Origin of the sequence: Streptomyces sp. NPDC093252 (genome assembly GCF_040683675.1) — a bacterium.
GTDB lineage: Bacteria > Actinomycetota > Actinomycetes > Streptomycetales > Streptomycetaceae > Streptomyces.
This window is the reverse complement of record NZ_JBFBEM010000007.1, coordinates 229902-287572: the sequence shown is the minus strand read 5'-3', so window position 1 is coordinate 287572 and position 57671 is coordinate 229902. Positions and strand designations below refer to the sequence as shown.

Sequence of the window (57671 nt, the reverse complement as noted above, 5' to 3'; positions counted from 1 at the left end):
TGCACATCAGCAGGGTGTCCCCCGGGCGGGCCACCGAGGCGCGGAAGCGGAAGGGCTCGCGGGGCGGTTCGGGGGCGGGTTCGTAGGGGCTCGGCGGGGTCGGGATGCCCAGGTCCATGGTGAGCCGGTCGCCCTCGGGGGTCTCGGCGGGCAGCGAGCCGAAGCTCATCAGGGGCTCGCCGGGGGCGTCGGTGAACTGCGGTTCGATGTCCTGCCAGACGCCGTCCCGGAGCCGGAACAGACCGCCCGCGCCCGCCCCGAAGAAGACCCGGGTCCGGCAGTCGGGGTCGGCGGTCAGCAGCAGACAGCGCAGGGTGGCCGCGTATGCCTCCGGGGCGAGGCCGCGGTCCGCGGCGCCCGCGCGGAGCTTGCCGAGCGAGCGGTCGGTGAGCCGGTGCAGTCCGGACTTCAGATCGCCGCGCCGCCCGGCCCGTATGTCCTCCGCCAGCCGGGTGTGGCTGCGGCCCACGGCCCGCGCGATCCACTGGCACGCCTCGGCCGCCGCGCGGTGCGCCGCCGGGGTGGCGCGGGCGCCGCTGGCCATCGCGACCAGGACGAGGGTGCCGGAGCCGGTGCCGAAACGGGCGGTGAGCAGGGCGTCCCGGCGGGGCTCGCCCCGGTAGCGGGCGGAGTCGCCGCGCACCGAGACCGCGCGCAGGGTGCTGACGCCGTACCGGGCTCCGTCCAGCACGGTGTCCGGAACCAGGTCGGCGAGATCGTCGGGGTCGGCGGCGGGGAGGGCGGTGGGCTCGGGGTCGTAGGTGGGCGGGCCGGAGCCGATGTGGGCGGGCCCCTGGCCGGAGGGTGGGGGTGAGGGTGCGGCCGGGGGTGGGGGCGGCGGAGGAGGGGGGAAGGTCGAGGGGCCTGTGGGGGTGGGGAGAGGGGGTTCCCAGGGGGCGCGCTGGCGGATGAGGCCGGTGGGGCGGGGGGTGGGGGGTGCCTGGGGTGGTGGGGGTGTCCGGCGAGAGGGTGGTGCCTGGGGTGGTGGAGGGGGTGGGGGCGTGGAGGGGGGTGGTGGGGTGGACGGGGGCGGTGGGGCAGTCGGCCGGGTCCGGTGGTCCCTGTGGTCCCTGTGGCCCTGGCGGTTCTGGCGGTCCCGGGCGGGATCCGGCCGCCGCTCCTGCTCCGCCTGGGTCTCCTGCTCCGCCCGGTCCGCCTGGTCCCCCTGGACCTCCTGGTCCGCCGGGTCCTCCTGGACGGGATTCGGCGTGCCGTTCGTGGTCACTGTGTTCGACGCCGAGGCGAAGCGGTCGTCCAAGGAGTCGGCGGCGGGTGCGGGGCCGGTGTCCTCGGTGGAGTCGTCGTACAACTGTCCCCACCAGTCGTCCTCGTGACCGGTGGGGCTTCCCCCCTGTTGGCTCATGCCCCTAATTGTCCACCGGTGGGGCGCCCGGAAAACGGCGCATGCGGAAATCGGCCGCACTCGTGCACGTCGAACGGCGTGTCGGGTGGGGGGCCGTCGGGCGGCTCCACCCCCCACGGGAGAACCGCCCGACGACAGTCATGGGCGTACCGTGCACCGACGCGTCGATTCGGCCGAAAAGGACCGCTTGACGGCGGGCGGTGACGTATGTCGCCGTGCTTCACCTTGGCACGGTGACCGGGGGTACGGCGATGATGTGCCGAGGCGGGTTTGCGCCGTGGCCGGTTTCCGCCACGGTCGGGGAGGGAGGGGCCGGCTGATGCTGGCGGCGATAGGGCTGGACGACACCCATGAGTCGGCGTACCGGACGCTGGTGGCCGTGGGGGCGGCCGATGTGCCGGAGCTGGCGCGGCGGCTGACGCTGGGCGAGCGGGAGACCGAGCGCACGCTGCGGCTGCTGGAGGCGCGGGGACTCGCGGCCCGGTCCTCGGCGCGGCCGGGCCGCTGGGTGGCGGCGCCGCCCGGGGTCGCTCTGGGCGCGCTGCTCACCCAGCGGCGGCACGAGCTGGAGCAGGCGGAGCTGACGGCGGCGCTGCTGTCGGAGGAGTACCGGGCGGCGTCGGCCCGGCCGGCGGTGCACGATCTGGTCGAGGTGGTGAGCGGCGCGGCGGCGGTCGCGCAGCGCTTCCTCCAGCTCCAGCTCGGCGCGAGCGACGAGGTGTGCGCGCTGGTGACCGGCAATCCGGTGGCGGTGACCGGGCCGGAGAACGAGGCGGAGGAGCAGGCGGCGGGGCGCGGGGTGCGCTACCGGGTGGTGGTGGAGCGGGCGGTGCTGGATCTGCCGGACGGGGTGAGCGAGCTGACGGCGGCGCTGGGCCGGGACGAGGAGGTGCGGGTGGCGGACCGGGTGCCGACGAAGCTGGTGATCGCCGATCGTTCGCTGGCCCTGGTGCCGCTGGTCTCGCCGAGCGCGGAGCCGGCCGCGCTGGTGGTGCACGCGAGCGGGCTGCTGGAGCTGCTGTCCGGGCTGTTCGAGTCGGTGTGGCGGGACGCGCTGCCGCTGCGGCTGGGGGCGGACGGGGTGGACGAGCGGGCGCCGGGCGCGCCGGACGCCACCGATCTGGAGATCCTCTCGCTGCTGCTGGCGGGGCTGACGGATGTGAGCGTGGCCAAGCAGCTCGATCTGGGGCTGCGCACGGTCCAGCGCCGGGTGAAGGGGCTGATGGAGCGGGCGGGGGTGTCGACCCGGCTCCAGCTCGGCTGGCAGGCGTACGAGCGGGGGTGGGTGGCCCGGGAGCGGGAGCGGTAGAGCGGGGCACGTCTCCTCGGGCCGGTTGCTGACCTGCGTGCGGGGCGCGGCTCCGGCACTCTGGGCAGATGGGAGTCTGGGACCTCCTGATGGTCGGCGTCGTGCTGCTGCTCGGCCTGTGCGGAGTACTGGTGCCCGGGGTGCCGGGGTCGTGGCTGGTGTGGGCCGGGATCCTGTGGTGGGCGCTGAAGGACACGACACCGCTGGCCTGGGGGGTGCTGGTCGGGGCGTCGGTGGCGCTGCTGGTGTCGCAGGTGGTGCGGTGGGCGCTGCCGCCGCGCCGGCTGGCCGAGTCGGGGGCCACCCCGAGGATGGCGGTGTTCGCGGGCGCCGGGGCCTTTCTGGGCTTTGTGCTGATCCCGGTGGTGGGGGCGATTCCGGGGTTCCTCGGCGGGATCTATCTCTGCGAGCGGCTGCGGCTGGGGCGGCACGGGGAGGCGATGACCGCGCTGCGCACCGCGATGCGCTCGGGCGGCTCCAGTGTGCTGACGGAGCTGTTCACCTGCCTGCTGATCTTCGCGGCCTGGCTGGGGGCGCTGATCTGGGGCTGAGCTGCGGCGGGACACCTCGGTCGGGGCGTCACTCCCGCTCCCCTGCGACGCGCAGATGACGTACCGCGTAGGAGCGCCAGGGGCGCCAGGTGTCGGGCAGGCCGGTGCCGGGCGGGGCCACGTCGGGGTCGCCGAGGGCGCGGGTGCGGATGGTGGCGACGACCTCCGCGTCCACTCCGGGCAGCGCCCGCAGCGCCGCCTCCGAACCGTCCCGGTCGGCGCCGGGATCCAGGCGTACGGTGCCGTCGGCGAGGGCAGTGGTGAGGGCGGCCAGGGGGGTGCCGGGGCGGGCGGCGGCGAGGGCGGCGGGCTCGGGGAAGAGATGGGTCAGGGTGCCGTCGGGGGCGTCGAGGGCCTTGCCGTGCCGCTGGACCAGTTCGGCCGCGTCCGCCGGGCCGACGAGGGCGCGGACCGCGAGTTCCTCGGGGTCGGCGGCGCCGGGTGAGCGCAGCCCGGGGCGGGCGGCGATGAGCCGGGCGAGCCGGGGATCGGCGCCGAGCCGGGCGTCGACGGCGTAGGGGTCGGCGTCGAGGTCGAAGAGGCGGCGCAGCCGCTGGACGGCGGTGGTCAGATCGCGCTGGTCGGTGAGGTGCAGTACGGCGTCCAGCCAGCCGCCGGGGTGGGTGGCGGTGCCGGAGCTGCCGGTGCGCTCGGCGACGGCGGCGATCCCGGTGCCGTAGGGGAGGCGGAGGGTGCGGCGGTAGGTGCGGTCACCGGGCGGGCCGGTGACCTCCTCGACGCCGGGGACGGCCTCGGCGGCGAGCAGGTCGAGGACGGAGGCGGCGTGGTAGGGGCCGCGGTGGGCGAGGCGGAGCGGGATGCCGGTGGCGCCGGGGGTCCGGCGGCGGGGTGCGGGGGCGGCGGCGCGCAGGGCGCTGGGGGTGAGCGCGTACACCTCGCGGATGGTGTCGTTGAACTGGCGCACGCTGGCGAACCCGGCCGCGAAGGCGATCTCGGTGATCGGCAGCGGGGTGGTCTGGAGCAGGACCCGGGCGGTGTGGGCGCGCTGGGCGCGGGCCAGGGCGACCGGTCCGGCGCCCAGTTCGGCGGTGAGCTGGCGCTGCACCTGGCGGGCGCTGTAGCCGAGCCGGGTGGCGAGTCCGGCGACGCCCTCGCGGTCCACGACCCCGTCCCGGATGAGCCGTACGGCCCGGCCCACCACATCGGCGCGGACGTCCCAGTCGGCCGAGCCGGGCACGGCGTCCGGGCGGCAGCGGCGGCAGGCGCGGAAGCCGGAGCACTGGGCCGCGGCGGCGGTCGGGAAGAAGCGGACGTTGCGGCGCTTGGGGGTGACGGCCGGGCAGCTCGGGCGGCAGTAGATACCGGTGGTCTCGACCGCGAAGAAGAACGCGCCGTCGAACCGGGCGTCCCTGCTGCGGACGGCTTCGTAGCGGGTGTCCTCATCCATCACGCGTTCCAGTGTCCGCCGTCCCGAGGGGTGCCGCTGGCGGAAATCGGACACGGAAATCGGACACGGGGGTCGGGGAGGGGAGGGAAGGGGAGGGAAGGGGGGCGGGGCAGGAAAGGGGGCGGGGCGGGAAGGGGCGGCCCGGAAAACGCAGCCCGGCCGGGCCCTCCCCGCCCCTCCCCCGCTCCCTACCTCAGGCGCCCCCGCTTGGCCTCCATCGCCGCGCGGCCCTCCGCGTGCTTGCGCTTCCAGTCGCGGCGGATCTCCGCGCGGACCCGGGCGTCGGTCTTGGCGACGATCCGCTGGTTCTCCCGGACCAGCTTGCGGTAGCTGTCCAGGCGGCGCGGCGCCAGGTCACCGGCGTCGATGGCGGCCAGGACCGCGCAGCCGGGCTCGGACTCATGGGCGCAGTCGTGGAAGCGGCAGTCCCGCGCCAGTTCCTCGATCTCGGCGAAGACCTGGCCGACGCCGGTCTCCGCGTCCCAGAGGCCGACCCCGCGCAGACCGGGCGTGTCGATCAGCACGCCGCCGCCGGGCAGGGGCAGCAGATTGCGGGTGGTGGTGGTGTGCCGCCCCTTGCCGTCGGCGTCCCGGGTGGACTGGACGTCCATGACGTCCTCGCCGAGCAGCGCGTTGGCCAGCGTCGACTTTCCGGCGCCGGACTGCCCGAGCAGGACCGACGTACCGCCGCCGACCACCGCCGCGAGGACATCCAGCCCGGCCCCGTCGAGCGAGCTGACCGGCAGCACGGGCACGCCGGGGGCGCTGGTCTCGACGTCCTGGACCAGGTGTGCCAGGGTCGCCGCGTCCGGCACCAGGTCGGCCTTGGTCAGCACGACCACCGGCTGCGCCCCGGACTCCCAGGCGAGGGCGAGGAAGCGTTCGACCCGGCCGAGGTCCAGCTCCACGGCGAGCGAGACGGCGACGATGGCGTGGTCGACGTTGGCGGCGAGGATCTGCCCCTCGGACCGCTTGGAGGAGGTGGAGCGGACGAAGGCGGTACGGCGCGGCAGATACGTCCGTACATAGCGGGGGTTCCCGCCGGGTTCCACGGCGACCCAGTCACCGGTGCACACCACGCGCAGCGGGTCGTGCGGGGTGACGAACGCGGTGTCGGCGCGCAGCGTGCCGCCGGGGGTCAGGACGTCGCACTGGCCGCGGTCGACCCGGACCACCCGGCCGGGCAGCAGCCCTGCGGCGGCGTGGGGGGCGAACGCGGCGGCCCAGGCGTCGTCCCAGCCGTAGGGGACGAGGGCGGAGAACTCCTCGGAAGGAGGGGGAGTGGAGGGAGAGGAGGGGGAGGTGCGGAGGGAAGTCAACGGGGACCCTTCGACATGCGGTCCCGGCGCGCGAGCGTGTCGCGGAGAAGAGGTGTCGGATCAGCCGGTGACCGCGGAGGTGGACGGGATGGAGGTCGGGATGCGGGCAGCGCCCAGCGCAGTGACAGCCATCGGTCAGCACCTCCTCGTCGGTCTCATCAGCACAGCTCCGTGCACACCGGGGGTGGTGGGCACGCGGTCGTGGTCGACAAACGGGACTGTAGCCCGGCCCCCCGGAGCCGGGTCAACTCCTTTTCCGGGCGCCGGGCCCGGGGTCCGGGGTCCGGCGCCGTCCGCCCTGCGCCCCGCGCCCTGTGCCCCGCGCCCTCCGTCAGCGCACGGCGCAGGGGGTCCCGTTGAGGGTGATGTCCGCCGGTGCCCGGTTCCGGTCGTCGAGGAGGCCGACGAAGCCGAAGGTCAGCGAGCCTCCGGCGGGCACCGCCCGGTTGTAGTGGGCGGCCTCGACGGTGACCCGGGAGCCGCGCTGCTCGGGGTGGGCGTCCCACATCTGCGAGATGCGCTGGCCGTCGCCGAAGTCCCAGGCGAGGGTCCAGTCGTCCAGGGCGCGTTCGGTGGTGACCCTGATGACGGCCTCGAAGCCGGTGGACCACTCGGTGGTGATGTCGTAGTCGGCCCGGCAGGCGGGGTCCGGGGTGGGGCCGGCGGTGGGGTCGGTGCCGGGTGGTACCGGCGCGCCCGCCTCGCCCTTCCCGGCGGCTCCGGTCCCTGGGGTCTCCCGGGTCTCTCCGGTCCCCCCGGTCCCTCCTGTCCCCCCGGTTTCGGTGGAGGTGCCCTGGGGTGCGGGTTCCGGGGCCTCGTGGGAAGGGGGCGGAGAGGGAGAGGGGGACTGGCCCGGCGTTGCGGACGGGTCGGGGGCCGGGCCGGGGGCGGTGATCTCGGCGGCGGGGTCGGGTTCCGCGGTCTCGGGGTCGGCGGCCGGTACCCGGTCGGCGCCCTCGCCGCGGGCGGCGGCATCGCTTTCGGCGCCGAACGGCATCAGGGAGACCCCGAGCGCGATCAGGGAGACCAGGACCGCCCCGGCGAGCAGCCCGCCGCGCAGCAGTTGGACGCGGCGCGGGCGCGGTGCCGTACGGGGTCCGGCACCCCCGGCCCGGCCTGCGGCGAGGCGGACCTCGGCGGCGCGGCGGCGGCGTTCGAGGTAGGCGAGGCCGCCCCAGCCGAGGATGCCGCCCGCGAGGGCCGCGGGCAGTCCGCCGCCGTGCACCCGCAGGCAGGCGGCGGCCTCGGCGCAGTACGGGCAGCGGGCGAGATGGTGGGAGAGGTCGTCGGGGGTGTCGGCGACGGCGGTACGGGTGACGGCATCGAGCATCCGGGCGTAGCCCCGGCACTGCGGGCCCATCGGGCGGTCGAGATGGTTGCGCAGGCAGCGGTCCCGGAAGAGGGCCCGTACCTCGGCGCGCTCCTCGGTGATCCCGGCCGGGTCGAGTTCCAGTCGGGCGGCGACGACGGGCAGCGGCAGCGCCTCGACCTCGGTGAGCCAGAGCAGCGCGGCGTCGGGCCGCTGCATGTCCTGGAGGCCGCGCAGGGCGAGCGGGAGGGTCACGGGCGGGCCGGTGAAGCGGTCGGCCTGCGCGGAGGTGAGCCACAGCCGCAGTTCGGGATCGAGGCGGTGGCCCTGGCCCCGGTGCTCCCAGTCGGCGGCGGTGTCGCGGACCGCGCCGAGCAGGAGCGGGATGCGGGGCAGGGTGGCCGGGCGGCGTCCGGGGCCGCGGCCCGCGCCGGTGCGGGTCTCCCGGATGCCGTGCGCGAACGCCTCGGTGGCGAGTTCCAGGGCGTCGCCGGAGCCCGCGGTGCACAGATCGGCGTAGGACAGCACGGTGTCCCAGCTCTCGTCGAACTCGGCTGCCTCGGTGGCGTTCTGGGGGGTCGGCAGGTCTGCCATCGGTCTCCTGCGTCCGGGGCGAGATCAACTCACCCTATGGATACGGGAGTTGTGGGGAACCTCGCGGGCGCTGCCGAGCCTTTCACGCATTCACCACAACTGACAAGCTAGGCATCCGATTAGACGCCTCATCAGTATCAGCGACGACCAGGGGCATCGTGTTTCTCACCCGCTCTCCGGGCGGCCCCGCGTTCCCGCATCGAGCAGTTGTGCGACGAGGTCGGTGGCGGAGTCCGCGGACGGGTCCGACACGGCGCACCGGGCGTCGAACTCGGCGTCCCTGGCGCGGGCCAGGGCCGCCGCGTCCCGGCGCGGGTCGAGGAAGGCGGAGGCGCCGGGGGTGAGCAGAAGGTGCGCGGTGGTGTCGTCCCAGTCGGTGGTGACGGTGACGAGACCGCCCTCGCCGTCGGCCAGGAAGCGGGTGAGGCCGCGCGGCACGGCGCAGGCCCAGACCAGCCCGGGGAGGCGGGCGTCGACGCGGGTGTCGAGGTCGAGGACGAGGGACCCGGTGTCCGGGTCGTGGGCGGCGCTCAGGCCGCCGTCCTCGGCGAGGTCGCGCAGCAGTCCGGCGTAGTCGCCGGTGAGCCAGTCGTCGCAGGCGGCGACGGCGGCGGAGAGGTCCTCGCCGTGGCCCAGTGCCGCCCAGTCGGCGAGGGGCCAGGCGGAGGCGGGCACGGCCGGTGCCCGCAGATACCCGGTGAGCCGCGGGGCGCCGATGACCAGCGCCGCGGTCACGCTCACATACTGTCCCACCGCTCCGCCCTCCCCGTCCCGGCCGGTGTCGCCGGTCCGGGGCGGACGGTAGCAGGGGCGGGTTACGCGTCGGCGGGCTCGCGGGCCGGGAGGCTGTCCATGAAGGAGCTGACGGAGAAGACCGCGCGGCCGGGACCGGGCTCGCCGTAGCCGGGGGGCGAGGCGAGACCGAACTCGTCCATGGTGGCGCGGTACGCCTCCAGCAGCCGGATGTGGTACTCCAGCGGGGCGCCCTGCGGGTTGGCCTTGCCGAGCGGGGTCGTCGGCTCGGGGCACCAGGTGGTGAAGCGGGGCGTGATGCCCTGGGACATGAAGAAGCGCAGGCCCTCGGTGGTGGAGGCGATGGCCTCGTCGACCGTCTTGAAGCCGAACGGCTCGGCCATCTCGACCCCGGCGACGAAGTTGGGGATCACATTGCGGGCGCCGAAGACCTCCGCCGACTCCAGGATGCGCTGGTGCCAGACGTCCCGGCCGACGTACCGCTCCTTGCCGGGGCAGTACATCTTGAACAGGTACTCGTCCCACACCTCGTAGTTGGGGTGGTAGATCTGCACCCCGTAGTCCTTGAAGCGCTGGACGTCGTCGCGGGGCAGGGCCTGGGCGACGACCTTGCCGATCCAGCGGCCCGGGAAGCGCTCCTCGATGGCCTTGGCGTAGTGGCCGTAGAAGTCGGCCTCGTCGCGGCCCGAGACGGTCTTGGTGATCGCGCCGCCCGTGAGGGTGTAGGCGGTGGACGCCTTCTGGGTGTCGTACCGGTCGATGATCTCCAGGGCTTCGAGGACCTCCTCGACGTCCTTGACCCCGGTGTACGGGCGGCCGGCCGCCTTGTGCTGGCGCCAGTTGTGGTTGATGTCGCAGTACTGGCACTCCTCCTTGGCGCCGAAGTACTGGCAGACCCGGAAGACCGTGAGGTAGATGAGGTAGCCCCACTGGATGGTGGGGGCCACCTCCATCACGGACTTCCCGTTGGAGAGGGTGTGCTTGTAGTACTCGGGCATCGGCGGGACGCCGACATCGGCGATGCGCTTGCCGTCGAGGTAGAGGCCGAGCATCCCGGAGTCGTCGGCGGCGACCCGGTACGGGGAGGCCGGGTTCACCCGGACCGAGACCACCGTGCGGCGCAGGTCGTAGGGGCCGCCGGTGAGGATGATCTCCTCCGGGGGGCGGCGCAGCGCGGCCTCGCCCAGCTCCGGCAGGGTGCCGTGGTCGAAGGAGAAGATGAAGTACGACTTCGGCTTGACCTCACCGCCCTCGTTGTCACTGAGCGCGGACGGGTCGAAGGCGACTCCGCCGCGCAGCAGGTCCTCCTTGAAGACGGCCTCCCGCGGCACATGCGGGAACCGCTCCATCAGATCCTCGACGAGCGCGGTACGGCTGCCCATCCCCTGTCTCCTCCCTGCGGCGGTGTTCGACTCCTCACGGTATGCCCCCTGCCCGGTCGGGCGGGCAGCCGGGTCCACCGGAGCGTTGACGCTCCTGACAGTTTTCGTCAGAGTCGTCCGTATGAGCAAACGGGACGAGATCGCGGCGGCGGCGGTCGCCGTCTTCGCCCGCCACGGCTTCGCGCACACCTCGATGGATCTGGTCGCGCAGGCCGCCGGGGTGTCGCGTCCCGCGCTCTACCAGTACTTCCGCAACAAGCAGGATGTCTTCGCGGCCGTCGCCGAGAGCGTCACCGGGCGGATCGTCGCCGCGGCGGAGCGCGCCCGCGACACCGAGGGGCCGCTCGCCGACCGGGTGCACGGGGTGCTGCGGGTGAAGCTGGACGCGGCCGGGTCGGCCGGGGCGCCCGGGGCCGGGTTCCCGCAGGAGCTGGTGGCGCAGGCCGCGGCGATGGGGCTGACCCCGGCCGACGACCGGCTGGTGTATCTGCTGGCGCGGTTGCTCGACGGCACCCCCGAGCCGGTGGAGACCGCTGCCGCGCTGCTCGCCGCCACGGCCGGGATCGCCCGCTCGGAGGGCGGCCCGGAGGTCCACCGACGCCGCCTGCGACGACTGACGGAGCTGGTGATGGCGGGGCTGGCGGTGGGGTAAGGGGTTTGGTGGGCGGGCGGTGAGGGGTGTGGTGGGCGGGCGGTAAGCGGTCTGGTGGGGGTGCGCTCCGCGGGGCGGTGACGGACCCGGGGGCGGTGCGCCGGCGCACCCGTACCGGCGCCCCGCCGACCCTCCCCCACCCCGGGTGATGTGATGATCCCGACACATCCGCCGGGGAGGGCAGGCCAGCGATATGCCGGAAAACACCACACCCATCACCAATTGGGCCGGAAACATCACCTACCGGGCCGCCCGGGTCGCCCGCCCCCGCACCCCGGACGCGCTGCGGGACGCGGTCACCTCCGCCACCCGGGTCCGGGTGCTGGGCAGCGGGCACTCCTTCAGCACCGCCGCCGACCCGGGCCCCGGCGGGACGCTGCTCCGCCTGGACGCCCTGCCCCCGGCCCTCGACATCGACACGGCCGCCCGGACCGTACGGGTCTCCGGCGGTGTCCGCTACGCCGAGCTGGCCCGCGCGCTGCACGCCCGCGGTCTCGCCCTGCCCAACCTGGCGTCGCTGCCGCACATCTCCGTCGCCGGTTCCGTCGCTACCGGCACCCATGGCTCCGGGGCGGGCAACGGGCCCCTCTCCGACGCCGTACGGGAGGTCGAGCTGCTCACGGCGGACGGGACGGCGGTACGGATCGGCCGGGACGACCCCCGGTTCGGCGGGGCCGTCACCGCGCTGGGCGCCCTCGGCGTGGTCACCGCGCTCACCCTGGACCTGGCGCCCGCCTTCGAGGTGGAGCAGCGGCTGTTCACCGAACTGCCGCTGGCCGGGCTGGACTTCGAGGCGGTGATGACGGCGGCGTACAGCGTCAGTCTGTTCACCGACTGGCGGGCGCCGGGGTTCCGGCAGCTCTGGGTCAAGCGGCGCACCGACGAACCGCTGCGGGAGATCGGCTGGGGCACGCCCGCGACCGGGCCGCTGCATCCGGTGCCCGGGATGCCCGCCGTCCACTGCACCGAGCAGGGCGGGGTGCCCGGCCCCTGGCACGAGCGGCTGCCGCACTTCCGGGCGGAGTTCACCCCGAGCAGCGGGGACGAACTCCAGTCCGAGTATCTGCTGCCCCGCGCCCACGCCCTGGACGCCCTGCACGCCCTCGACCGGATGCGGGCGGCACTGGCGCCGGTCACCCAGACCTGCGAGGTGCGCACGGTCGCCGCCGACGGGCAGTGGCTGAGCCCGAGCCACGGCCGGGACACCGTCGCCCTGCACTTCACCTGGGTCGCCGACACCGCGGCCGTGCTGCCCGTGGTGCGGCGGGTCGAGGCCGCGCTCGACGGCTTCGCGGCCCGGCCGCACTGGGGGAAGGTGTTCACGATGCCGGGGGAGGTGGTGCGGGGCCGGTATCCGCGGCTGGCCGACTTCCGGGCGCTGCGGCGGGCCCTGGACCCGGGGGGCGTCTTCGCCAACGACTTCGTGAACGACTGCCTGGGGCCGCTCCCCTGACGGGCACCCACGCGCGCGGGGCGCCCCACACTCGGCCCCTCCCGCACAGCCACCCACGCGTGCGGGGCGCTCGTCGGCACCCGGCCGCCCGCGTCGGCGAGCCGGTCCGGGCACCCATGCGCGCGGTGCACCCGTCATCAAGGACGCCCACACCGGGACCCTCCCGCACGGGCACCCATGCGCAGGGGGGCGCTCGTCGCCCAGGACGCCCGCCCCCAGCCCCTCCCGCGCGGGCGCCCCCACGCGCGGTGCGCCCCACACCCGGCCCCTCCCCCACGGGCACCCACGCGCCGGGAGCGCGTCGCCCGCCCGTGCGCCGTTGCGGTGACGGTGGCCGTCCGCACGGCGTGCGTCCCCTCATCGGCGGGGGCTTCCTGGGATGCCCAGGGGGAAGCCTCCGGACGTCGTGAGGAGAGAGACCATGTCGTTCCGTTCCACCACCACCCCCGCCTATGTCGAGGACGTCTCGCCCGGGAGCGGGACGCTGCCGCCCCGGGCGCGGGCCCGGTCCTCCGACGCGGCGGCGCTCCCCCTCGGCGGCACCTGGCGCTTCCGGCTGTCCCCCGGCGCGGGCACCGCCGACGCGTCCTTCGCCCGGCCCGGGTTCGACGCCGGGGACTGGGCCGGAATCGAGGTGCCGGGCCACTGGGTGCTCCAAGGCGGCGGCGCGTACGGCGCCCCGATCTACACCAACCACACCTACCCCTTCCCGGTCGACCCGCCCCGGGTGCCCACCGAGAACCCCACCGGCGACCATCTGCGCCTCTTCGACCTGCCCGCCGACTGGCCGGCCGACGGGGACGCGGTGCTGCGCTTCGACGGGGTGGAGTCCTGCGCCCGCGTCTGGCTGAACGGCACTCCGCTCGGCGAGTTCAAGGGCTCGCGGCTGCCGCACGAGTTCGCGGTGGGCGCGCTGCTGAAACCGTCCGGCAATGTGCTGGCCGTCCGGGTCCACCAGTGGTCGTCGGGGTCGTATCTGGAGGACCAGGACCAGTGGTGGCTGCCCGGGATCTTCCGGGACGTGACGCTGCTGCACCGGCCGCCGGGCGCGGTCCGGGACTTCTTCGTGCACGCCGGGTACGACCACACCACCGGCGAGGGCACCCTGCGGGTCGACTCCGAGGTGCCCGGCCGGGTCACCGTCCCGGAACTGGGCCTGGACCTGGCGAGCGGGGAGAGCGCGCGGGCGGCGGTGGCGCCCTGGACGGCGGAGACACCGAGGCTGTACGACGCCGTGCTGGCCACGGCGGGCGAGCGGGTGGCGCTGCGGATCGGGTTCCGGACGGTGGCCCTGGCGGACGGGCTGCTCAAGGTGAACGGGCGGCCCGTCCTCCTCAAGGGCGTCAACCGGCACGAGTGGCATCCCCGCCGGGGCCGGGCGCTGGATGTGGAGACGCTGCGCGAGGACGTGCTGCTGATGAAGCGGCACAACATCAACGCGGTGCGCACCGCGCACTATCCGCCGCATCCGGCGTTCCTGGACCTGTGCGACGAGTACGGGCTGTGGGTGATCGACGAGTGCGATCTGGAGACCCATGGCTTCACCGCGCAGGACTGGCGGGACAACCCGGTCGACGACGACCGCTGGCGCCCGGCGCTGCTGGACCGGGCGGCGCGGATGGTGGAGCGGGACAAGAACCATCCGTCGGTGATCGTCTGGTCGCTGGGCAACGAGGCGGGCACCGGGCGCGGGCTGACCGCGATGGCCCGCTGGATCCGCGAGCGGGACTCCTCCCGGCTGCTGCACTACGAGGGCGACCACGACTGCCGGGACACGGATCTGTACTCCCGGATGTATCTCCCGCACGCCGAGACCGAGCGGATCGGCCGGGGCCTGGACGGCGGCCCGCGCAGACGCCGCCGGCTGCCGTTCATCCTGTGCGAGTACGCCCACGCGATGGGCAACGGGCCGGGCGGACTGGCCGAGTACCAGCGGCTGTTCGAGAGCCACGACCGGCTCCAGGGCGGTTTCGTCTGGGAGTGGATCGACCACGGGATCGAGGACGCCCGGTACGGGTTCGCCTACGGCGGGGACTTCGGGGAGGAGGTGCACGACGGGAACTTCGTCTGCGACGGGCTGCTGTTCCCGGACCGCACCCCCTCCCCCGGGCTGGCGGCGCTGAAGAAGGTGATCGAGCCGGTCCGGTTCGAGGGCGTCGGCACCGGCGCCGGGCGCACGGTCCGGGTGACGAACCGGCAGGACTTCGCGGACCTGTCGGCGCTGACCTTCTCCTGGGCGTACGAGGTGGAGGGGGTGGCGGTCGCCGAGGGGGCCCTCGCGGTGGGGCCGCTGGCGGCGGGCGAGTCGGCCGAGCTGAAGCTGCCGCAGCCGCCGGACGGGCACGACGGCGAGGCGCTGTGGACGCTGCGGGCGGTGCTGGCCCGGGACACCGGCTGGGCGGAGCGCGGTCACGAGGTGGCGTGGGCGCAACTGCCCGCCGTCGCCCGCCGGGTGCCGGTCCTGACGGCGCACGACCGCCCGGTGGAGGAGGAGGGCGGGATCACTCTCGGCCCGGGGGTCTTCGACCCGGCGACGGGCGCCCTGCGGGCGATCGGCGGGGTGCCGGTGAGCGGGCCGCCCCGGTTGGAGGTGTGGCGGGCGCCCACCGACAACGACGAGGGGGCGTCCTGGCAGCCCGATCCCCGTCTCGGCCCGCTCTGGCGCCGGATGGGTCTGCACCGGATGCGGCACCGGCTGGACGGCGTCGACCTCCGCCCGGACGCGCTGACGGTACGCACCCGGGTGGCCGCCGCCGGACGCGAGGAGGGCCTGCGCGCGGTGTACCGCTGGACCGGCGACGGCACCCGGCTGCAACTGGCGGTCGCGGTGACCCCCGAGGGCGACTGGCCGGTGCCGCTGCCCCGGCTCGGGGTGCGGCTCGGGCTGACGGCGGCGGACCGGGTGACCTGGTACGGCGGCGGCCCCGGCGAGGGCTACCCGGACACCCGGGACGCCTGCCGCACCGGGCTGTTCCGGTCGACGGTCGACGCGCTCCAGACGCCGTACGTCCGGCCGCAGGAGAACGGGGCCCGGCCCGGGGTGCGCCGGGCGGAGCTGGGCGGGCTGCGGATCGAGGGCGACCCGGAGTTCTGGTTCACCGCCCGCCGGTGGACCTCCGAGCAGCTCGACGCGGCGGAGCATCCGAGCGACCTGGTGCCCGGCGGCACGGTGTGGGTCACCCTGGACCACGGGCAGCAGGGCATCGGCTCCCAGTCCTGCGGGCCGGGCGTGCTGCCGCCGTACCGGCTGACGGCGGAACCGGCGGAGTTCGCCTTCGTCTTCACGACGACGGGCTGAGCACGGCCGCCCCGGGGCGGATCCCGGGGCGGTCGCGCGGTGCGGCGGACGCTCAGTGGTCGGCGCAGCAGGGGGTGGGGTCCGGGTGCTCGAACGGCACCAGGACGCCTCCCGCGGCGGGCTGGGCGAGGAGGACCAGGCGGCCGTCCTGCCACTGGGGGCGCACATGGCCGCGGGTGTCCAGCGGGGTGTCCGGGGCGGGTGCGTCCGGGGTGCCGAGGACGGTCACGGCGTCGATCGCGGAGCCGGAGAGGAGGTCCGCGATCGTCAGCGTGCCGGTGAGGGCCTCGGCGCCCGGGTAGAGGACCGCCCTGCCCCGGTCGTCGGGGGCGCCGTCGGTGGCCTGGTGGCCGTGGGCGGCGAGCCGGTCCCGCGCCCTGTCCCTGGCCGCCTCCGACGCCAGGGCGAGGGAGAGGGCGACGCGCGGGCGGCCGTCGTCCCGGACCAGGTGGGTGCAGCCGACCGCGTCCTCGGGCAGGGCGAGCCGGGCGGCGAGGTCCCGCAGGAGATGGTCCGCCCCGGCGAGGTCCCCGATGCCCGGGTCGACGGTGAGGAGGTGGGCGGGCGCGGGCGTCACGAGGGCAGGACCCACACCGGGTTGGAGTAGAACCACAGGTCCTTCCAGGGGTCGGCGTCGCCGACCACGTCCAGCACCGGCCCGTTCGGGTCGACGGCGGCGCCGTTCGGGCCGACGGCGGTGCGCTTGCCGTCGGTGCCGCGCAGCCGGACGTAGACCGGGCGGTCGACCCTGCCCAGGTCGTAGGAGAGCGTGGCCGTCCCGGTGGACTTGTTGACCTCGAACGACTTGACGACCCGGGCGGACGGGGCGGTGAAGGTGTCCTTGTCCTGGGCCGTGCCGGTGACATCGCCCTGGATGACGTCGACGCGGGCCAGCGACGGGGTGAACCCGGCCCAGTTGGGGCCGCCGGCGAGGGCGACCTCGGCGGAGAGGGTGACGCGGGTGCCCTTCTTGACGTGCAGGGCGCCGCCCAGGGTGGCCCAGCGGCTGCCGCCGGAGACCCGGACGTCCAGGGCGCTGATCAACTGGCCGTGGTCGACCCAGATCCGCCCGGCGCGGATGCCGTCCATGACGGCGGCGTAGGAGAAGCCGTCGGAGCCGACGTGGGTGCGGCTGTAGTAACCGGGCCAGTAGTCGCCCTGGGAGAGGTCGATCTGTCCGTGGTAGACGGGGTCGTCGTAGCGGCCGTTGGCGTTGAAGTCGCCGCCGCCGCGGCCCGCGGTGTCGGCGTAGATCTGGTGGGAGTCGGAGTTGGCGGTGATCCACCAGGGCTTGCCCTCGGCGATCAGGCTGTCCCAGAGGCCGCCGACGGTGGCGGTCATCCAGTCGAAGCCGCCCCAGGTGCGGTAGCTCTCCGGCGGGTACCCGGCGAAGGAGTCGGCGCTGGGGTTGTTGTCGTAGATGCCGCGGGCGCGGCCGGGGCCGAGCGGGGCGGGCAGACCGGCGGCCTGGTGGCCGGGGGCGCCCTCGAAGCCGACGGCGATCTGGTGGGCGGCGGAGCCCGCGTCGCGCCAGCCCCGGATCTCGTGCGGGGAGTCGACGCCGCGCCGGGCCGGGTGGTTGGCGAGCATCAGCGCGTCCTGCACCTTGCGCTGCCTGACCTGCTCGGAGAGGAAGGCGATACCGGCGATGGCGAGGGCCTCGTTGGCGGGGGTGTTGGCGGTGGCGCCCTTGACGCTGCCGTCGTAGTCGTTCTCGAACTGCTTGAGGACGGACACCTCGTTCCTGCCGGGGTGCACGAAGACGGTGCCGTGCTCGGCGGCCGGGATGTTCCACTCCAGGCCCTGGAAGACGAGGGTGTCCTCGTAGGCGGAGCGGGCCTCCTTGATGTCGGGGTTGACCTTCTCCACCCCGATCTTGGCGTGGGTGGCGGAGCCGTGGTCGGTGATGACCAGCCAGTCCATGCCGTGCTTGGCGCCCTGGCGGACCTGGTCGACGACCCGGTACTTGCCGTCGCTGGAGTACTGGGTGTGGATGTGGTGGTCGCCTGCCAGCCACAGGAAGCCGTTCTTGCGGCTGGACCCGGACACCGGCCGGGCCGGGGCCGCGGCGGCGCCCTGGGGCGCGAGCACGCTCCCGGCGGCCAGCCCGGCGCCGAGCAGTCCGGCGCGGCGCAGCAGCGAACGGCGCGAGCGCTGGGCGGGGTTCAGCTCGCTGTCCGGCACGGAGGTGTCGAACGCGGCGGGCAGCGCGCCCTGTTCGTGCGTGTGGTCGTGGTCATGGCCGTGACCGTGGTCGTGCGGGTGGTGGTGGTGCCCGGGTCCGTGGCTGTGCCCCATGAATGTGCCTCCTGTCGCCGCCGGCGCTCGGCGCGGCGGCTGCCGTGCGCGGTGCTGGTGCGCCGCGTGAGGAGAATCGAGGGGGCACATGAACTCTTCGCGACCATCGGATGAGCACCGGGCGACCCCCGCACGGCCGCTCTCGTGAGCGCTCACAGTCTCGGGGCGGGAGTTCCGCTTTGGGCGGGTTGAGGGCGACCCGAGGCTCTGCACATGCTGTGCAACTGCCACTGACCTGCGCACTTCGCGGGGCGCGGCGGGCGCGTTAGCGTCGGAGGATGAGGTCCGCCCCGCGCCCCCCGCTCGCCGCCGTCCTCGCCGCCCGGACGGTCGTCCTGGACGGCGGGCTGTCGAACCAGTTGGAGGCCGCCGGGTACGGCCTGGGGGACGCGCTGTGGTCGGCGCGGCTGCTCCAGGAGGCGCCGGAGGCGGTCGTGGCGGCGCACGGGGCGTACTTCGCGGCCGGGGCCGAGGTGGCGATCACGGCCAGTTACCAGGCGACCTTCGAGGGGTTCGCGCGGCGCGGGGTGGGGCGGGCGCGGGCCGGTGGGCTGATCGCGTCGAGCGTGGCGCTGGCCCGGGAGGCGGCCCGGCGGGCGGGGGCGGCGCGCCCGCTGTGGGTGGCGGGCTCGGTGGGGCCGTACGGGGCGATGCTGGCGGACGGGTCCGAGTACCGGGGGCGGTACGGGCTCGGTGTGGCCGAGCTGGAGCGGTTCCACCGGCCCCGGGTGGAGGCGCTGGCCGGGGCGGGGCCGGATGTGCTGGCGCTGGAGACGGTGCCGGACGTCGACGAGGCGGTGGCGCTGCTGCGGGCGGTGCGCGGGACGGGGGTGCCGGTGTGGCTGTCGTACACCGTGGACGGGGGGCGGACGCGGGCCGGGCAGTCGCTGGAGGAGGCGTTCGGGGTGGCGGCGGGGGTGGACCAGGTGATCGCCGTGGGGGTGAACTGCTGTGCGCCGCGTGAGGTCGCCGGGGCGGTGGAGGTAGCGGCCCGGGTGACCGGCAAGCCGGTCGTCGCCTATCCCAACAGCGGGGAGGCGTGGGGCGCCGGGGGCTGGGACGGGCGGGCCGTGTTCGACGCGGGGCGGGTGCGGGAGTGGCGGGACGCGGGGGCGCGGCTGATCGGGGGGTGCTGCCGGGTGGGGCCGGGGGTGATCGGGGAGGTGGCGCGGGCGCTGCGGGAGCGTTAGGCGGTCCCCTTGGTGTCGGTGGTGTCGGTGGTGTCGGTGCGGTTCACGCTGCCGGGCAGGCGCAGGCGGCGGACCACCGAGCGGAGTTCGGTCATCCGGGCCGGGAGGTCGGCCGGTGGGGCGGGCGGTGCGGGGACGGGGGGCGGGGGCGGAGCGGACCAGAGGGAGAGTTCGGCGTCGCGGGGGCCCCTGACGGTGTGGGAGGGGCCGTCGCCGAAGAGGTGGACGGGGTGGGAGGCGTCCCAGCGCGGCCAGCCGGGGTCGCCGTCGGCGGCGAAGCGGACCCAGGCCCGGTGCATCTCGTCGGCCAGCGACTGGGGCGCTCCGGTGCCCGCCAGTTTCGCGGACTCGGGGACCTCGCCGGTGTCGAAGACGAACCCGAGTTCCAGGGCGTGGCAGGCGCCGAGGTCGGGGACCAGGGACGGCCAGGCGAACTCGTAGAGGTAGGAGGCGGCGGGGCGGGCGTCGGCCAGGTGGTGCAGGGGGATGCGCAGCAGGTGGTCGGTGACCAACTGGCCGACGATCTCGGCGGTGCCGGCCTCGGGGCGCAGGGTGCGGTAGCCGCGCGGCACCTCGTGGCCGCAGTGGCAGCGGGCCATGGCGGCGGCCAGGGCGACCGGGCCGAGGCGGTCGACGCGCTCCAGCAGTCCGCCGGGGACCAGCCAGAGCCGGTACTCGTCGCGGGTCCAGCCCATCAGCAGCTCGACGCCGGGGGCCGCGCCGCCCTCGGTGAGGGCCCGGAGCGGGTCCCGGGGGACGACATCGCCGTCCACGACGATCCCGAACGCCGGGCCGCCGAGGACCGGGCTGCTGAGGCGGCCGACCTCGGCCTGGGTGCGCAGGAGCTGCTCCCGGTCGGCGGCGGCGAAGGCGGCGGCGGTGGCCGGGATCCGCAGCCGGCCGGCCATCCGGCGCACCATCCGCCGTACCTTGTCGCGCTCGGCGGCCTCGGGTGCCCCGCTCTGGAGGACGGCCCGGCGCACCAGGCCCTGGGTCTGCGGGGCGGCGATGAGCGCGCCGATGCTGATGGCGCCCGCCGACTGGCCGAAGAGGGTGATCCGCCCCGGGTCGCCGCCGAATGCCTCGATGGACTCGTACACCCAGGTCAGGGCGGCTATCTGGTCGCGCAGCCCGGCGTTGGCGGGGGCGTCGGGGAACAGTCCGTAGCCCTCGACGCCCAGCCGGTAGTTGATCGAGACCAGGACGACGCCGTCGCGGGCGAAGGGGCCGCCGCCGTAGACCGGGACGGCGGAGGAACCCCTGGTCAGGGCGCCGCCGTGGAGCCAGACCAGCACCGGCAGACGGGCGCCGGGGCCGGGCTCGGGAGTCCAGACGTTGAGGTTGAGGCAGTCGTCGCCGGGGATCACCGGGTCGGAGAGGTACTGGGCGAAGGCGTCGGAGTACGGCGGTTTCGGCGGGGTCGGGCCGAAGGCTCCGGCGTCGCGGACGCCGTCCCAGGGCGCGGGCGGCACGGGCGGGCGGAAGCGGAGCGGGCCGAAGGGCGGGGCGGCGTAGGGGATGCCGCGGAAGACCGCGATCCCGTTCTCCCAGCGGCCCCGGACGCGGCCGTGGGGGGTGGCGGCGACGGGCCGCGGCCCGACCGCCGGATCCACGGGGTTCGCCGGATCCGCCGGATCCACGGGGTTCGCCGGCTCGGTCGTCGTCATCCGCCCACCAGTCCTTCCGCACCGCGCAGCATGGAGTTCCGGTTCAGATCAGAGCACCACACTCCGGGCGTCTATTCCGACGCAGCGGGGGTTGGCCGGGACCGATCGGGTGACGCGTGCCAGCGGTACTTGCGCCCCTTCGGGCGATATCGCCGTACATCAATTCATTCGCAGGTCATGTCACTTGATCACCTTCGATTCCCGGAAGGCTGTGCTTCTCCGGCCTGGTCATGGCATCGTGTACAGGCCACCCCTCAAAGGTTGGCCAGAACCTCACTGTGCGCACGCGGCACAGGGTCACCCCCGCCGTGGCGCCGGTCCGGGGTTCGCCTACCTTGTTGCTGCCCTGATCACCCTCTCGTCCGCAGGAGGCACTGCCGTGTCGGAGTCCAACCCCCAGATCGTCGCGTCTGCGGAGATTCGCGCTCGGATCGACACCACCAAGCCGCACTCCGCCCGTTTCTGGAACTACTTCGTCGGGGGCAAGGACAACTACGAGGTCGACCGCGAGATCGGCGACCACATCAAGGAGATCTTCCCGGGGCTCGTCGATGTCGCGGTGACCAGCCGCCAGTTCCTGGGCCGGGCCGTGCGGTACCTGGCCGTGGAGCAGGGGATCCGGCAGTTCCTGGACATCGGCACCGGGCTGCCGACCGCCGACAACACCCATGAGGTCGCCCAGCGGGTCGCCCCGGACTCCCGGATCGTCTACGTCGACAACGACCCGATCGTGCTGACCCACGCCAACGCCCTGCTCACCAGCACCCCCGAGGGCAGGACGGCGTACCTCGACGCCGACCTCTACGACCCGGAGGCGGTGCTGGAGACCGCCGCCGGCACGCTGGACTTCGACCGGCCGATCGCCCTGATCATCCTCAACACCCTGGGCCATGTCGCGGACCACGGGCAGGCCCGCGCCCTGGTGCAGCGGCTGATGGCCGGACTGCCCTCGGGCAGCTATCTGGTGATCAGCGACTCCACCGCCACCAGCGAGGGCATGATCGCCGCCTCCGACGCCTACAACGCCAGCGGCGCGGTGCCGTACTACGTGCGCGGCGTCGAGGAGATCGGCGCGTTCTTCGACGGTCTGGAGCTGGTGGAGCCGGGCGTGGCACAGGTGACCCGCTGGCGCCCGGACGGCGAGGCGTCGGATGTGGCGGTGGACGCGTACGGGGCGGTGGGGCGCAAGTCCTGACGCGGGGTCGGCCCGGATCTCTGACGCCGGGTCAGCCCGCCGGGCCTTCTAGTGGCCGTCGTCCCTCCCGTTGATCGCGTGCCCGTGTGTTGTCGCGGGCCCGTGGGTCGCGTGGCGGGTCAGGACCCGGTCCACCAGGAGGCCCGAGGCGCCCAGGTATCCGGCCGGTTCGAGGAGTTCCTTGAGCGCGGCGGTGCCCTCGGGGCCGGTGAAGCGGCCGGCCGTCTCCGGGGCCGTGGCGAGGCGCTCGGCGAAGGACGGGCCGCCGCCCGGTTCCTGAGGGGCGGTCAGCCGGGCCAGGAGGCGTTTCGCCACCTTCTTCCCGAGGGCCGGCGCGAGGGCGACGCCCAGCCGTTCCGCGTGCAGCGCGCCGCCGCTCAGCTCCAGGTTGGCCAGCATCCGCGCCGGGAACACCGAGAGCCCGGCGGCGAGTTCGGCCGCGTTGTCGGCGGCGCCCGCGGTCAGGCGCAGGGCCTCGCGCAGCGGCTGCCACTCGGCGTGCCAGGCACCGGGCGCCCGCTCGTCCTCGGCGATCAGGCTCTGGGTGAGGATCAGCGCCAGCGGCGGCACCTGGCGGGCGGCCGAGGTGATCAGCGTGGCCAGCACGGGGTTGCGTTTCTGCGGCATCGCCGAGGACGCGCCCCGGCCCTCCCCGCCGGGTTCGGCGACCTCCCCGACCTCGGTGCGGGCCATCCCCTGCACATCCAGGGCGAGTTTGCCCAGCGCGCCGCAGGTGAAGGCGAGGGCGGCGCCGAGGTCGGCGACCGGGGTGCGCAGCGCGTGCCAGGGCACCGGCGGCGCGGCCAGCCCGAGCCGCGCGGCCAGCGGCGCCGCCAGCTCCGTACCGAGGCCGGGCAGGTCACCGCCCGCGTCGGCGGCCGGGGTGCCGCGGGCGACGGCGTTGTACGCCGCGAGGGTGCCGGCCGCGCCGCCGAGCTGGACGGGCAGGCCGGGGGTGAGCGGGCGGCGGATCCGGTCGGAGGCGTCGAGCACCAGGGTGAGCCAGCCCGCGGCCTTGAGCCCGAAGGTGACCGGCACGGCGTGCTGGGTGAGGGTGCGCCCGGCGACCGGGGTGTCCCGGTGACGGACGGCCAGCTCCGCGAGGGCGTCGGCGGTGCGGATCAGCGCGCTGTCGATGTGCCGCAGGGCCCGGGTGGCGACCAGCATGGCGGCGGTGTCCAGGATGTCCTGGCTGGTGCTGCCGTGGTGGACGTGTTCGGCGGCCCGGGGGTCCAGCGCGGCGACCTCGGCGGTCAGCGCGGCGACCAGACCGACGACGGGGTTCGCCGCGTCCCGCGCGCCCCGGGCGAGGGCCACCGGGTCGATCCGGCCCGAGCGGGCGGCCTCGGTGATCGGCCCGACCGAGGAGGCCGGGACGATGCCCAGGTGCGCCTGGGTCTCGGCGAGCGCGATCTCCGTCTCCAGCATGGCGCGCAGATACGCGTCGTCCCCGAGCAGTTCGTCGGCGCCGGAACCCGCCCGGACCGGCGAGAGCAGCCCGGCATCGGCGAGGGCGGCGGTATCGGTGGCAGGGCTGGTCATGACGGGCTCCCCCCGGTGGCGGTGAGCAGGGGCCGTCGGCTGCTGGGCAGCCAGGCCAGCGGGACATGGCGGTGCAGATACGGCGTCCGGCGGGCGCGGGCCGCCGCGATCCGGGCGTCGGCGGCGCTCAGGCAGGTGTGGGCGATGGCGTCGCTGTCGCCGACGATGACCGAGTTGACGCCGGGCCGGATCCCGGCCGCCGTCACCCAGTGGACGCCCTCGGTGGGCACCCCGAAGGCCAGTCGGCGCGGATGCGGACGGCGGTCCCGGTCGAGTACGTGGTAGGGGCGGGCGGTGACGGCGAGGCCGCCGGTCTCGTAGGGCTCGGCGGTGCCGTCGGGGATGCGGTAGGGGGTGCAGCGGCCGGTGCGCAGGAGGTGGGTGAGGAGGGGGTCGGTGGTGGTGCGGAGGTCGAACTCGGGGAGCCGGGCGTCGATCAGGGCGGTGACCAGGGTGTCGGGGCCGGGGACCCGGGTGGAGCGCAGGGCGAAGCCGCGGCCGTGCGGGTCGGGTTCGACGCGGATGCCGGGGCCGTGGACCTCGACCACGCCCGCCTCCATCAGCGCGATCAGCTCCTCGATCCGGCGGGCGGGCGGGCCGATGGAGAGATAGGCGTTGAGGGGGGTGTACCAGCCGCTGAGTTCGTCGCGGTAGGAGGCGCCGCCGAGACCGGCGTGGTCGACGACGAGGCGGATCTCGTTGCGCAGATCGCGCAGGACGTCCAGGGCGGCCTTGAGGGGGCTGCTGACATTGCCCCTGCGGGCCTCGGCGAGGTCCTCGCGCAGATGGGCGAGGAGCCAGCGGCGGTAGTCGCCGGGGCCGGTGAAGTCGCGGTCGCCGTAGGGGTGTTCGATGTGCTTCCAGTCCCAGAAGCGGGCGCGGGGGATGCCGTGGCGCAGGAGGAGGGCGTGCTCGGCGGGGCCGTCGTCGGCGCCCTGGGCGACGTACTCGTGGAGGAAGGCGTCGGCGGTGGCGCGGTCGCCCCGCTCGGCGAGGAGCGCGTGGTAGTAGACCGCGCGCACCTCCCGGGAGACCAGCGGCCAGACATCCGCGCGGAAGGACAGCGGCCCGGCGGTGCGGTGGCGGTGGCGGAGCCCCTCGATGGCGGCGGGGGTGAGGAACAGCGGGTCGTGGCGGCCGGAGACACCCTTCTCGTTCTCGCCCCGGGCGTGGTACGGGATGCCGCGCCGCGAGCCGAGATGCAGCACGGGCTCCTGCCCGGAGGGGTGGTAGACGAGGTGGCCGTCGATCCGCCGGTAGGTGCCGCCGCGCCCGGTGGTGAGGAGGGCGACGAGGTCGAAGCAGGTGAGGCCCATGCCGAGCAGGGCGACCCGCTCGCCGGGGGCGATGGCGCCGTAGTCGGCGTCGGCGGGGTTGCCGGGCGGGCGGTAGACCAGGCCGTGCCGGTCGGCGTACGCGGTCAGTTCGCGCTCGCGGGCGCCGGGCGCGACGGGCGCGTGGCCCTGGGCGAGGACCACCGAGTCCAGTGCGGTCAGCAGGGTGCCGTCGTCCAGGACGACGGTCTGGGTGCGGTCCGTGCCGGGGCCGTCGTACAGGGCGACGGCGAGGGCCGGGTGGGTCTCGACCACGAGGTTGGCGGGCGCAGTGCTCAGCAGCCGGTCCAGTACCCAGACCAGGTAGTGGCCGTAGAGGCGGCGGGTGGGGTAGCTGTCGGGGCCGAGGTCGCGGGCCTCGCGCCGGGTGCGTGCGGGCAGTTCGCGGGGGGAGCCGAGTTCGTCCAGGAGGGCCGCCCACTGGTGCAGGCTCGGCCCGGGGACGACCGGGCCCTCGCACTCGACGCTGTCGTCGCTGAACAGGGTGATCTGCGAGGCGACGGTGTTCATCAGCAGCTCGGCGTCCTGGCCGGGCCGCCACACCTGGCCGCCGGCGCCGCGGGGGTCCACCAGATGCACCTGGATGGTCCGTCCCCGCCAGCGGGGCAGCCGGGCCTGCGCGGCGAGCCGCTCCAGCACGCACAGTCCGCGCGGACCGGCCCCGATCACACAGATCCGGGACACCTCGGCGTCCGGGGCGGGAGCCGTCGTCAAGGGCGCGGTGATTCCGGACGTCATGGGGTACGCCGGGTCAGTCCTGTCGATTGGCATGCACCGGAGGCTAGGCAACTGCTCCGGGCGTGCGCATCACGCGGATACGGGATTATGGGTGGTGTGAATTCGAGATTCGGGATCGGCTCCGCGTCATTACCGGGGCGATGGCGGGGTGATCCCGGGGCGATCTCGCGCCGACCTGACAAACAATTCCCGATAAACTTGACAAGGGGTCGGGAGAAGCGATCGGAGGGGCGGCAGGAATTAATTCGCCGGGCCCGGACGGGAATTCCCGGGAGGAGGTTTCGGGGGATCCCCGGGGGCTTCGGAGAACCTCCGGGAGGGCCCCTCGATGGCTGTGCTGGCTGCCCGTCCCCGGGAAGCCCGGAGGCCCGCCGCGCGGGGGTACGCGGCGGGCCATCGGGCTTCCCTCGGGCCTCCCCGGGACGGGCCGGGACCCCGCTCAGACCGGTACGGCCACCACCAGGCTCGTGGGTGACCGGGTCGGCAGGGTCTCCACGTGCCGGAAGCCCGCCTTCTCGAACAGCGCGGCGAACTGCGCCTCGGTCCGCACCTGCCCGGTGAGCAGCGACAGCATCACGATGTCCTCGAACTTGCCGAAGTGCGGGGTGTCCCCCTCCGGCAGCACCTCGTCGATGACGATCAGCCGGCCCGAGTCGCCGAGCGCCCGGCGGATGTTGCGCAGGATGGTGACGGCGTCCTCGTCGTCCCAGTCGTGCAGGGTCCAGGACAGGACGTAGGTGTCGGCGCCCTCCGGCACCGACAGCAGGAAGTCCCCGCCGACGCACTCGGCCCGCTCGGCGACCCCCAGGTCCGCGAGCACGGTCCGGGCCTCGGGCACCACCCGGGGCAGGTCGTAGACGACGCCGGTGAGCTGCGGATAACGCTGGAGGAGCGCGCCGAGGAGCTGTCCGTGTCCGCCGCCGACATCCACGAGCCGACGGGCGTCGGAGAGGTCGTAGATGTCCAGGACGCTGGAGTTGACCATGACGGACATGCTGGCCATGGCCCGGTTGAACAGGTCGCCCCGCTCGGGGTGGGCGGCGATGTAGGTCCAGAAGTCGCTGCCGTGCACATGGTCGAAGGCCGGCCTGCCGGTGCGCAGGGTGTGCGCGAGCGCGCCGAACGACTGCTGCCGCTCGGGCAGTCCGACATAGCGGGCCAGGTCCCGCATGGAGCCGGGGACGTCGCTGCGCAGGGTCGCGGCGAGCGGGGTGAGTCCGAAGGTCTCCGGCTCCACCTCGGTGAACACTCCGACGCTGGCCAGCGCCCGCAGACCCCGGTAGAGGGACGCGGGGTGGGTGCCGGTGCGCTCGGCGATGTCGTCTACGTGCCGCACCTCGTCGCCGATGGCGTCGGCGACGCCGAGTTCGGCGACGGCGAGGATCAACTGGCTGACCAGGGAGCTGTAGAGCATCTCGTACATCCGGACCGGCGCGGGTACCTCGTGCGCGGGTGCTTCGTGCGCTGGTACCTCGTGCGCCGGTACCTCGTGTGCGGCTTCGGGTGCGGTGGGGTGGTGGACGGTCATGGGTGCGCTCCTTCTGCGCCGGGGCGGGGGGAACGGGTGCGTGGGTGGTCGGTGTGCGGTCAGTCTCCGGGCGGGCGGCGGGGTCCGGCATCACGTGTTCTGGTGATCCGGGGCGGGGGCGGGCGGACGGTCCGTCAGCCGGTGCCGTCCAGGGGCAGGTCGTCGTCGTCCTCGCGCTCGTGGGCCAGTACCCGGCGGGTCAGTTCGACCCGGCCGGTCACGCCGAGCTTGGTGAAGCTGTGCCGCAGATGGCTGTCCACGGTGTGCCGGGACAGGAAGAGCCGCCCGGCGACCTCCCGGTTGGTCAGCCCCTGCGCCACCAGCCGGACGACCCGCAGTTCGGAGGGGGTGAGCCGCTCCCAGCGGGCCCGGTCACCGGCGACGGCCGCCCCGGGCTCCCGGTCCCCGTCCCGGTTCCGGTTCCGGACGCCGCGGACGCCGAGGGCGTGGAGCGTCCTGCGGACCCTGAGCGCGTCGCCGTCGGCGCCGAGGCCCTGGTAGCGGCCCAGCGCCTCCTTGAGGAGGCCGAGGGCGGCGGGCCGCCCGCCGTGCGCCTCCTCGGCGCGGGCGAGATCCTCGGCGGCGGCGGCGAGGGCGAGCGGCCGGGGCCCGCGGCGGTAGTGCGCCACGGCGGTGCGCAGCCGGTCCACGTCGTCGCGCAGCACCCCCTCGGCGTGCGCGACGGCGGCGAGGGCCGAGGTCACCGTGGGGTTGCGGGCGGCGGCCAGCCGGGCGGCCTCGGTGGCGGCGGCGGCCCGTCCGGTGTCCCCGGCGCCGAGCGCGGCCCGCACCAGACCGGCACCCGCGGGGGGCTCCTTGGCCAGCAGCAGGGGCCGTCCCGGCAGCGCCGCGTAGACCGGGGAGAGGGCGTCGACGGCGGTGCGCGGCTCGTCGTCGGCCGCCCGGTGCAGCAGGGCGGTGACCCAGGCCAGGTCCTCCAGCGCGGCACCGGCCGCACCCGCCGACAGCGGCCCGGCGAGGGCCAGATGACGCCGGGCGAGCGCCAGATCGCCGGTGTGCAGAGCGACCCGGGCCCGCAGCGCCAGCGGTCCCACGCCGAGCGCGGGCACGGCCAGCCGCCCGGCGGTCCGCACGGCCTCGGCGGCCCCGGCGTCGGCCTCGGCGAGGCGGCCGGCGGCGAGGGCGAGTTCGGCCCGGTGGAAGTGCCACATCGGCGCCACCCAGAGCGGTGCCGCGTGGGCGCGGGGGTCGTCGTCGCGGGGGGCGTGGTTCCCGGTGAGGATGGCCGCGGCCTGGTCGAACTCGTCGCGGGCGGTGAGGGCGACCGCCAGCCAGAGCCGGTGGTGGGCGGCGGCCGGATCGTCGTCGCGGGCGGCGCGCAGGGCCTCGCGGGCATGGGCGGCGACCTGGTCGTGCAGGCCCTGGGCCCGCGCGGCGGAGTACCACATGGTCGTGCGGTGCACCGGTTCGGTGGGGCGGCCGGGGCGGGGGTCTTTGACCAGGTAGGGGCGGGGGGTGGGGGGCGTAGCGACGGGGGTGGGGGTGGGGGTGGCGCGGGAGGCGGTGGGGGTGGTGGCGCCCATCAAGTGGGCGGCGTCGGCCATGAGTTCGGCGAGCGGGGGTCTGCCGGGGGCGTCGGTCCGGGGGGCCGGCGGGGCGGTCCGGGCGGCGCGGCGGGCGGCGAGGGGGTCGAGGGGCGGAGGGGCGGGGGGCTCGGCGCCGGGGGGTAAGGGGGTGGGGAGGGAGGGGGTGGGGGGCAAGGGGCCGGGGATCGAAGGGCCGAGGGTCGGAGGGCCCGGGATCGGGGCGCTGGGGATCGGGGGGCCGTCGGCGTCATGGCGGCCGGGTGGCACCTGCTCGATGGCTCTCGCGGCGGGTCCGCCCTCGCGCCGGAGCACCGAGGCGGCCTCCCGGTGCAGGGCGGTCCGTACGGGCTCGGGGAGCCGGTCGCAGAGGGTCTCGCGGACGAGTTCGTGGCGGAAGACGACGGCCGGGCCGTCGGCGGCGAGGACGGCGGCGTCGATCAGCTCACTGATCTGCGGCAGGAGTTCCACGGGGGTGCGGCCGAGGAGGGCGGCGGCCTCGTGGACCGAGAAGCGCGGGCCGAGCACGGCGAGGGCGTCGAGGATCCGGCGGCTCCCGCCGGACAGATCGCGCACCTGGTGCTCGACGGCCCGCCGGAAGGCCGGGGCGGGTGTGCTGTCGAGCAGGACGGCGGTGCCGGTGCCCGGCATGACGCGCACCCGCCCGTCGGCGAGGGAGGTGGCCAGGAGTGCCTTGAGGAGGTACGGGTTGCCACCGCAGCGGGCGGCGAGGGCGAGGACGCCGTCGTCGGGGCGGGCGCCGAGCACCTCGGCGCAGAGCGCGGCGACGGCGTCGGGGGGCAGGGGGTCGAGGGTGTGCCGGGTGGCGCCGTCCTGGAGAAGCGGGCCGAGGGGGTCGATGGGGTCGATGGGGTCGAGCGGGGCGTGCGGGTCCTGGGCGTCGACCGGGCGGACGGGGCTCCCGGCGAGCAGCCACAGCACGGGCAGCGCGGAGGAGGCGCGGACCAGGCGGCGCAGGGCCAGCAGGGAGCGGCCGTCGGCGTGGTGGGCGTCGTCCAGGGCGACCAGCAGGGGCGTGACACGGGTGGCGCGGCCGAGGAACTCGGCGGTCAGGTGGAGCTGTTCCAGCGGGTCGTGCCCCGGGCTCGCGGTGAGCGGGGCGAGCAGCGCGGGGGGCACGCTGTGCCGCAGCAGCGCGCGCAGGGTGCCGTAGGGGACGGAGCGGTCCAGGGGGGTGGCCTCGGCGGAGGCGACGGTGAGGCCCCGGGCGCGGGCGCTCTCCACGGCGGCCCGCAGCAGCGCGGTTCTCCCGGTACCGGCCGGGCCTTCGACGATCAGGCAATTGCCGTCGCCCGTCAGGGTGTCGTCGAGGGCCCGGCGTATCGCGTACAGAATGTTTTCGCGGCCCGGCAGCGCGGGCCCGGCGGATCGCATTTCGTCCCCCGTCCGACGGAAGTCCCTAGGGTTCGTGTCCGGCGTGGTGCGTGCGAACTCATCATGCAGTAAAGCCGATGCGCGCGGACATCACCCACGGAGCCGTTCCGCTGGCGGAATTCCGTCGATGGGAAAGGGGGCAAGGGGTGATGCGCGGCGGGCGGGCCGACACCTCCGAGATCGATTACTGCCGGGATGGATTACCCCCGGAATCGGCTGCCCCCGGGATCGGCCACCCCTGGAAGGGTCAGGCGGTGGAGCCGCCGTCGACCGGCGTCGACCGCCGGCGGCCGTCCTCCGGCCGTCGCGCCACGAACACGAGCTCCCGGCCGGGCCGGTCGGGGGCCTCCCGTACCTCCTCCGGAGAAAACCCGTACTCCGTCAGGTCCGCCGTCACCTCGTCGCGTTCCCGGAAGCAGAGGGTCGAGTGCGAGTACAGCGTCTCCCCGGACGCCCGGAAGAGATACGCGGCCCGGAAGGTCACCAGGGGGCCGTCGACGCCGAGCAGGTCGATCCAGTTCTCGACCGGGCCGGTGCCGGGGACGTCCGTCACGGTGTGGGTGTGCTCCCGGTCCCATTCCTCCCAGGCCCGGCGGCCCGGGTCACGGGTCTCGAACACCAGCCGCCCGCCCGGCCGCAGCGCCTCGAAGGCGCCGCGCAGGGTCCGCTCCCAGTCCGCCGGACCGATCACCGCCTGGGCCGCGTTGCCCGTCATCACGGCGAGATCGGCCGCGAGCGACGGCACCGCGCCCGCGTCCCCGTGGATCCACCGCACCCGCTCCGCGCCGGGCTTGGCCCGCGCCACCTCCAGCGAGGCGAGCGCCGGATCGACCCCGGTCACCTCCAGCCCCCGCCCGGCCAGCAGCAGCGCCAGCACCCCCGTGCCGCACCCGATGTCCAGCACCCGCCGCGCCCCGAACTCCCCCGCCATCGCGAGATAGGGCTCCAGATCGGGCCGCCCCCCTTCGAGCACGTCGTAGAGCGGGGCGAGCCGGGGATCGGAGAACAGCGCGTCGGGCATGGGAGCGACGGTAGGAAAGGGAGGGGGTTCGGGCAAGGGGATTGGGAGGGGGGAGGGGGAGGCTGCGTCCGCCCGGTCCGCCGCCACCCCGTCCGCCGCCATCCCCCCACCCCCACCCCCACGTCCGATTCCTTCAAGACCCCCACCCCACCCCCCGCCTACCGTGATCCCCATGACTGCACAACCGACCCCACCACCGACCCCCCGACCGACCCCCCGATTCGACGCCATCGGCCTGGTCGTCTCCGACATGGCCGCCTCGGTCGCCTTCTACCGGCGGCTCGGATTCGCCTTCCCGGACGGTGCGGAGACCGCCCCGCACGCGGAGGCCCCGCTGCCCGGCGGACTGCGCCTGCTGCTGGACACCGAGGCGGGCGTCCGCGCCTTCCACCCCGGCTTCGAACCGCCCACCGGCTCCCGGCACTCCCTCGCCCTGCTCTGCGACAGCCCGGCCGAGGTGGACCGGGTCTACGAGGACCTGGTCGGGGCCGGTCACGAGGGCGAACTGAAGCCCTGGGACGCCCCCTGGGGCCAGCGCTACGCGGTCGTCCACGACCCGGACGGCCACGGCGTCGACCTGTTCGCCCCCCTGGCCCCCGGCACGGCCTGACCGCCCCCGGCCAGCCCCCACCACGGCCTGACCGCCACCCGCCAGCCCCCACCACGGCCTGACCACCACCAACCCACCCCCACCACGGCCTGACCACCACCGCCCATCCCCCACCACCACGTGCCGCACCCCCCTCATCCCGCCAGCAGTTCCCCCAACCGCACCCCCGTCAGGTCCTTCACCTCCCGGGACAGATGCGCCTGGTCCGCGTACCCGGCGCGGGACGCGGTCTCGGCGTGGGGGACGCCCGCGCGGGCCAGCGCCAGGGCCCGCTGGAGGCGCAGGACGCGGGCGAGGGTCTTCGGGCCGTAGCCGAACGCGGCCAGCGAGCGGCGGTGCAGTTGGCGGGCGCCGAGGCCGAGCAGGTCGGCGGTGGCGGCGACCGGGCGGCCGGCGTCGAGCGCGGCGACGATCTCCCGCAGCGCCGGATCGGGCGGCGTCCCGCGCGCGGCCCGCTCCAGCGCCAGGTCCTCCAGCGCGGCGCCCGCGTCGGGGGCGGCGGCGAGCCGCCCGGAGACCCGGCGCACCTCGGCGGCGGGCCACAGGTCGGCGAGGGCCACCCGGCGGTCGCGCAGTTCGAGCGCGGGCACCCCGAGCAGCGCGGGCGCGGTACCGGGGGCGAAGCGCAGGCCGGTCCAGGGGCCGTCGGCGGAGCCGGTGGGGTGGGCCCGGGTGTCGGGGCCCGCGACGAGGAGTTCCCCGGCGTGCCAGAGCAGGTCCATACAGCCGTCGGGCAGGACCCGGCCGGTGCCGGGGCGGCCGGACGACGGAGTGTTCGTCCAGAGCACCGCGCCGGTCAGCCGGGAGGTCCGTTCCTGGTACACGTGTGCCAGGCTACGCCGCGCGGGAGCGGTGTTCCTGGGGGCTGATCCCGTACACCCGCTTGAAGGCGCTGGACAGGGCGAAGGCGCTGCCGTAACCGACCCGGCGGGCGATGGCCTCCAGGGTGTCGGAGCTGTCGCGGAGGCGGTCGGCGGCGAGGGCCAGGCGCCAGCCGGTGAGGTAGGTCATGACCGGCTCGCCCACCAGGTCGGTGAAGCGGCGGGCGAGGGCGGCGCGGGAGACCCCGGCCTTGGCGGCGAGGGTGGCGACCGTCCAGGGGTGGGCGGGGTCGTCCTGAAGCAGCCGCAGCACCCGGCCGACGACCGGGTCGGACAGCGCGCGGTACCAGGCGGGCGCGGCGGCCCCGGGGCGGGAGAACCAGGCGCGCACGGTGTTGATGACCAGCAGGTCGAGGGTCCGGTCGAGGACCACCTCCTGGCCGGGTTCGTCGCGGACGATCTCGTCCATGAGGAACGGGGTGAGCGGGCAGTCGCAGAGGTCCGGGCCGACGGTGAGCAGCGGGGGCAGGGCGTCCAGGAGCCGGGCGCTGACCTCGCCGGGCCAGGGGTAGGTGCCGATCAGCATGACGGTGTCGCCGTCGAGGCCGCTGCCCCAGGTGCGGACGCCGAGGTCCATGGAGCCGTTGAGGGAGGCGCCGTCGGGGTACTGGCACTCACCGCCGGGCAGGATCCGCACCTGCGGGGCGGTGTCGAGGGCATCGGAGCAGGTGTAGGCGTCGGGGCCGCGGGCTATGGCCACATCGCCGGCGCGCAGCCGTACGGGGTCCCCGGTGTCGGGCCGCACCCATGCCTCGCCGCGCACCATCAGCATCAGGGTGAGGGGGGCGCGGTCCTCGACCCGGATCGCCCAGGGCGGGTCGAAGCAGGCCCGGATCATGAAGGCACCCCGGGCACGGGGGCCTTCCAGCAGACCGGCGAGAGCGTCCATGGCGCCCAGCGTAGACGGACGCTTATGGGAATGAGCCGTTCGGCGATGGGCGGCCGGACCGCACCGGCATTGACTGGTCCCCATGACACAGAAGACGCAGAACACTCAGAACACCCAGAGCACCCAGAACGCGCCCATCCGGACCCTGGTCGTCACCGGGGCCTCGGGCCGCAGCGGGCGCCGGGTCGCGGACGCGGCGCGCGCGGCGGGCCTGACCGTCCGGCCCGCCTCCCGGGCCCACGGCTTCGACTGGTACGACCGCACCACCTGGGCGGACACCCTGCGCGGCGCGGACGCCGCGTATCTGGCGCACCCGGCGGACGTGGGCGCCCCGGACGCGACCCGCGCGGTCGGGCTGCTCGCCCGTGAGGCGGTGGAGCTGGGCGTACGGCGGCTGGTGCTGCTGTCGGGGCGGGGCGAGGAGCAGGCCCGGCCGACCGAGGAGGCGCTGCGCGAGTCGGGCGCGGACTGGACGGTGGTCCGGGGCGCGTGGTTCATGCAGAACTTCAGCGAGGGGCAGCTCGCGGACGAGCTGCGGCGCGGGGAGCTGGTCTTCCCGGCGGGCGGGGTGCGCGAGCCGTTCGTGGATCTGCGGGATGTGGCGGAGGTGGTGGTGGCGGCGCTGACCTCGGGCGACACCTATATCCGCCGGGCGGTCGACCTGTCCGGGGGGCGGCTGCTGTCGTTCGGCGAGGCGGTCGCGGAGATCGCCGCGGCCACCGGCCGCCCGCTGACGTTCCGCTCGGTCCCGGCCCCGGCGTACCGGGAGGCGCTGACCGGGTTCGGGCTTCCGGAGGAGGAGGCCGCGTTCCTGGTGGAGGTCTTCGAGGGACTCCTGGACGGCCGCAACGCCTATCTCTCGGACGGGGTGCGGGAGGTGCTGGGCCGCGCGCCGCGCACCTTCGAGGACTTCGTCCGGGAGTCGGCGGCGGAGGGCGTCTGGAAGGGGTGATGCCGGGACGGGACAGGGGACGGAGGAGGACAGGACCGGGCCCCTCAGTGGTCCCGGTACCCCCGATGGTCCCACCGCTCCCCGTGGTCCCACCGCTCCCGCGGGTACCCCTCGCCGTACTCCCCGTACTGCTCCCCGTACTCCTCCCTGTACTGCTCCCCCGCGTGCCCGGCGCGCCCACCCTGCCCGTTCTGCCCACCCTGCCCACCTTGCTCCCCCCGCTCCCCCCGGTCCCCTTGCTCCCCCCGCTCCCCCTGATCCCCTCGCTCCCCCTGCTCCCCCTGCTTCCCCGGTGTCCTGGCGTGGGTGCGGAAGCGGGACGAGACGTCCTCGGGGGGCAGGAAGCGGGACCAGCGTTCGGGGAACTCCGAGGGCATGTCCGGGTCGTCGGGGTCGTCGGGGTGGGCCGCGCGGGCGGCCTTGGCGCGGGCCACGTACTCCTCGACCTGCGCCTCGCGCAGCCGTTCGTTGGCGGCGCGGGCGGCGGCGGTCGCGGCGGCCGGCCAGACCCGGTCGATGGCGGCGTTGACGGCGGCGCCGACCAGCACGGCGAAGGCGGACACGCCGATCCACAGGAGCACGGCGACGGCGGCGGCCAGGGAGCCGTAGATGGTGGCGCCCTCGACCGTGTTCGCCAGATAGATGCGGAGCAGGAAGCTGCCGAGCACCCACATGCCGAGCGCCACCAGCGCGCCGGGGACGTCCTCGATCCAGGGCGAACGGACCGGGACGGAGACGTGGTAGAGGGTGGTGAGGAAGGCGATCGACAGCAGGATGACGACCGGCCAGTACAGCACCTGCACCAGCGTCGTCGACCAGGGCAGCACGCGCAGGACGGCGTCCGGTCCGGCCACCATCAGCGGCAGCGCGACCGAGCCGACCAGCAGGGCGACCAGGAACAGCAGGAAGGACACCAGCCGGGTCTTGACGATGCCGCGCACCCCGTCGAGGCCGTACATCACGGTGATGGTGTCGATGAAGACGTTCACCGCGCGCGAGCCCGACCAGAGGGCGAACAGGAAGCCTATGGAGATGACGTCGGGGCGTCCGCCGCGCATCACGTCGTCCAGGATCGGTTTGGCGATCTCGGTGACGCCCTTGTCGGACAGGACCGTGCGGGACGCCTCCAGCAGATTGGTCTCCAGGCTGGAGATGGTGTTGGTGCCGGTCCAGTCGTCGACGTAGCCGAGCAGTCCGATCATGCTCAGCAGCAGCGGGGGCACGGACAGCAGGGTGAAGAACGCGGCCTCCGCGGCGAGCCCGAGGATGCGGTACTCGATACAGGAGTTGACGGTGTCCTTGACCAGCAGCCAGGCGGTCCGGCGCTTGGAGACGTTCCGGTAGAGGACGCGCGCGCGATGCAGACGGCCGGAGGAGGAAGGCGTGGGGCCCGGCGTCTTCGTGGGGTCACTTGCTGGCTGCACGACCCAAAGGTATCCGTCTGGCCAGGCATCACTCACCCAGGTGGGGGGCCGGAAGCGGAAGCCGTGTCCCCGGACCGGACGATTCCCTACCCCACGGTAAGTTCCGAAGCATGCCACGCACCACACACACCGTCGTCAACCAGCCACCTCCGCTCACCGGGTACGACGTCTACTCGGCCGACCGGGCGCTGGTCGAAGCGGTCGAACGCCATCTCGAACATCTTGAACCGGAGTCGCTCGCCGGGGTCCGTACCGAGCTGACCACCCTGGGCCGGACCGCCGGGTCCGCGCAGGCACAGGAGTGGGGCGCGCAGGCCAACGAGTTCCCACCCCGGTTGCGCACCCATGACCGCTACGGCCATCGGATCGACGAGGTGGAGTTCCATCCGGCGTGGCACCGGCTGCTGGGCAAGGGCGTCTCCGCGGGCCTGACCTCGTCCTGGACCCGGCCCGGCGGGCACGTCCGGCGGGCGGCGGCGTTCCTGGTGTGGACGCAGGTGGAGGCGGGCCACACCTGTCCGCTGTCGATGACCCACGCGGCGGTGTCCGCGCTGCGCGCCGACGGGGAACTGGCCGCCGAGTGGGAGCCGCTCCTGACGTCGGAGGTGTACGACCGGGGGCTGCGCCCGGCGCGGGAGAAGGCCGGGGCGCTGGCCGGGATGTGCCTCACGGAGAAGCAGGGCGGCACCGATGTGCGCGGGAACACCACCCGGGCACGTCCGATGGACGGGGCCGGGACCTATGAGCTGACCGGGCACAAGTGGTTCTGCTCGGCGCCGATGTCGGACGCCTTCCTGGTGCTGGCGCAGGCGCCCGAGGGGCCGACCTGTTTCCTGGTGCCGCGGGTGCTGGCAGGCGGGACCCGGAACGTGTTCCTGCTCCAGCGGCTCAAGGACAAGCTGGGCAACCGGTCCAACGCCTCCGCCGAGGTCGAGTTCGACGGCACCTGGGCGCGCCGGGTCGGCCCGGAGGGGCGCGGGGTGGCGACCATGATGCGGATGGTGACCGGGACGCGGCTGGACTGCGCGCTGGGCTCGGCGGCGCAGATGCGGCAGGCGGTGGCGCAGGCGGTGCACCACTGCGCGCACCGCTGGGCGTTCGGCGGGCCGCTGCTGGACCGGCCGCTGATGCGCAATGTGCTGGCGGATCTGGCGCTGGAGTCGGAGGCGGCGACCACGCTGGCCCTGCGGCTGGCGGCGGCCTGCGACGACGGGGGCGAGCAGGCGCGGGCGCTGCTGCGCCTCGCGGTGCCGATCGCCAAGTACTGGGTGACCAAGCGGTGTCCGCCATTGGTGGTGGAGGCCGCGGAATGCCTGGGAGGAAACGGTTATGTGGAGGAGTCGGGGCTGCCCCTGCTGGTGCGCGATGCGCCGCTGAACTCGGTGTGGGACGGGGCCGGGAACGTGCAGGCGCTGGATGTGCTGCGGGCGCTGCGCCGGGAACCGGCGGTGCTGGACGCCTATCTGCGCGAGGTGGGCCTCGCGCGGGGCGCGGATCACCGGCTGGACCGGGCGGTCAAGGACCTGCTGGGCGAACTGGCCGACCTGGAGGGCATGGAGGCGCGCGCCCGGCGGCTGACCGAGCGGCTGGCGCTGGTGCTCCAGGGGTCGCTGCTGGTGCGGTTCGCCCCGCCCTCGGTGGCCGACGCGTTCTGCGCCGCGCGGCTCGGCGGGGACGGGGGCGCGGCGTTCGGCACCCTGCCGCACAGTCTGCCGCTGAGGGAGCTGGTGGAGCGGGCGCTGCCGCACTCCTGAGACCGGCCGGGCGACCCCGGCGGACGGCGCCCGCCCGGGGTTCCCGGCGATCCGGAGGTGGCGGAGGTGGTGCTGCGCCGACACGGCACCACCCCCGCGACGGTGGCCCGGTCAACGAGCCCACGTACGCCCGCAGGGGCGACGTGGCTCAAGTTTCAGCCACCGTGCGGTGGTTCACCAGGGTTGCAGAGGGTTGCAACTTTGAACGCGTGTGGGGGCGGACTGTGCCCGTCCGTTACCGGCGGGCGGGCAGTATGGACGAACCCAGCGCGACACGGCCGGAAAGCGCGGGTGCCGGTGCCTGACATGCCGGGTTGCCGGTATCTGATATGCCGGGTTGCCGGTACCTGATGTGCCGGGTGCCCGTGCCCTACATGCCGGGTGCCGGTGCTTGACATGCCGGTGCCCGTGCTCGACATGCCGGTGCCCGTGCTTGACATGCCGGTGCCCGTGCTTGACATGCCGCGTGCCGGTGCTTGACATGCCAGGTCGCCGGTGCCTGACATGCGATGACGGACAGGGCTCTGCGGGGAGGACACCAGTGGTGAAGGCGCCGACGCACCTGAGGCAGCTCGCCGCCGTGGACGCGGCGCGCGCGGCCCGGATGCTCAGCGAGGTGCGCGACGCGCGGCTGGCCGGGCGGCGCTCCCGGGTCCCGGCCCGCCCGGTGATCGAGCAGTCCTGGGGGCGGGTGCTGCGCAGCGGCGTCGACCCCGACCACCCGGTCCGCTCCGGGCCGCTGAGCGGTGACGAGGTGCGGCGGCGCCGGGAGTCCTCGCCGCTGCGCGAGGTGCTGCCGGTGCTGCGCCAGGGCCTGCTGTCGGTCGCGGACACCGCCCGGCACATCATGGTGGTGGCCGACGAGGAGGGCCGGGTGCTGTGGCGGGAGGGCAGCGCGCCGGTGCTGCGCAGCGCCGATCTGATCGGCTTCGAGCCGGGCGCCGACTGGCGCGAGGACGTGGTCGGCACCAACGGGGTCGGCACGGTGGCGGTGGTCCGGCGTCCGGTGCAGGTGTTCGCCTCCGAGCACTTCGTCGCCACCCATGCCGAGTGGACCTGTGCCGGGGCGCCGATCACCGACCCGCGCGACGGGCGGCTGCTGGGCGTGGTCGACATCAGCGGCCCCCTGGAGACCATGCACCCGGCGACGCTCGCCTGGGTCGACTCGGTGGCCAAGCTGGCGGAGGCCCGGCTGCGCGAGCGGCACTCGGGCGAGCTGGACCACCTGCGGGCGGTGGCGGCGCCGCTGCTGGCCCGGATCGGCGGCCGGGCGGTGGCGGTGGACCGGGACGGCTGGACGGCGGCGGTCACCGGGATGCCCCATCCGGGCCGGGTCGCGCTGCCCGAGGGGTGCGGGCCGGGGCGGCGGGCGGTGCCGGGGGTCGGGGTGTGCGAGGTGGAGCCGCTGGGGAGCGGCTGGCTGCTGCGGATCGCCGACGAACCGGCCCTCCAGGAGGGTGCCCGGGTGGTGCTGGACCTCAGCCGGGCCCGCCGCTGGACGGTCGAGGTGTCCGGCGGGGCGGGCACCTGGTGCCGGGAGCTGAGCCCGCGCCACGCCGAGTTGCTCTATCTTCTGGCGACGCACCGGTCCGGCCGCAGCGCGGCGGGGCTGGCCGGGGACATGTTCGGCGACCCGGCACGCACGGTGACCGTCCGCGCGGAGGTCTCGCGGGTCCGCCGCTACCTGGGCAGCCTGCTGGAACATCGGCCGTATCGTTTCTGCGAAAACGCCGAGGTGGAGCTGCTGCTGCCCGCCGACCCCCGGGATCTGCTGCCCGTCTCCACCGCCCCCGCGGTGATCGGCGCCCGGCATTTTGCGGCGTCTTCCTCCGCGGACACCGTCACCTGACGTAGCATCCCTACGGGCCACCCCACCTGCTCCTCCGTCAACGTACGGATCATCAGGCGCAGTTGGCCCGGCCTCGGGAGGATCGATGAAGCAACGCGGCAGACACCGTCGGCGCAAGCGGGGCAGGGCGCTGCGCGCCACCCTGGCCGGAACCGCGCTGGCGCTCACCGCCACCGCCACTCTGATCAGCGCCTCCCAGGCCACCGGCGGTGACGACCCGGGCCCGCTCAAGCCGCTCGCCGCGCAGGTCACCGCCTCCCTGGGCCTCACCGAGGACCCGGTGCCCGGCGCCGCCCTGGACCGGCTCTCCGCCGGGCTCGGCGACCCGGTCGGGGTGAGCACCGTCCTGGCCGAGCCCGAGGGCGAGCTGCGCGACGCCGAGCGATGTCCGTCCGCCGACCGGGCCGCGCTGCCCGTCGCCCCGGCCGCCACCCGCGCCTACTGCTGGGACCCGGCCGACACCCGGGGCTGGACGCCCGGCGCGGTCACCACCTCCGGCGACGCCGACGACGACGGCCGCTGGGGACGGCACCGGGTGATCCTCTCCGGCTGGTCCGGCCGGGGCACCGGCCCCACCGCCGATCTCGCCCGGGTCGCCTTCGTCGACGCCGACGCCGAGACCCACCCCGCCTACTCCTGGGCCCTGCTGGTCGTCCCGGTCGACGGCGGCCGTGACTACCGGGGCCTGTTCTCCGGCATGACCGGCATGGTCTGGTACGGCGACAAGCTGGTGGTCACCACCACCGAGGGCGACGCCGACGCGCTGTACGTCTTCGACCTGGACCGCATCCACCGCGCCACCGTGGACGCGGCCGAGGTCGGCCGGGCCGGGGACGGCTGGTCGGCGGCGGGGCAGCGGTTCGTGATGCCCGCGGTCGCCACCTACCGGGCCACCGGCACCGGGGTCCGGCCCGACGCCCTCTCGCTGGACCGCAGCACCGCCCCGGACACCCTGGTCGCCGGGGAGTGGGTGCCCACCGGCACCGAGCGCGGCAGCAGGCTCTGGCGCTATCCGCTGACCCCCGAGGACTCCCTCACCGGCCCGCTGGCCACCGGCGCGGGCGGACGGGCCGCGCCCCAGGAGGCGTACCGGACCGAGGCCACCGATGTGCGCGGGGTGCTGTCCCACGGATCGGACTGGTATCTCACCCGCCCGGCCGACGCCTCCGGCGACAACGGCAGCCTCTGGCGCCAGGACGACGAGGGCGCGAAGGCCGCCGAGTGCGGCGCGGAGGAGCTGCGCGACTGCTGGAGCGGACCGGCGGCACCGCTGTCGTACTGGGAGGAGACGGGCGAGCTGTGGTCCCAGTCGGGCCGCACGCTCTACGCCCTGCCGCTGGCCTCGGTGAACAGCGCGCTGGGCTGACCCCGCCGGGTCGGTACCGGACGCGACCGGCCCGACCCCTGGACGGCGGACCCCACCGCCGCCGGACGGAGCAGCCCACCGGCAGCCGGAACAGCTCGCCGACAGGCGGAGCAGCCCACCGGCAACCTCAGCAGCTCGCCGCCGGCCGAAGCACCTCGCCGGCAGCCGCCGCAGCAGCCCGTCGGATGACAGACCCGGCCGCCGGATGATTCCCTGACCGGCATGAGCAACATCGCCGTGACCACCTGGTCCCTGGAGCAGACCGACCGCTCCGATCTGCTGCCCGCCGCCGCGCCCGAGGGCGAGGTCCGCGTCGTCCGCGCCGAGATCCCCTCCCCCGAGTTCAGCCGCTATCTCTACGCCTCCGTCGGCCAGGACATCCGCTGGACCGACCGGCTCGGCTGGACGTACGAGCAGTGGCGGGACCGGCTGGCGCAGCCGGGCGTCGAGACCTGGGTGGCCTACGACCGGGGCACCCCCGCCGGATACGTGGAACTGACCGCCGGGGACGACGGGGTCGTGGAGATCGAGTACTTCGGCCTGATCCCGGCCTTCCGGGGCCGCCGGATCGGCGGTCATCTGCTGTCGTACGGGACGGCCCGCGCCTGGGATCTCGCCGAGCGCTGGCCGGGACTGGCCGTCACCAAGCGGGTGTGGCTGCACACCTGTAGCAAGGACGGCGAGCACGCGATGGACAACTATCTGCGCCGGGGCTTCACCCTGTTCGACACCAAGGTCGAGGAGGAGCGGGTGGTGGCGACACCCGGTCCCTGGCCCGGTGCGTACCCTGTCTGACCTGCGTCGACAAGTCCCGGTACGGACCATGTGACCGATCACACCCTTGTCTCACTCTTCGGGACAAGGGTGTCCGCATCATGGATAATGCTGGACTGTGTCCAGAACGCCGTGCCACGCTTCCGTCATGTCTGGAACTGGAGTCGCCTTGGTGAGCCGACGGCACGTCGACCTCGGCCGTATGTCCAGCGCCATCTGTCCGGCGGGCTGACCGCATCAGCACCGCCGTATCCCCGCGTCACCCCTTCCTTTGCGCAAAGTCGCGCACGCCTGCCGCCTTGCGCTGGTAACGCGCAGGTCAGAGCTGCTTTCCGCCGGTCCCGAAGGACGTATTCACCATGGCCGCCACCCCCGAGAAGCCCGCCGCCTCCGCGCCCCGCCGCAAGGTGAGCCGTCACCGCGGCGAGGGCCAGTGGGCCGTCGGACATCACACCCCGCTCAATGGGAACGAGCAGTTCAAGAAGGACGACGACGGTCTCAATGTGCGGACACGTATTGAGACGATCTACTCCAAGCGCGGCTTCGACTCCATCGACCCCAACGATCTGCGCGGCCGGATGCGCTGGTGGGGCCTCTACACCCAGCGCAAGCCCGGGATCGACGGCGGCAAGACCGCGATCCTGGAGCCGGAGGAGCTGGACGACGAGTACTTCATGCTGCGGGTCCGGATCGACGGCGGCCGGCTGACCACCCGCCAGCTCCGGGTCATCGGCGAGATCTCCCAGGAGTTCGCGCGCGGCACCGCGGACCTCACCGACCGGCAGAACGTGCAGTACCACTGGATCCGGATCGAGGACGTGCCCGAGATCTGGAACCGGCTGGAGGCGGTGGGCCTGTCCACCACCGAGGCGTGCGGCGACACCCCCCGGGTGATCCTGGGGTCCCCGGTCGCGGGCATCGCGGCCGACGAGATCATCGACGGCAGCCCGGCGATCGACGAGATCCAGCGCCGCGTCATCGGGAACAAGGAATTCTCCAACCTCCCCCGCAAGTTCAAGTCCGCGATCTCCGGCTCCCCGCTGCTGGACGTGGCGCACGAGATCAACGACATCGCCTTCGTCGGCGTGGACCACCCCGAGCACGGCCCCGGTTTCGACCTCTGGGTCGGCGGCGGCCTCTCCACCAACCCCAAGATCGGCGTCCGTCTCGGCGCCTGGGTCCCGCTGGACGACATCCCCGATGTCTACGAGGGCGTCATCTCCATCTTCCGCGACTACGGCTACCGGCGGCTGCGCACCCGCGCCCGGCTGAAGTTCCTGGTCGCCGACTGGGGCCCGGAGAAGTTCCGCCAGGTGCTGGAGGACGAGTACCTCAAGCGCCCCCTGGTCGACGGACCCGCCCCCGCCCAGCCGGTCGAGCGCTGGCGCGACCACGTCGGCGCCCACCGGCAGAAGGACGGCCGCTACTACGTCGGTTTCGCGCCGCGCGTCGGCCGGGTCGACGGCGCCACCCTGACGAAGATCGCCGAGCTGGCCGAGGCCCATGGCTCGGGGCGGGTGCGGACCACCGCCGAGCAGAAGATGATCGTGCTGGACATCGAGGAGGACCAGGTCGCCTCGCTGAGCGAGGGGCTGGAGGCGCTCGACCTCACGGTCACCCCGTCCCCGTTCCGGCGCGGCACCATGGCCTGCACCGGCATCGAGTTCTGCAAGCTGGCCATCGTCGAGACCAAGGCGCGCGGCGCCTCGCTGATCGACGAACTGGAGCGCCGGATGCCGGAGTTCGCCGAGCCGGTCACCATCAACATCAACGGCTGCCCCAACGCCTGCGCCCGTATCCAGGTGGCGGACATCGGTCTCAAGGGCCAGCTCATGCTGAACGAGGCGGGCGAGCAGGTCGAGGGCTACCAGGTGCACCTGGGCGGCGCGCTCGGTCTGGAGGCCGGTTTCGGCCGCAAGGTGCGCGGACTGAAGGTCACCTCCGACGAACTGCCCGACTATGTCGAGCGGGTGCTGAAGCGGTTCGAGGCGGAGCGCGAGGACGGCGAGCGCTTCGCGACCTGGGCGGCACGGGCCTCCGAGGAGGCGCTGTCATGAGCGACGCCGGCCTCCGGGGAAGCACTGTCACGGCCCCCGCCGCGACCACGGCCGGAGGTGCCCGGTGAGCGAGCGAGCCGCGCCCTTCTACTGCCCCTACTGCGGTGACGAGGACCTGCGACCGAGCGAGGAAGGCCATGGCGCCTGGGAATGCGCGGCGTGCAGCCGTGCCTTCCAACTGAAGTTCCTCGGACTGCTGTCCCGGGGACTTCGGACCGACACCACGGGAGGGGACGGGATATGACCGCCCTGACACAAGCCCCCACGACCGACGATCTCAAAGCGCTCGCCGAGCAGGCGGGCCGCGATCTGGAGGACGCCTCCGCACTGGAGATCCTCCAGTGGGCGGCCGGTACCTTCGGCAGGCGCTTCTGTGTGACCTCCTCCATGGAGGACGCGGTGGTCGCCCACCTCGCCTCCCGCGCGATGCCCGGGGTGGACGTCGTCTTCCTCGACACCGGCTACCACTTCGAGGAGACCATCGGCACCCGGGACGCCGTCGAGGCCGTGATGGACGTCAAGGTCATCACCCTCACCCCCCGGCAGACGGTCGCCGAACAGGACGCCGAGTACGGCCCGAGGCTCCACGACCGCGATCCCGACCTGTGCTGCAAGCTGCGCAAGGTGCGCCCGCTGGAGGAGGGGCTCAAGGGCTATCAGGCGTGGGCCACCGGGCTGCGCCGCGACGAGTCCCCGACCCGGGCGAACACCCCGGTCGTCGGCTGGGACGACCGGCGCCAGAAGGTGAAGGTCTCCCCCATCGCCCGCTGGACCCAGGACGACGTGGACGCCTATGTCGCCGAGCACGGTGTGCTGACCAACCCCCTGCTGATGGACGGTTACGCCTCGGTCGGCTGCGCCCCCTGCACCCGCCGGGTACTGGCCGGCGAGGACGCGCGGGCCGGCCGCTGGGCGGGCCGCGGCAAGACCGAGTGCGGACTGCACGGCTGACCCGCCCATGACCACCTCCACGTCCCCTGCCCCGACCTCCACCACGCCCCCCGCGACCTCCCCCACCGCGTCCCTCACCACGCCCCCGCCACCCCCCACGCCTCCGACGAACCAGGAGAACCCCGTGACGACCGGAGCCACCGTATGGCTCACGGGTCTGCCGAGCGCCGGCAAGACCACCATCGCGTACGAGCTGGCCGGACAACTGCGTGCCGACGGCCACCGGGTCGAGGTGCTCGACGGCGACGAGATCCGTGAGTTCATCTCCGCGGGCCTCGGCTTCTCCCGCGAGGACCGGCACACCAACGTCCGGCGGATCGGCTACCTCGCCGAACTGCTCGCCCGCAACGGGGTGCTAGCCCTGGTCCCGGTGATCGCGCCCTACGCCGACAGCCGCGAGGCGGTCCGCAAGCGGCATCAGGAGAGCGGGACGGCGTACCTGGAGGTGCATGTGGCGACGCCGGTGGAGGTGTGCAGCGAGCGGGACGTGAAGGGGCTGTACGCCAAGCAGGCCGCCGGTGAGCTGTCCGGGCTGACCGGGGTGGACGACCCGTACGAGGCGCCCGAGGCGCCGGATCTGCGGATCGAGTCCCAGCACCAGAGCGTCGAGGAGTCGGCGGCGTCGGTGTTCACGCTGCTCAGTGAGAGGGGACTGGCATGACGACCGTGGTCAACCTCACCGAGGAGACCGGCAGTCCGTACGCGCTGTCGCATCTGGACGCGCTGGAGTCGGAGGCGGTGCACATCTTCCGCGAGGTGGCGGGCGAGTTCGAGCGGCCGGTGATCCTCTTCTCCGGCGGCAAGGACTCCATCGTCATGCTGCATCTGGCGCTGAAGGCGTTCGCCCCAGCCGCCGTCCCGTTCTCGCTGCTGCATGTCGACACCGGGCACAACTTCCCCGAGGTGCTCGACTACCGGGACCGGACCGTCGAGCGGCACGGGCTGCGGCTGCATGTGGCCTCCGTGCAGGACTACATCGACCGGGGGGTGCTGCGGGAGCGCCCGGACGGCACCCGCAATCCGCTCCAGACCGTGCCGCTGACGGAGAAGATCCAGAGCGAGAAGTTCGACGCGGTCTTCGGCGGGGGGCGCCGGGACGAGGAGAAGGCCCGGGCCAAGGAGCGGGTGTTCTCGCTGCGGGACGAGTTCTCCCAGTGGGACCCGCGCCGCCAGCGCCCCGAGCTGTGGAACCTCTACAACGGCCGCCACGCCCCCGGCGAGCACGTCCGGGTCTTCCCGCTCTCCAACTGGACCGAGCTGGATGTGTGGCAGTACATCGCCCGGGAGGGCATCGAGCTGCCGGAGATCTACTTCGCGCACGAGCGGGAGGTGTTCCGGCGGGCCGGGATGTGGCTGACCGCCGGGGAGTGGGGCGGGCCGAAGGACGGCGAGACCGTCGAGAGGCGGCTCATCCGCTACCGCACGGTCGGTGACATGTCCTGCACGGGCGCGGTCGACTCCGACGCGACCACCCTGGACGCCGTGATCGCGGAGATCGCCGCGTCCCGGCTGACCGAGCGGGGCGCGACCCGCGCCGACGACAAGCTGTCCGAGGCCGCGATGGAAGACCGCAAGCGCGAGGGGTACTTCTAGCCATGACGACCACCACATCGGCCCTGTCCGCCGAGGAACTGGCGGCCACCACCCTGCTGCGGTTCGCCACCGCCGGTTCCGTGGACGACGGCAAGTCGACCCTCGTCGGACGGCTGCTGCACGACTCCAAGTCGGTCCTCACCGACCAGTTGGAGGCGGTCGAGCGGGCCTCCGCGAGCCGGGGCCAGGAGGGCCCGGACCTCGCGCTGCTGACGGACGGGCTGCGCGCCGAGCGCGAGCAGGGCATCACCATCGACGTGGCCTACCGCTACTTCGCCACCGCCCGCCGCCGCTTCATCCTCGCCGACACGCCCGGCCATGTGCAGTACACCCGCAACATGGTCACCGGCGCCTCCACCGCCGAACTCACCGTCGTCCTGGTCGACGCCCGCAACGGCGTGGTCGAGCAGACCCGCCGGCACGCCGCCATCGCCGCCCTGCTCCGCGTTCCGCACGTGGTCCTCGCGGTGAACAAGATGGACCTGGTGGGGTACGAGGAGCGGGTCTTCGCGGCCATCGCCGAGGAGTTCACCGCGTACGCCACCGAGCTGGGCGTCCCCGAGGTCACCGCGATCCCGATCTCGGCGCTGAACGGCGACAACGTGGTGGAGCCGTCCGCGCACATGGACTGGTACGGCGGCCCGACCGTGCTGGAGCATCTGGAGACCGTGCCGGTCAGCCACGACCTGGCGCACTGCCACGCCCGGCTGCCCGTGCAGTACGTGATACGGCCGCAGACCGCCGAGTACCCGGACTACCGGGGGTACGCGGGGCAGATCGCCGCCGGTTCGTTCCGGGTCGGCGACCCGGTGACCGTGCTGCCGTCCGGGCGGACCACCACGGTGAGCGGGATCGATCTGCTCGGTGAGCCGGTGCGGGTGGCGTGGACCCCGCAGTCGGTGACGCTGCTGCTGGCCGACGACATCGACATCTCGCGCGGCGATCTCATCGTGCCCAGCTCCGATGTCCCGGCGACCAGCCAGGATGTGGAGGCGACCGTCTGCCATGTCGCCGACCAGCCGCTGACCGTCGGGCACCGGGTGCTGCTCAAGCACGGCACCCGCACGGTCAAGGCGATCGTCAAGGACATCCCGTCCCGGCTGACGCTGGACGATCTGTCGCTGCACCCGCACCCGGGGCGGCTCGTCGCCAACGACATCGGCCGGGTCAAGATCCGTACCGCCGAGCCGCTGCCCGCCGACTCCTACGCGGACTCGCGGCGCACCGGCTCCTTCATCCTGATCGACCCCGCCGACGGCACCACGCTCACCGCGGGCATGGTCGGCGAGTCGTTCGCCTCCCCCGAGCCGGTGCGGGACGCCGCCGAGGACGACGGGTGGGACTTCTGACATGAGTGGGACCGACAGACGCCGGATCGAGACGGGCGGGGGCGGCAACTGAGATGACGTCGACCGATTTCTTCTCCACGTTCGCGAAAGAGGGTGGCCGCGTCGGCAGCGGCACCCTCGGCAGCGGACAGGGCGGAGTGGCGCGATGTGCGTGAACCGCGCGACCTCCGCGATGCCCTGTCCGACCTCCACCGCACTGCGCCACGCGCCTCGCGCACGGCGAAAACCAGCCGACCTCCCGGCCACGCCCTGAAGGGGCCGTGACCGCCGGGCCACCGAGAGGAACACCTCCCGTGCCTGCCAGAATCTCCCTCCGCCGCTCGCTCGCGGCGATAGCCGCGCTCCCTCTGCTCACCCTCGCCGCCTGCGGCTATGGCTCCGAGTCCACGGACAATGACACCACCGAGGTCGCGGCCGGGGCGGAGAAGATCGACGGTCTGGACTCGGTCCGGATCGGGTACTTCGGCAATCTGACCCACGCGACCGCCCTCGTCGGCCGCGAACAGGGCATCTTCCAGGACGAACTGGGCGCCACCAAGCCCGAGTACTCCACCTTCAACGCGGGCCCCTCGGAGATCGAGGCGCTGAACTCGGGCTCGATCGACATCGGCTGGATCGGCCCCTCCCCCGCCATCAACGGCTTCACCCAGTCCGGCGGCAAGAACCTGCGGATCATCAGCGGTTCGGCGTCCGGTGGCGTGAAGCTGGTGGTCAACCCGGACAAGATCAAGACCCTGGACGACATCAAGGGCAAGAAGATCGCCACCCCGCAGCTCGGCAACACCCAGGACATCGCCTTCCTCAACTGGATCAAGGAGCAGGGCTGGAAGGTCGACGCGGAGTCCGGCAAGGGCGATGTCTCGGTGGTCCGCACCGAGAACAGCGTGGCCCCCGACGCCTACAAGTCCGGTTCCATCGACGGCGCCTGGGTGCCGGAGCCGACCGCGTCGAAGCTGGTCGCCGAGGGTGCGAAGGTGCTGCTGGACGAGGCGAGCCTGTGGCCGGACGAGAAGTTCGTGATCACCAACATCATCGTGTCGCAGAAGTTCCTGACCGAGCACCCGGCGGCCGTGGAGGCCGTGCTGCGGGCCGCGGTGAAGACCAACACGTGGATCAACGAGAACCCGGACGAGGCGAAGGCGTCCGCCAACGCCCAGTTGGAGGCGGACACCGGCAAGCCGCTGCCCGCCGAGGTGCTCGACCCGGCGTGGGAGTCCATCCAGATCACCAATGACCCGCTGGCCAGCACCCTGAACACCCAGGCGGACCACGCGGTCCAGGCCGGTCTGCTGGAGGAGCCCGAGCTGACCGGGATCTACGACCTCACGCTGCTGAACAAGGTCCTCGCCGCGGAGGGCGAGGCCACGGTGGAGGACGCCGGGCTCGGCGTCTCTTCGTAAGCCCCGATGACATCCCAGGAGGTGACGACCATGGTGACGACGACCCTTGCCAAGGCCGCCGATGCCGGCACGGCGGCGGAGCACGCCGCCCGTATCGATCATGTCTCGAAGTCCTTCGCAGGCCCCGCCGGGCAGCAGCTCGTCCTGGACGACATCACGCTCGATGTCGCCCCGGGTGAGTTCGTCACCCTCCTGGGAGCCTCGGGCTGCGGCAAGTCCACCCTGCTGAACCTGGTGGCGGGCCTGGACCGGCCCAGCGCCGGTGCCATCAGCACGGACGGCCGGCCGGCGCTGATGTTCCAGGAGCACGCGCTGTTCCCGTGGCTGACCGCGGGCAAGAACATCGAACTGGCGCTGAAGCTCGGCGGGGTGGCCAAGCCGCTGCGCCGCGAGCGCGCCGAACGACTGCTGGAGCTGGTCCGGCTCCAGGGGGCGTACGGCAAGCGGGTGCACGAGCTGTCCGGCGGGATGCGCCAGCGGGTGGCCCTGGCCCGCTCGCTGGCCCAGGACAGCAGGCTGCTGCTGATGGACGAGCCGTTCGCGGCGCTCGACGCCATCACCCGGGACGTGCTGCACGACGAGCTGACCCGGATCTGGAGCGAGACGGGCGTCTCGGTGCTGTTCGTGACGCACAACGTGCGCGAGGCGGTGCGGCTCGCCCAGCGGGTGGTGCTGCTGTCGTCCCGGCCGGGCCGGATCGCCCGCGAATGGACCGTGGACATTCCGCAGCCGCGCCGCATCGAGGACGCGGATGTCGCGGAGCTGTCCCGGGAGATCACCGAAGAACTGCGTGGGGAGATCCGCCGTCATGGCCAGCACTGACACCTCCGTCGCCAAGGACGGCCCGGAGCACCGGGAGCGCCACGATCTGGCCAGTGTCGAGGCGGGGCTCGACGCCCTGGACACCGTCCAGACGCGCCGTACGCCGTGGCGCACCACGCTGGTGCAGAAGGTCCTGCCGCCGGTCACCGCCATCGTGCTGGTGGTGGCGGTGTGGCAGGCGCTGATCACCTTCAACGTGGTCGACGACCCGAGCAGGCTGCCCTCGCCCGGGGATGTGTGGAGCGAGGTCGAGAGCGCCTGGCTCAAGGGCGATCTCATCGGCTACATCTGGACGAGTGTCTCGCGCGGTCTGCTGGGCTTCCTGCTGGCCCTCGCCATCGGCACCCCGCTGGGTCTGCTGGTGGCGCGGGTCCGGTTCGTACGGGCGGCGATCGGCCCGATCCTGTCCGGCCTCCAGTCCCTGCCGTCGGTGGCCTGGGTCCCGCCGGCCGTGATCTGGCTGGGCCTGAACAACCAGATGATGTACGCGGTCATCCTGCTCGGCGCGGTGCCGTCCATCGCGAACGGGCTGGTGTCGGGCGTGAACCAGGTGCCGCCGCTGTTTCTGCGGGCCGGGCGCACGATGGGCGCGACCGGGCTGAAGGGCACCTGGCACATCGTGATGCCGGCCGCGCTGCCGGGCTATCTCGGTGGTCTGAAGCAGGGCTGGGCGTTCTCCTGGCGGTCGCTGATGGCCGCCGAGATCATCGCCTCCTCGCCGGATCTCGGCGTCGGGCTCGGCCAGTTGCTGGAGAACGGGCGCAACACCAGCTCGATGTCCATGGTGTTCCTGGCGATCCTGCTGATCCTGACCGTCGGTATCGCCATCGACCTGCTGATCTTCAGTCCGCTGGAGCGGCGGGTGCTGCGCAGTCGCGGGCTGCTGGTGAAGAGCTGACCGCGATGTTCCCTGTGAGGGGCCGGGAGCCCGTTCTCGTCGTCGTCGCCCACGGCAGCCGCGATCCGCGGCACGCCGCGACCGTGCACGCCCTGGTGGCGCGCGTCCGGTCGCTGCGGCCGGGGCTGCGGGTCGAGACCGGGTTCCTGGACTTCAACCTCCCCTCCGTCCCGGCGGTGCTGGCCTCGCTGGCGGCGGAGGGGGTGGACGATGTGATCGCCCTGCCGCTGCTGCTGACCCGGGCGTTCCACGCCAAGGCGGACATCCCGGCGGTCCTGCGGGAGGCTCCGCCGGGGATGCGGGTCCGGCAGGCGGAGGTGCTTGGCCCGTCGCCGCTGCTGGTCGCGGGCCTGGAACGACGGCTGTACGAGGCCGGGCTGACGGACGGCGACCGGTCCTCGACGGGGGTGGTGCTGGCGTCGGCGGGGTCGACGGACCCCGAGGCCATCGCGGTGATCGGGCGACTGGCGAGGGAGTGGCGGCGGCGTGGGGGGTGGCGGGCGGTGACGCCCGCGTACGCGTCGGCGCGGCTGCCGCGGACCGAGGACGCGGTGCGGGAGCTGTTCGCGGCGGGGTGTGCGCGGGTGGTGGTGGCGCCGTATGTGCTGGCGCCGGGGTTCCTGCCGGACCGGATCGTGCGGGGGGCGGGGGCTGCGGGGGCGGATGTGGTGGGTGCGGTGCTGGGGGACGGGGTGGAGGTGGCTCGGGTGGTGCTTCAGCGGTTCGAGGGGGCTTGGGATGCTTCGGGGGCGGTGGCGGTGGGGGCTTGAGGGTGGGCTTGAGGTGGGGGGCGGGTGCGGGTCGGTGGGGGCTGGTCGCGCAGTTCCCCGCGCCCCTAAAAGCCTTTGCGGTGGCCCGGCGGGAGTATCCCGGCGTCCCTTGAAAGCCGGTTCGGTGCCGGGTGGAAGTATCCCCGGCGTCCTCTGAACGCCTTTTCGGTCAGGGGGTTGTTGTCATTTCGACCAGTTTGACGACCGTGTTCCAGTTGCGGGTCGTTGCCGTCAGGCCCTTGGTGTGGCGGGGTTTGGCGAGGGTCTCGGCGAGTTTGGAGCGGCCCAGGCCCTCGGGGGCGTAGAGGTAGAGGGCGCGGTCGCCGAGGGTGAACTCCTCGGGGAGGAACACCGCCCGGTCCAGGCCGGTGAAGCGGGAGTCGTCCACCGGGGCCGAGAAGTAGGTGACATGGAGCTGCCGGGGCTCCAGTTCGGCGGCCGGGTAGGGGCAGGCGTCGGCGACGGCCCTGAGGTAGGCGTGGTCGCGGACCAGGATGTCGACCGGGAAGCCGAAGCGCTCCTCGACCGCCGCCGCGAGTTCCGCCGCGAGGGTGTCCTCGTCCCCTCGGGTCGCGGTGAAGACGGCCTGGCCGCTCTGGAGATGGGTGCGGACCCCGAGATGACCGAGGCCCTCCATCAGGGTGCGCAGATCGGCCATCGGAAGCTTGCGGCTGCCGCCGACATTGATGCCGCGCAGCAGGGCCGCGTAGGTGGTCGTCCGGGTCGTCATCGGGTCACTGTACGCGGGCCGTCGTGCCCCGTGGGGGTGGGCACGACGGCCGCCGCGCACGGCCAAACTCTCGCCGAAGAACGGGTGCCGGATCAACCTCCGCGGCCTGCTGTGACTTGTTCAACAAGCTTGGCAAATGGCATGTGTGGGGACATCGGGGGCGTCCGGACCCTGAGCGCTGTCCCGGATACGGGGCGATAGGTGTAAGGGGCCGATGTCATCCCGGGAGGGTACGGAACGGGGGCCGAGGGGATGATCCCGGCCAGTTTCCTTTCACACGCCAGTACGACGAGATGGCTTTATCCCGCCCATACCTTCGATGCGGAGGGTGGCGGCAGCAGGCGGCCACCGATCGCGAGGGGGCAGCCCGTCATGGGGAACGGACACAGAAAAGTGCGGGGCGTCGCCGCGCGGGCCGGCGGCTGGAGTGCCCGGCACCGGTGGGCGGCGGTCGGGATCTGGGTGCTGTTCGTGGCGCTGGCGATGGGACTCGGTTCCGCGGCGGGCACGGTCGAGGTGAAGGACAGCGAGCAGCTCAAGGGGGAGACCCAGACCGCGGCCAGGATCATCGAGGACGCCGGGATCGAGGAACCGGCCGGTGAGACGGTGCTGATCCAGTCGCGGGACGGCTCGCTGACCGCCACCGACGCGCCGTTCCGGGCGGCGGTCGACGCGGTGACGTCGGCGGTCGAGGCCACGGGCGAGGTCACCGGGATCACCTCCCCCTACGACACCGGAACGGTCTCCGAGGACGGCCGCAGCGCACTGGTCCAGTTCGACATGCGGGGCGACTCCGACACCGCGGGCGAGCGGGTGCAGCCGGTGCTGGACGCGGTCGGGAAGGTGCAGTCGGAGCACGGGTCGCTGCGGATCGAGGAGATCGGCGGCGCCAGCATGATGAAGACGTTCGACGACGCGTTCGGCGACGACTTCAAGCAGGCCGAGTACTCGGCGGTGCCGGTGGCGCTCGGCATTCTGCTGATCGCGTTCGGCGCGCTGGTCGCGGCGCTGGTGCCGGTGCTGCTGGCGATCACCGCGATCATGGCGACCATGGGTCTGATGGGGCTGGTCAGCCATCTGATGCCGATGAGCGACACCGCCAACTCCGTGATGCTGCTGGTGGGTCTGGCGGTCGGGGTGGACTACTGCCTGTTCTATCTGCGCCGGGAGCGCGAGGAGCGGCAGGCCGGGCGGGACGCGCGCCGGGCGCTGGAGATCGCCGCCGCGACCAGTGGCCGGGCGATCGTGGTGTCCGGGGTGACGGTGTGCGTGGCGATGGCAGGGATGCTGTTCACCGGGATCGCCGAGTTCGAGGCGATGGGGCTGGCCTCGCTGATCGTGGTGGCGGTGGCGATGGTCGGCTCGGTGACCGTGCTGCCTGCGGTGCTGTCGCTGCTGGGCGAGCGGGTGGAGAAGGGCAGGGTGCCGTTCCTGCGCCGCCGCAGCACGGCCGGCAACAGCGGCAGTCGGTTCTGGAGCGCGGTCCTCAAGGGGGTGCTGGCCCGGCCGGTGGTGTCGGTGGTGGTCGCGGTGGGCGCGCTGCTGGCGGTGGCGGCGCCCGCGGTGGGGATGAAGACACAGGAACTCACGCTGGACCAGGAGTTCGGCGACTCGCTGCCGATCGTCCAGACGTACGAGCGGGTCAACGAGGCGTTCCCGGGCGGGTCCGAGCCCGCCGAGGTGGTGGTGAAGGCCCCCGACATCAACGCGCCCGAGGTGCGGTCGGCGCTCGCCGAGTTCCGGGAGCGGGCGGTCGGTTCGGGTGCCTCGCGCGGCCCGGTCGAGATCAAGGTGCACGACGAGCACAACATCGCCTTCGTCTACGTTCCGCTGGTCGGCGGCTCCGATCTGGACGAGGCGGGCGCCAGCCTGGACATCCTGCGCGACGAGGTGCGGCCCGCGACGCTCGGTGCGGTCGACGGGGTCGAGGCGCCGGTCACCGGTCAGGTCGCCGGGTCGAAGGACTTCAGTGATCAGTTGCTCGGGTCGGTTGTTCCGGTGTTCGTCTTCGTGATCGTGTTCGCTTTCGTTCTGATGCTGCTCTCGTTCCGCTCCCTGACCGTCGCGCTCACCTCGATCGTGCTGAACCTGCTGTCGGTCGGTGCCGCCTACGGCATCCTCGTCGCCGTCTTCCAGCACGGCTGGGGCGCGTCCCTGGTGGGCGCCGAGGGGGTCGGCGCGATCGTGAGCTGGCTGCCGCTGTTCCTGTTCGTGATCCTGTTCGGGCTGTCGATGGACTACCACGTGTTCGTGGTGTCCCGGATCCGCGAGGCACGGCTGCGGGGGCGGACGACCAAGGACGCGATCACCCACGGTGTGGTCACCACGGCCGGGGTGGTGACCAGCGCCGCGGTCATCATGGTGGCCGTGTTCGCCATCTTCGGCACGCTGTCGATGCAGTCGATGAAGCAGATGGGCGTGGGCCTGGCGGCGGCGGTCCTGATCGACGCGACGATCATCCGCGGTGTCCTGCTCCCGGCGGTGATGGCCCTGCTCGGCGAGCGCAACTGGTACTTCCCGAAGTGGCTGCGCCGCCTCCCCGACCTCACCCATGACGAGACCCCGGAGGAGCCGGGCGGCGACCGCCCGACCCGCGAGGAGGGTCAGCGGGTGGGGGTGTAGCGGCGGCCGGACGGGCCGCAGCGGCCCCGGGGCCCGTACGGGTGGGGCGGCCCTGGGGGCGGACGGGTCGGGCGGCCCGGGGCCCGGACGGGCCAGGCGACCCGGGGTGCGGACGAGGGCCCGTCGGTTCACGGGGGAACCGACGGGCCCTCGTCGCGTGCTGTCCGGTCAGGCGCTGTCCCGGCGCGCCCCGGGCAGGGCGGCCTCGATGAGGTCGGCGGCCCGGCGGGTGCCGCCCTCGTCGGCCATGGCGGCCTGGATCTCCTTGAGCCGGGCGGCGACCCGGGGGTCGCCCAGCAGCTCGGCGGCGGCGGTGCGGAGGGCGTCCGCCATGGCCCCTTCCGTGGTGGCCTCCGTCGGGACGACCTCGGCCACGCCCAGCGACCGGAGCATCTCCGCGTTGCCGAACTGGTCGACGGCCTGGGGGACGGCGATCATCGGGGTGGCCGTGGCCAGGCCCTCCTGGCTGCCGCCGGCGCCCGCGTGGGTGACGAACAGGTCGGCCCGGCGCAGGATCGCCAGTTGCGGAACCCAGGAGTGGACCTCGGTGTTCGCCGGGATCTCGCCCAGCTCGGCCGGGTCCACATGCCGGCCGATCTGGAGGACCAGCCGGACACCGGGCCGCCCGCCGAAGGCGGCCAGACACGCCCGGTAGAAGTCGGGGCGCTTGGTGAACGCCGAGCCCAGGGAGACCAGGACGACGGTCTCCGCGTCGGCCGGCCGCCGCCAGTCGCCCTGGGCCGCGCGGTCGCCCTGGCAGGCGCCGACGAAGGTGTGGACGGTGGTGTCGACGCGGTCGGCGTTCGGCTGGAGCGCCTTGGGGATCAGGACGATCGAGCGGTCGGGACGGCCGCCGAAGTCGTCGGGGTGCAGGTCGATGCCGTTCTCGCGCAGCCAGGCGGTGAACCGGGCGTAGTACGCGCGGCCCCGCTCGGTCTTCTTCGGCTCCGCCCACATCGGCTCGGCGACCTCCTGCTCGTAGCCCTCCCAGGCGACGAGGTTCGGGGAGAGGGAGATCGCGGGGACGCCCCAGCGGTGGGCGAGCACCCGGGCGGGGTAGGAGGAGATGTCCTGGAGGACCAGATCGGGTTCGTCGCCCTCGTAGGCGTCGAGGAGTTGCGGCAGGGCCTGGATCGCGTCGTCCAGGAACGGCTCCACGTTGTCGAGCAGGGTCGAACCCCACGCCTCCGGGTCCGCGTCGGGACCCGGCAGCGTGGAGTTCCAGGGCTTCACCTCGGCGCCGGTCCCGGCGACCTTCTCCGCGAAGGACGGCGGGATCGCGTACGTCACCCGGTGGCCGCGGGCCACCAGCTCGCGGATGACCTCCAGGCTGGGGTTCACGTGGCCATGGGCGGCGATCGAGAACATGGCGATGTGGGCGGGGCGTACGGCTGGAGTCGTCATGCCAGGAACCTTAAACGAGACGAGACGTCTCGTGCAACTCCAATTCCCGCAGCCCGCTCCCTCCCCCCCCTCTCCCAGGGCACCCTGCCGCGCCCTACGCGGTCAGCGCCTCGTACAGGCGGAGCCAGCGGGCCGGGGGCACCTCCCCCACCAGCGCGCCCGGGTCGATCCGGGCCGCCCGGAACGCCGTATCCACCCGGCGCCTCGGGTACGCCCGCCGCAGTGAGGCGTGCAGACTGCCGCCGACCCCGGTGAAGCCCAGTTCCACCAGGTCCCGCCAGCGCGGCAGGGCGTCGGCGGGGAGCAGCGGGGTGGGGCGGCGGTCGATGCGGATGATCCCGGCGTCCACCCTCGGCACCGGGCGGAAGCTGTACCGGCCGACCCGGGCGAGCAGCCGCCACTCGTGCCCCGGCCAGGTGCGGACGGTCAGCAGAGTCCAGCTCCCGTAGTCGCCGGTGCGCTTGCGGGCGTATGCGAGCTGGGTGAGCAGGGTCGCGCCGGTGAGCGCGGGGGCGCGCAGACACCAGTCGACGACCTCGGCGGTGCGGGAGAAGGGGACGTTCCCGGCGACCGCGAAGGGGGTGCTGGGCGGGTGGGCGGTGAGGAAGTCGCCCGCGACGACCCGTACCTGCGGGGTGTCCGTGAAGCGGGCGCGCAGTGCGGGGATCAGTCGCCGGTCGATCTCGTAGGCGCGCAGTTCCGCGCAGCGGGGGGCCAGAGGGTGGGTCAGCGCGCCCTGTCCGGCGCCGACTTCGAGGACGAGGGGGGCGGGGCCGTCGCCGGACGGGACGGCGAGGCGGGCGAGCCGTTCGGCGGCGGCTCGGTCGGTGAGGAAGTGCTGCGAGAGCGCACGCGAGGTACGCGAAGGGCGGGCCATGCCAGCGGGTCCTTGTCTTCCGTGAAAAAGGGGGAAAAGGGCAGCCGAAGGCCCTGACCGGAAGACAGATGAAGAGAGAAGGGTGGCGAAGGAAGGCCCGCGTCGGGTTCTACCGACCCTGGATCAGCGGGTGTCGCGCCCCGGCCCGGTCAGGGCTTCGGGGCAACCACGCATACGGATGTAGTGCGTGCAGCCCCGGCCGTAACCGGAGAAGAAAATCGCGTTGCAACCTGCCACGGGGGGCACGCTAGGCGGGGGTGGGGCGGGTGGCAACCGGTTTTCGGCGGGGCATTCGGCGGGGCAGCGCGGCAGTCGGCCGGGGCGAGCCCCTCCCCGAGGGCACGGGCAGGCCCTTTCCCGGGGGCACGGGCCGGCTCCTCCCCGGGGGGCCATGGGGCAGGCCCCTTCCCAGGGGGCGACCGGTCGGGGCCGGTCCCGGAAACTCCGGCCCCGCACCACGCCCCGTCATCGCTGATAGCGCGCCAGCACCAGATTGCCGTCCCGCTCCAGCCGTCGTTCCAGTTCGGCCGCGTCGATCGCGCCGCTGTAGTACTCCTGGAACGCCGGGGTCGCCACCTTGTCCTTCCACTCCGGGTAGCCCCGGACGGACTGCGCCGGGGCGGGGCGCAGTCCGGCGGCGAGGGCGGTGCCGGTGGCCCAGTCGTGCTCGGTGGTGTGCAGGGCCGGGTCGGCGAGCGCGGCCGTCCCCGTGGGGAGCATCCAGTCGCCGAGGGCGAGCCGGACCATGTTCCGCGGCTGGAGCAGGAAGTCGAGGAACGCGACGGCCTGTTCCGGGTACGGGCTGTCCGCGGCGATCGAGAGGGTCTGCGGGCTGACGCCCTGGGTGAGTCCCCCG

The 57671-nt window shown here is 73.9% G+C and carries 45 protein-coding genes and 1 pseudogene (2 of these 46 cut by a window edge); 25 read left to right on the top strand and 21 right to left on the bottom strand.

All coding sequences use genetic code 11. The features are described from left to right. Positions 1-1363 carry the 5' portion of a protein phosphatase 2C domain-containing protein gene (locus tag AB0O01_RS17080; RefSeq protein WP_365314160.1) on the bottom strand. It extends 170 nt beyond the left edge of the window, so only the first 1363 of its 1533 coding nucleotides appear in the window; it begins with the start codon at positions 1361-1363; its stop codon lies beyond the left edge, outside the window. 319 nt (positions 1364-1682) lie between these two features. Here AB0O01_RS17080 and AB0O01_RS17075 point away from each other — a divergent pair, with 319 nt between their 5' ends. Both AB0O01_RS17075 and AB0O01_RS17070 read left to right on the top strand, forming a co-directional pair. Continuing rightward, positions 1683-2672: a helix-turn-helix domain-containing protein gene (locus AB0O01_RS17075; RefSeq protein WP_365314159.1), complete on the top strand. Its 990-nt coding sequence runs from the start codon at positions 1683-1685 to the stop codon at positions 2670-2672. A gap of 68 nt (positions 2673-2740) precedes the next feature. Further along, on the top strand, positions 2741-3223 hold the full coding sequence (locus tag AB0O01_RS17070; RefSeq protein WP_365314158.1) for a DUF456 domain-containing protein: 483 nt from the start codon (positions 2741-2743) through the stop codon (positions 3221-3223). 28 nt (positions 3224-3251) lie between these two features. Here the strand turns inward: AB0O01_RS17070 and AB0O01_RS17065 are convergent, their stop codons facing one another. From AB0O01_RS17065 to AB0O01_RS17045, 5 genes are all read right to left on the bottom strand, one after another. Continuing rightward, on the bottom strand, positions 3252-4631 hold the full coding sequence (locus AB0O01_RS17065) for an AlkA N-terminal domain-containing protein (RefSeq protein ID WP_365314413.1): 1380 nt from the start codon (positions 4629-4631) through the stop codon (positions 3252-3254). A gap of 188 nt (positions 4632-4819) precedes the next feature. Beyond that, positions 4820-5950, bottom strand: a complete 1131-nt coding sequence (gene rsgA / locus AB0O01_RS17060) for a ribosome small subunit-dependent GTPase A (RefSeq protein ID WP_365314156.1) — start codon at positions 5948-5950, stop codon at positions 4820-4822. A gap of 331 nt (positions 5951-6281) precedes the next feature. Continuing rightward, a complete protein-coding gene (locus tag AB0O01_RS17055) occupies positions 6282-7853 on the bottom strand; it encodes a cellulose-binding domain-containing protein (protein WP_365314154.1) in 1572 nt (523 codons plus the stop codon). 165 nt (positions 7854-8018) lie between these two features. Next, positions 8019-8606 (bottom strand): hypothetical protein, encoded by a 588-nt coding sequence (locus AB0O01_RS17050; RefSeq protein ID WP_365314152.1) that lies wholly within the window; start codon positions 8604-8606, stop codon positions 8019-8021. Between the two features lie 62 nt (positions 8607-8668). After that, positions 8669-9988, bottom strand: coding sequence for a radical SAM protein (locus AB0O01_RS17045; RefSeq protein ID WP_365314150.1), 1320 nt, complete (start codon positions 9986-9988; stop codon positions 8669-8671). A 121-nt stretch (positions 9989-10109) separates the two neighbouring features. On the opposite strand from AB0O01_RS17045, the gene AB0O01_RS17040 reads away from it, so the two are divergent. From AB0O01_RS17040 to AB0O01_RS17030, 3 genes are all read left to right on the top strand, one after another. Next, complete coding sequence (locus tag AB0O01_RS17040; protein WP_365314149.1) at positions 10110-10640, top strand: TetR/AcrR family transcriptional regulator; 531 nt, start codon at positions 10110-10112, stop codon at positions 10638-10640. Positions 10641-10833: 193 nt separating this feature from the next. Continuing rightward, the gene (locus AB0O01_RS17035) at positions 10834-12093 is read left to right on the top strand and encodes an FAD-binding protein (protein ID WP_365314147.1); all 1260 of its coding nucleotides are present in this window, start codon (positions 10834-10836) and stop codon (positions 12091-12093) included. Positions 12094-12514: 421 nt separating this feature from the next. Next, complete coding sequence (locus AB0O01_RS17030) at positions 12515-15391, top strand: glycoside hydrolase family 2 TIM barrel-domain containing protein (RefSeq protein ID WP_365314145.1); 2877 nt, start codon at positions 12515-12517, stop codon at positions 15389-15391. A 52-nt stretch (positions 15392-15443) separates the two neighbouring features. Here AB0O01_RS17030 and AB0O01_RS17025 read toward each other — a convergent pair whose 3' ends face one another. Beyond that, positions 15444-15968 carry a hypothetical protein gene (locus AB0O01_RS17025; RefSeq protein ID WP_365314143.1) on the bottom strand — a complete coding sequence of 175 codons (525 nt, stop codon included), beginning with the start codon at positions 15966-15968 and terminating at the stop codon, positions 15444-15446. Beyond that, a complete protein-coding gene (locus AB0O01_RS17020) occupies positions 15965-17689 on the bottom strand; it encodes a PHP domain-containing protein (protein WP_365314141.1) in 1725 nt (574 codons plus the stop codon). The genes AB0O01_RS17025 and AB0O01_RS17020 overlap by 4 nt, the downstream gene beginning before the upstream one ends. A gap of 278 nt (positions 17690-17967) precedes the next feature. On the opposite strand from AB0O01_RS17020, the gene mmuM reads away from it, so the two are divergent. Beyond that, the gene (gene mmuM / locus AB0O01_RS17015) at positions 17968-18879 is read left to right on the top strand and encodes a homocysteine S-methyltransferase (RefSeq protein WP_365314139.1); all 912 of its coding nucleotides are present in this window, start codon (positions 17968-17970) and stop codon (positions 18877-18879) included. Here the strand turns inward: mmuM and AB0O01_RS17010 are convergent. Next, positions 18876-20546 carry a carboxylesterase family protein gene (locus tag AB0O01_RS17010; protein ID WP_365314138.1) on the bottom strand — a complete coding sequence of 557 codons (1671 nt, stop codon included), beginning with the start codon at positions 20544-20546 and terminating at the stop codon, positions 18876-18878. The genes mmuM and AB0O01_RS17010 overlap by 4 nt on opposite strands. Before the next feature lie 379 nt (positions 20547-20925). Here AB0O01_RS17010 and AB0O01_RS17005 point away from each other — a divergent pair, with 379 nt between their 5' ends. Further along, positions 20926-21741 (top strand): SAM-dependent methyltransferase, encoded by an 816-nt coding sequence (locus AB0O01_RS17005; protein WP_365314136.1) that lies wholly within the window; start codon positions 20926-20928, stop codon positions 21739-21741. A 48-nt stretch (positions 21742-21789) separates the two neighbouring features. On the opposite strand, the gene AB0O01_RS17000 is transcribed toward AB0O01_RS17005, so the two are convergent. From AB0O01_RS17000 to AB0O01_RS16980, 5 genes are all read right to left on the bottom strand, one after another. Continuing rightward, positions 21790-23283, bottom strand: coding sequence for an adenylosuccinate lyase family protein (locus tag AB0O01_RS17000; RefSeq protein ID WP_365314134.1), 1494 nt, complete (start codon positions 23281-23283; stop codon positions 21790-21792). Further along, positions 23280-25355 carry an FAD/NAD(P)-binding protein gene (locus AB0O01_RS16995; RefSeq protein ID WP_365314132.1) on the bottom strand — a complete coding sequence of 692 codons (2076 nt, stop codon included), beginning with the start codon at positions 25353-25355 and terminating at the stop codon, positions 23280-23282. Before AB0O01_RS16995 ends, AB0O01_RS17000 begins: the two co-directional genes overlap by 4 nt. A gap of 439 nt (positions 25356-25794) precedes the next feature. Next, positions 25795-26883, bottom strand: coding sequence for a methyltransferase (locus AB0O01_RS16990; protein WP_365314130.1), 1089 nt, complete (start codon positions 26881-26883; stop codon positions 25795-25797). 134 nt (positions 26884-27017) lie between these two features. After that, the gene (locus tag AB0O01_RS16985; RefSeq protein ID WP_365314128.1) at positions 27018-29822 is read right to left on the bottom strand and encodes an AAA family ATPase; all 2805 of its coding nucleotides are present in this window, start codon (positions 29820-29822) and stop codon (positions 27018-27020) included. Positions 29823-30069: 247 nt separating this feature from the next. Continuing rightward, a complete protein-coding gene (locus AB0O01_RS16980; protein ID WP_365314126.1) occupies positions 30070-30843 on the bottom strand; it encodes a class I SAM-dependent methyltransferase in 774 nt (257 codons plus the stop codon). A 172-nt stretch (positions 30844-31015) separates the two neighbouring features. Between AB0O01_RS16980 and AB0O01_RS16975 the strand changes: the two genes are divergently transcribed. Next, complete coding sequence (locus AB0O01_RS16975) at positions 31016-31453, top strand: VOC family protein (RefSeq protein WP_365314124.1); 438 nt, start codon at positions 31016-31018, stop codon at positions 31451-31453. A gap of 134 nt (positions 31454-31587) precedes the next feature. Here the strand turns inward: AB0O01_RS16975 and AB0O01_RS16970 are convergent, their stop codons facing one another. Together AB0O01_RS16970 and AB0O01_RS16965 are read right to left on the bottom strand one after the other, a co-directional pair. Beyond that, positions 31588-32277, bottom strand: a complete 690-nt coding sequence (locus tag AB0O01_RS16970) for a helix-turn-helix domain-containing protein (RefSeq protein ID WP_365314122.1) — start codon at positions 32275-32277, stop codon at positions 31588-31590. Between the two features lie 10 nt (positions 32278-32287). Next, a complete protein-coding gene (locus AB0O01_RS16965) occupies positions 32288-33223 on the bottom strand; it encodes an AraC family transcriptional regulator (RefSeq protein ID WP_365314120.1) in 936 nt (311 codons plus the stop codon). 82 nt (positions 33224-33305) lie between these two features. Here AB0O01_RS16965 and AB0O01_RS16960 point away from each other — a divergent pair, with 82 nt between their 5' ends. Beyond that, on the top strand, positions 33306-34175 hold the full coding sequence (locus AB0O01_RS16960; protein ID WP_365314118.1) for an NAD(P)H-binding protein: 870 nt from the start codon (positions 33306-33308) through the stop codon (positions 34173-34175). 44 nt (positions 34176-34219) lie between these two features. Here AB0O01_RS16960 and AB0O01_RS16955 read toward each other — a convergent pair whose 3' ends face one another. Then, positions 34220-35599: a YihY/virulence factor BrkB family protein gene (locus AB0O01_RS16955; RefSeq protein ID WP_365314116.1), complete on the bottom strand. Its 1380-nt coding sequence runs from the start codon at positions 35597-35599 to the stop codon at positions 34220-34222. A 110-nt stretch (positions 35600-35709) separates the two neighbouring features. On the opposite strand from AB0O01_RS16955, the gene AB0O01_RS16950 reads away from it, so the two are divergent. The 15 genes from AB0O01_RS16950 (at position 35710) to AB0O01_RS16880 (ending at position 51182) form a co-directional block, all read left to right on the top strand. Beyond that, positions 35710-37353: an acyl-CoA dehydrogenase family protein gene (locus AB0O01_RS16950; RefSeq protein WP_365314114.1), complete on the top strand. Its 1644-nt coding sequence runs from the start codon at positions 35710-35712 to the stop codon at positions 37351-37353. Between the two features lie 541 nt (positions 37354-37894). Next, the gene (locus AB0O01_RS16945) at positions 37895-39202 is read left to right on the top strand and encodes a GAF domain-containing protein (RefSeq protein WP_365314112.1); all 1308 of its coding nucleotides are present in this window, start codon (positions 37895-37897) and stop codon (positions 39200-39202) included. Positions 39203-39287: 85 nt separating this feature from the next. Then, complete coding sequence (locus AB0O01_RS16940) at positions 39288-40568, top strand: hypothetical protein (RefSeq protein WP_365314110.1); 1281 nt, start codon at positions 39288-39290, stop codon at positions 40566-40568. A gap of 222 nt (positions 40569-40790) precedes the next feature. Then, positions 40791-41363 carry a GNAT family N-acetyltransferase gene (locus AB0O01_RS16935; RefSeq protein ID WP_365314108.1) on the top strand — a complete coding sequence of 191 codons (573 nt, stop codon included), beginning with the start codon at positions 40791-40793 and terminating at the stop codon, positions 41361-41363. A gap of 127 nt (positions 41364-41490) precedes the next feature. Continuing rightward, positions 41491-41574: a putative leader peptide gene (locus AB0O01_RS16930; protein WP_360852596.1), complete on the top strand. Its 84-nt coding sequence runs from the start codon at positions 41491-41493 to the stop codon at positions 41572-41574. Between the two features lie 127 nt (positions 41575-41701). Beyond that, on the top strand, positions 41702-43399 hold the full coding sequence (locus tag AB0O01_RS16925) for a nitrite/sulfite reductase (RefSeq protein ID WP_365314106.1): 1698 nt from the start codon (positions 41702-41704) through the stop codon (positions 43397-43399). A gap of 64 nt (positions 43400-43463) precedes the next feature. After that, positions 43464-43643 carry a hypothetical protein gene (locus AB0O01_RS16920; protein WP_355739920.1) on the top strand — a complete coding sequence of 60 codons (180 nt, stop codon included), beginning with the start codon at positions 43464-43466 and terminating at the stop codon, positions 43641-43643. Then, positions 43640-44350, top strand: coding sequence for a phosphoadenylyl-sulfate reductase (locus AB0O01_RS16915; protein ID WP_365314104.1), 711 nt, complete (start codon positions 43640-43642; stop codon positions 44348-44350). Before AB0O01_RS16920 ends, AB0O01_RS16915 begins: the two co-directional genes overlap by 4 nt. Before the next feature lie 124 nt (positions 44351-44474). Continuing rightward, a complete protein-coding gene (gene cysC / locus AB0O01_RS16910; RefSeq protein WP_365314102.1) occupies positions 44475-45011 on the top strand; it encodes an adenylyl-sulfate kinase in 537 nt (178 codons plus the stop codon). Next, complete coding sequence (gene cysD, locus AB0O01_RS16905; RefSeq protein ID WP_365314101.1) at positions 45008-45943, top strand: sulfate adenylyltransferase subunit CysD; 936 nt, start codon at positions 45008-45010, stop codon at positions 45941-45943. Before cysC ends, cysD begins: the two co-directional genes overlap by 4 nt. Positions 45944-45945: 2 nt before the next feature. Next, complete coding sequence (locus AB0O01_RS16900) at positions 45946-47292, top strand: GTP-binding protein (RefSeq protein ID WP_365314099.1); 1347 nt, start codon at positions 45946-45948, stop codon at positions 47290-47292. A gap of 293 nt (positions 47293-47585) precedes the next feature. After that, on the top strand, positions 47586-48692 hold the full coding sequence (locus AB0O01_RS16895) for an aliphatic sulfonate ABC transporter substrate-binding protein (protein WP_365314097.1): 1107 nt from the start codon (positions 47586-47588) through the stop codon (positions 48690-48692). A gap of 30 nt (positions 48693-48722) precedes the next feature. Further along, positions 48723-49514: an ABC transporter ATP-binding protein gene (locus AB0O01_RS16890; protein ID WP_365314096.1), complete on the top strand. Its 792-nt coding sequence runs from the start codon at positions 48723-48725 to the stop codon at positions 49512-49514. Further along, complete coding sequence (locus AB0O01_RS16885) at positions 49501-50412, top strand: ABC transporter permease (protein WP_365314093.1); 912 nt, start codon at positions 49501-49503, stop codon at positions 50410-50412. Before AB0O01_RS16890 ends, AB0O01_RS16885 begins: the two co-directional genes overlap by 14 nt. A gap of 5 nt (positions 50413-50417) precedes the next feature. Next, a complete protein-coding gene (locus tag AB0O01_RS16880; RefSeq protein ID WP_365314092.1) occupies positions 50418-51182 on the top strand; it encodes a CbiX/SirB N-terminal domain-containing protein in 765 nt (254 codons plus the stop codon). Positions 51183-51351: 169 nt separating this feature from the next. Here the strand turns inward: AB0O01_RS16880 and AB0O01_RS16875 are convergent, their stop codons facing one another. After that, positions 51352-51912, bottom strand: coding sequence for a DUF1697 domain-containing protein (locus AB0O01_RS16875; protein ID WP_365314090.1), 561 nt, complete (start codon positions 51910-51912; stop codon positions 51352-51354). A gap of 372 nt (positions 51913-52284) precedes the next feature. On the opposite strand from AB0O01_RS16875, the gene AB0O01_RS16870 reads away from it, so the two are divergent. Then, positions 52285-54534, top strand: a complete 2250-nt coding sequence (locus AB0O01_RS16870; RefSeq protein WP_365314089.1) for an MMPL family transporter — start codon at positions 52285-52287, stop codon at positions 54532-54534. 168 nt (positions 54535-54702) lie between these two features. Here AB0O01_RS16870 and mgt read toward each other — a convergent pair. The 3 genes and pseudogenes from mgt to AB0O01_RS16855 form a co-directional block, all read right to left on the bottom strand. Then, positions 54703-55990, bottom strand: a pseudogene (mgt, locus tag AB0O01_RS16865) (macrolide-inactivating glycosyltransferase). 42 nt (positions 55991-56032) lie between these two features. After that, entirely contained in the window at positions 56033-56815 is a 783-nt protein-coding gene (gene erm, locus AB0O01_RS16860) for an ErmE/ErmH/ErmO/ErmR family 23S rRNA (adenine(2058)-N(6))-methyltransferase (protein WP_365314087.1), read from the bottom strand. Positions 56816-57280: 465 nt separating this feature from the next. Continuing rightward, positions 57281-57671, bottom strand: partial view of an extracellular solute-binding protein gene (locus AB0O01_RS16855; protein WP_365314085.1) — the 3' end only. Its footprint extends 920 nt past the window's final position; the window shows 391 of its 1311 coding nt (coding positions 921-1311); its start codon lies off the right edge, out of view — the gene reads right to left on this strand; its stop codon occupies positions 57281-57283.

What these genes read in the sequence shown, in the direction of transcription:
- AB0O01_RS17075 (WP_365314159.1), top strand. Translation starts at nt 1,683, where the DNA reads ATGCTGGCGGCGATAGGGCTGGACGACACCCATGAGTCGGCGTACCGG.
- AB0O01_RS17070 (WP_365314158.1), top strand. Translation starts at nt 2,741, where the DNA reads ATGGGAGTCTGGGACCTCCTGATGGTCGGCGTCGTGCTGCTGCTCGGC.
- AB0O01_RS17065 (WP_365314413.1), bottom strand. Translation starts at nt 4,631, where the DNA reads ATGGATGAGGACACCCGCTACGAAGCCGTCCGCAGCAGGGACGCCCGG.
- AB0O01_RS17055 (WP_365314154.1), bottom strand. Translation starts at nt 7,853, where the DNA reads ATGGCAGACCTGCCGACCCCCCAGAACGCCACCGAGGCAGCCGAGTTC.
- AB0O01_RS17045 (WP_365314150.1), bottom strand. Translation starts at nt 9,988, where the DNA reads ATGGGCAGCCGTACCGCGCTCGTCGAGGATCTGATGGAGCGGTTCCCG.
- AB0O01_RS17040 (WP_365314149.1), top strand. Translation starts at nt 10,110, where the DNA reads ATGAGCAAACGGGACGAGATCGCGGCGGCGGCGGTCGCCGTCTTCGCC.
- AB0O01_RS17035 (WP_365314147.1), top strand. Translation starts at nt 10,834, where the DNA reads ATGCCGGAAAACACCACACCCATCACCAATTGGGCCGGAAACATCACC.
- AB0O01_RS17030 (WP_365314145.1), top strand. Translation starts at nt 12,515, where the DNA reads ATGTCGTTCCGTTCCACCACCACCCCCGCCTATGTCGAGGACGTCTCG.
- AB0O01_RS17020 (WP_365314141.1), bottom strand. Translation starts at nt 17,689, where the DNA reads ATGGGGCACAGCCACGGACCCGGGCACCACCACCACCCGCACGACCAC.
- mmuM (WP_365314139.1), top strand. Translation starts at nt 17,968, where the DNA reads ATGAGGTCCGCCCCGCGCCCCCCGCTCGCCGCCGTCCTCGCCGCCCGG.
- AB0O01_RS17010 (WP_365314138.1), bottom strand. Translation starts at nt 20,546, where the DNA reads ATGACGACGACCGAGCCGGCGAACCCCGTGGATCCGGCGGATCCGGCG.
- AB0O01_RS17000 (WP_365314134.1), bottom strand. Translation starts at nt 23,283, where the DNA reads ATGACCAGCCCTGCCACCGATACCGCCGCCCTCGCCGATGCCGGGCTG.
- AB0O01_RS16995 (WP_365314132.1), bottom strand. Translation starts at nt 25,355, where the DNA reads ATGACGTCCGGAATCACCGCGCCCTTGACGACGGCTCCCGCCCCGGAC.
- AB0O01_RS16990 (WP_365314130.1), bottom strand. Translation starts at nt 26,883, where the DNA reads ATGACCGTCCACCACCCCACCGCACCCGAAGCCGCACACGAGGTACCG.
- AB0O01_RS16985 (WP_365314128.1), bottom strand. Translation starts at nt 29,822, where the DNA reads ATGCGATCCGCCGGGCCCGCGCTGCCGGGCCGCGAAAACATTCTGTAC.
- AB0O01_RS16980 (WP_365314126.1), bottom strand. Translation starts at nt 30,843, where the DNA reads ATGCCCGACGCGCTGTTCTCCGATCCCCGGCTCGCCCCGCTCTACGAC.
- AB0O01_RS16975 (WP_365314124.1), top strand. Translation starts at nt 31,016, where the DNA reads ATGACTGCACAACCGACCCCACCACCGACCCCCCGACCGACCCCCCGA.
- AB0O01_RS16965 (WP_365314120.1), bottom strand. Translation starts at nt 33,223, where the DNA reads ATGGACGCTCTCGCCGGTCTGCTGGAAGGCCCCCGTGCCCGGGGTGCC.
- AB0O01_RS16960 (WP_365314118.1), top strand. Translation starts at nt 33,306, where the DNA reads ATGACACAGAAGACGCAGAACACTCAGAACACCCAGAGCACCCAGAAC.
- AB0O01_RS16950 (WP_365314114.1), top strand. Translation starts at nt 35,710, where the DNA reads ATGCCACGCACCACACACACCGTCGTCAACCAGCCACCTCCGCTCACC.
- AB0O01_RS16940 (WP_365314110.1), top strand. Translation starts at nt 39,288, where the DNA reads ATGAAGCAACGCGGCAGACACCGTCGGCGCAAGCGGGGCAGGGCGCTG.
- AB0O01_RS16935 (WP_365314108.1), top strand. Translation starts at nt 40,791, where the DNA reads ATGAGCAACATCGCCGTGACCACCTGGTCCCTGGAGCAGACCGACCGC.
- AB0O01_RS16930 (WP_360852596.1), top strand. Translation starts at nt 41,491, where the DNA reads ATGTCTGGAACTGGAGTCGCCTTGGTGAGCCGACGGCACGTCGACCTC.
- AB0O01_RS16925 (WP_365314106.1), top strand. Translation starts at nt 41,702, where the DNA reads ATGGCCGCCACCCCCGAGAAGCCCGCCGCCTCCGCGCCCCGCCGCAAG.
- AB0O01_RS16915 (WP_365314104.1), top strand. Translation starts at nt 43,640, where the DNA reads ATGACCGCCCTGACACAAGCCCCCACGACCGACGATCTCAAAGCGCTC.
- cysD (WP_365314101.1), top strand. Translation starts at nt 45,008, where the DNA reads ATGACGACCGTGGTCAACCTCACCGAGGAGACCGGCAGTCCGTACGCG.
- AB0O01_RS16900 (WP_365314099.1), top strand. Translation starts at nt 45,946, where the DNA reads ATGACGACCACCACATCGGCCCTGTCCGCCGAGGAACTGGCGGCCACC.
- AB0O01_RS16890 (WP_365314096.1), top strand. Translation starts at nt 48,723, where the DNA reads ATGGTGACGACGACCCTTGCCAAGGCCGCCGATGCCGGCACGGCGGCG.
- AB0O01_RS16885 (WP_365314093.1), top strand. Translation starts at nt 49,501, where the DNA reads ATGGCCAGCACTGACACCTCCGTCGCCAAGGACGGCCCGGAGCACCGG.
- AB0O01_RS16880 (WP_365314092.1), top strand. Translation starts at nt 50,418, where the DNA reads ATGTTCCCTGTGAGGGGCCGGGAGCCCGTTCTCGTCGTCGTCGCCCAC.
- AB0O01_RS16875 (WP_365314090.1), bottom strand. Translation starts at nt 51,912, where the DNA reads ATGACGACCCGGACGACCACCTACGCGGCCCTGCTGCGCGGCATCAAT.
- AB0O01_RS16870 (WP_365314089.1), top strand. Translation starts at nt 52,285, where the DNA reads ATGGGGAACGGACACAGAAAAGTGCGGGGCGTCGCCGCGCGGGCCGGC.
- erm (WP_365314087.1), bottom strand. Translation starts at nt 56,815, where the DNA reads ATGGCCCGCCCTTCGCGTACCTCGCGTGCGCTCTCGCAGCACTTCCTC.